At 49.4% G+C, this 57671-nt stretch carries 47 protein-coding genes, 1 pseudogene and 1 CRISPR repeat array; of the genes and pseudogenes, 10 read left to right on the forward strand and 38 right to left on the reverse strand.

Annotation, left to right across the window (positions count from 1 at the left end; genetic code table 11):
• Nucleotides 1-207: 207 nt before the first annotated feature.
• Nucleotides 208-1533, reverse strand: coding sequence for a helix-turn-helix domain-containing protein (locus ACI1P2_RS03625; RefSeq protein WP_355316934.1), 1326 nt, complete (start codon nt 1531-1533; stop codon nt 208-210).
• Between the two features lie 278 nt (nt 1534-1811).
• On the reverse strand, nt 1812-3212 hold the full coding sequence (locus ACI1P2_RS03630; protein ID WP_355316936.1) for a helix-turn-helix domain-containing protein: 1401 nt from the start codon (nt 3210-3212) through the stop codon (nt 1812-1814).
• A 751-nt stretch (nt 3213-3963) separates the two neighbouring features.
• Here ACI1P2_RS03630 and ACI1P2_RS03635 point away from each other — a divergent pair.
• The gene (locus ACI1P2_RS03635; protein ID WP_355316938.1) at nt 3964-4437 is read left to right on the forward strand and encodes an EVE domain-containing protein; all 474 of its coding nucleotides are present in this window, start codon (nt 3964-3966) and stop codon (nt 4435-4437) included.
• Here ACI1P2_RS03635 and ACI1P2_RS03640 read toward each other — a convergent pair.
• From ACI1P2_RS03640 to ACI1P2_RS03695, 12 genes are all read right to left on the reverse strand, one after another.
• Nucleotides 4408-6846 carry a heavy metal translocating P-type ATPase gene (locus ACI1P2_RS03640; protein WP_458295591.1) on the reverse strand — a complete coding sequence of 813 codons (2439 nt, stop codon included), beginning with the start codon at nt 6844-6846 and terminating at the stop codon, nt 4408-4410. The genes ACI1P2_RS03635 and ACI1P2_RS03640 overlap by 30 nt on opposite strands.
• A gap of 264 nt (nt 6847-7110) precedes the next feature.
• Complete coding sequence (locus ACI1P2_RS03645) at nt 7111-9564, reverse strand: glycogen/starch/alpha-glucan phosphorylase (protein ID WP_355316942.1); 2454 nt, start codon at nt 9562-9564, stop codon at nt 7111-7113.
• A gap of 60 nt (nt 9565-9624) precedes the next feature.
• Entirely contained in the window at nt 9625-10728 is a 1104-nt protein-coding gene (gene glgD, locus ACI1P2_RS03650; protein ID WP_355316944.1) for a glucose-1-phosphate adenylyltransferase subunit GlgD, read from the reverse strand.
• 21 nt (nt 10729-10749) lie between these two features.
• Nucleotides 10750-11895, reverse strand: coding sequence for a glucose-1-phosphate adenylyltransferase (locus tag ACI1P2_RS03655; RefSeq protein ID WP_355316945.1), 1146 nt, complete (start codon nt 11893-11895; stop codon nt 10750-10752).
• 328 nt (nt 11896-12223) lie between these two features.
• Nucleotides 12224-13936: a methyl-accepting chemotaxis protein gene (locus ACI1P2_RS03660; RefSeq protein ID WP_355316947.1), complete on the reverse strand. Its 1713-nt coding sequence runs from the start codon at nt 13934-13936 to the stop codon at nt 12224-12226.
• Nucleotides 13937-14055: 119 nt separating this feature from the next.
• Entirely contained in the window at nt 14056-14838 is a 783-nt protein-coding gene (locus tag ACI1P2_RS03665; protein ID WP_355316949.1) for a DUF3891 family protein, read from the reverse strand.
• A gap of 81 nt (nt 14839-14919) precedes the next feature.
• The gene (locus ACI1P2_RS03670) at nt 14920-15738 is read right to left on the reverse strand and encodes a response regulator transcription factor (RefSeq protein ID WP_355316951.1); all 819 of its coding nucleotides are present in this window, start codon (nt 15736-15738) and stop codon (nt 14920-14922) included.
• Entirely contained in the window at nt 15713-17692 is a 1980-nt protein-coding gene (locus tag ACI1P2_RS03675) for a cache domain-containing sensor histidine kinase (protein ID WP_355316953.1), read from the reverse strand. The genes ACI1P2_RS03670 and ACI1P2_RS03675 overlap by 26 nt, the downstream gene beginning before the upstream one ends.
• A gap of 94 nt (nt 17693-17786) precedes the next feature.
• Nucleotides 17787-19436 (reverse strand): type 2 periplasmic-binding domain-containing protein, encoded by a 1650-nt coding sequence (locus ACI1P2_RS03680; RefSeq protein ID WP_355316955.1) that lies wholly within the window; start codon nt 19434-19436, stop codon nt 17787-17789.
• 22 nt (nt 19437-19458) lie between these two features.
• Entirely contained in the window at nt 19459-20346 is an 888-nt protein-coding gene (locus ACI1P2_RS03685) for a carbohydrate ABC transporter permease (RefSeq protein ID WP_355316957.1), read from the reverse strand.
• A gap of 16 nt (nt 20347-20362) precedes the next feature.
• The gene (locus ACI1P2_RS03690; protein WP_355316959.1) at nt 20363-21352 is read right to left on the reverse strand and encodes an ABC transporter permease; all 990 of its coding nucleotides are present in this window, start codon (nt 21350-21352) and stop codon (nt 20363-20365) included.
• 103 nt (nt 21353-21455) lie between these two features.
• Nucleotides 21456-21599, reverse strand: a complete 144-nt coding sequence (locus tag ACI1P2_RS03695) for a hypothetical protein (RefSeq protein WP_355316960.1) — start codon at nt 21597-21599, stop codon at nt 21456-21458.
• Between the two features lie 162 nt (nt 21600-21761).
• On the opposite strand from ACI1P2_RS03695, the gene ACI1P2_RS03700 reads away from it, so the two are divergent.
• Both ACI1P2_RS03700 and ACI1P2_RS03705 read left to right on the forward strand, forming a co-directional pair.
• On the forward strand, nt 21762-22328 hold the full coding sequence (locus ACI1P2_RS03700; protein ID WP_355316962.1) for a dihydrofolate reductase family protein: 567 nt from the start codon (nt 21762-21764) through the stop codon (nt 22326-22328).
• Nucleotides 22329-22401: 73 nt separating this feature from the next.
• Complete coding sequence (locus tag ACI1P2_RS03705; protein ID WP_355316964.1) at nt 22402-23334, forward strand: VOC family protein; 933 nt, start codon at nt 22402-22404, stop codon at nt 23332-23334.
• A gap of 96 nt (nt 23335-23430) precedes the next feature.
• Here the strand turns inward: ACI1P2_RS03705 and ACI1P2_RS03710 are convergent, their stop codons facing one another.
• From ACI1P2_RS03710 to ACI1P2_RS03760, 11 genes are all read right to left on the reverse strand, one after another.
• On the reverse strand, nt 23431-24921 hold the full coding sequence (locus ACI1P2_RS03710) for a UxaA family hydrolase (protein WP_355316966.1): 1491 nt from the start codon (nt 24919-24921) through the stop codon (nt 23431-23433).
• Nucleotides 24922-24939: 18 nt separating this feature from the next.
• On the reverse strand, nt 24940-26409 hold the full coding sequence (locus tag ACI1P2_RS03715; RefSeq protein WP_355316968.1) for a tagaturonate reductase: 1470 nt from the start codon (nt 26407-26409) through the stop codon (nt 24940-24942).
• Nucleotides 26410-26497: 88 nt separating this feature from the next.
• A complete protein-coding gene (locus ACI1P2_RS03720) occupies nt 26498-27886 on the reverse strand; it encodes a glycoside-pentoside-hexuronide (GPH):cation symporter (protein ID WP_355316970.1) in 1389 nt (462 codons plus the stop codon).
• 94 nt (nt 27887-27980) lie between these two features.
• Nucleotides 27981-29396 carry a glucuronate isomerase gene (uxaC, locus tag ACI1P2_RS03725; RefSeq protein WP_355316972.1) on the reverse strand — a complete coding sequence of 472 codons (1416 nt, stop codon included), beginning with the start codon at nt 29394-29396 and terminating at the stop codon, nt 27981-27983.
• Nucleotides 29397-29656: 260 nt separating this feature from the next.
• Nucleotides 29657-31147 carry a UxaA family hydrolase gene (locus tag ACI1P2_RS03730; RefSeq protein WP_355316974.1) on the reverse strand — a complete coding sequence of 497 codons (1491 nt, stop codon included), beginning with the start codon at nt 31145-31147 and terminating at the stop codon, nt 29657-29659.
• Between the two features lies 1 nt (nt 31148).
• Complete coding sequence (locus tag ACI1P2_RS03735) at nt 31149-32645, reverse strand: tagaturonate reductase (protein ID WP_355316975.1); 1497 nt, start codon at nt 32643-32645, stop codon at nt 31149-31151.
• A 21-nt stretch (nt 32646-32666) separates the two neighbouring features.
• Nucleotides 32667-34094, reverse strand: coding sequence for a glucuronate isomerase (uxaC, locus tag ACI1P2_RS03740; RefSeq protein WP_355316976.1), 1428 nt, complete (start codon nt 34092-34094; stop codon nt 32667-32669).
• A gap of 232 nt (nt 34095-34326) precedes the next feature.
• On the reverse strand, nt 34327-34818 hold the full coding sequence (locus tag ACI1P2_RS03745; protein WP_355316978.1) for a CcdC protein domain-containing protein: 492 nt from the start codon (nt 34816-34818) through the stop codon (nt 34327-34329).
• 27 nt (nt 34819-34845) lie between these two features.
• Complete coding sequence (gene fosB / locus ACI1P2_RS03750; protein ID WP_355316979.1) at nt 34846-35265, reverse strand: metallothiol transferase FosB; 420 nt, start codon at nt 35263-35265, stop codon at nt 34846-34848.
• 68 nt (nt 35266-35333) lie between these two features.
• Nucleotides 35334-35898: direct repeats of the CRISPR family, unit length 32 nt; unit sequence ATTTCAATCCACGCTCCTGTGTAAGGAGCGAC.
• Between the two features lie 440 nt (nt 35899-36338).
• A complete protein-coding gene (locus ACI1P2_RS03755) occupies nt 36339-36845 on the reverse strand; it encodes a hypothetical protein (RefSeq protein WP_355316981.1) in 507 nt (168 codons plus the stop codon).
• 15 nt (nt 36846-36860) lie between these two features.
• Entirely contained in the window at nt 36861-38189 is a 1329-nt protein-coding gene (locus tag ACI1P2_RS03760; RefSeq protein WP_355316983.1) for a WXG100 family type VII secretion target, read from the reverse strand.
• Nucleotides 38190-38547: 358 nt separating this feature from the next.
• On the opposite strand from ACI1P2_RS03760, the gene ACI1P2_RS03765 reads away from it, so the two are divergent.
• Nucleotides 38548-39273 carry a type II toxin-antitoxin system Phd/YefM family antitoxin gene (locus ACI1P2_RS03765; protein ID WP_355316985.1) on the forward strand — a complete coding sequence of 242 codons (726 nt, stop codon included), beginning with the start codon at nt 38548-38550 and terminating at the stop codon, nt 39271-39273.
• A gap of 9 nt (nt 39274-39282) precedes the next feature.
• Here the strand turns inward: ACI1P2_RS03765 and ACI1P2_RS03770 are convergent, their stop codons facing one another.
• The 6 genes from ACI1P2_RS03770 to ACI1P2_RS03795 all read right to left on the reverse strand — a co-directional run bounded on the left by ACI1P2_RS03770 (nt 39283) and on the right by ACI1P2_RS03795 (nt 45558).
• The gene (locus ACI1P2_RS03770) at nt 39283-39624 is read right to left on the reverse strand and encodes a cupin domain-containing protein (RefSeq protein ID WP_355316987.1); all 342 of its coding nucleotides are present in this window, start codon (nt 39622-39624) and stop codon (nt 39283-39285) included.
• 29 nt (nt 39625-39653) lie between these two features.
• Nucleotides 39654-40175 carry a cysteine hydrolase family protein gene (locus tag ACI1P2_RS03775; RefSeq protein ID WP_355316989.1) on the reverse strand — a complete coding sequence of 174 codons (522 nt, stop codon included), beginning with the start codon at nt 40173-40175 and terminating at the stop codon, nt 39654-39656.
• 191 nt (nt 40176-40366) lie between these two features.
• On the reverse strand, nt 40367-42373 hold the full coding sequence (locus ACI1P2_RS03780) for a beta-galactosidase (RefSeq protein WP_355316990.1): 2007 nt from the start codon (nt 42371-42373) through the stop codon (nt 40367-40369).
• A 126-nt stretch (nt 42374-42499) separates the two neighbouring features.
• Nucleotides 42500-43789 (reverse strand): ABC transporter substrate-binding protein, encoded by a 1290-nt coding sequence (locus ACI1P2_RS03785; protein WP_355316992.1) that lies wholly within the window; start codon nt 43787-43789, stop codon nt 42500-42502.
• Between the two features lie 57 nt (nt 43790-43846).
• Nucleotides 43847-44677, reverse strand: coding sequence for a carbohydrate ABC transporter permease (locus tag ACI1P2_RS03790; protein ID WP_355316994.1), 831 nt, complete (start codon nt 44675-44677; stop codon nt 43847-43849).
• Nucleotides 44677-45558 (reverse strand): carbohydrate ABC transporter permease, encoded by an 882-nt coding sequence (locus ACI1P2_RS03795; RefSeq protein WP_355316996.1) that lies wholly within the window; start codon nt 45556-45558, stop codon nt 44677-44679. The genes ACI1P2_RS03790 and ACI1P2_RS03795 overlap by 1 nt, the downstream gene beginning before the upstream one ends.
• Nucleotides 45559-45639: 81 nt before the next feature.
• Here ACI1P2_RS03795 and ACI1P2_RS03800 point away from each other — a divergent pair, with 81 nt between their 5' ends.
• Nucleotides 45640-47490, forward strand: a complete 1851-nt coding sequence (locus ACI1P2_RS03800; RefSeq protein ID WP_408976126.1) for a cache domain-containing sensor histidine kinase — start codon at nt 45640-45642, stop codon at nt 47488-47490.
• Nucleotides 47487-49127, forward strand: a complete 1641-nt coding sequence (locus tag ACI1P2_RS03805) for a response regulator transcription factor (RefSeq protein ID WP_355317000.1) — start codon at nt 47487-47489, stop codon at nt 49125-49127. The genes ACI1P2_RS03800 and ACI1P2_RS03805 overlap by 4 nt, the downstream gene beginning before the upstream one ends.
• Before the next feature lie 103 nt (nt 49128-49230).
• On the opposite strand, the gene ACI1P2_RS03810 is transcribed toward ACI1P2_RS03805, so the two are convergent.
• The 5 genes and pseudogenes from ACI1P2_RS03810 to ACI1P2_RS03830 form a co-directional block, all read right to left on the reverse strand.
• Nucleotides 49231-50199 carry a S8 family peptidase gene (locus ACI1P2_RS03810; RefSeq protein WP_355317002.1) on the reverse strand — a complete coding sequence of 323 codons (969 nt, stop codon included), beginning with the start codon at nt 50197-50199 and terminating at the stop codon, nt 49231-49233.
• A 389-nt stretch (nt 50200-50588) separates the two neighbouring features.
• A complete protein-coding gene (locus ACI1P2_RS03815; protein WP_355317004.1) occupies nt 50589-51059 on the reverse strand; it encodes a ribosomal maturation YjgA family protein in 471 nt (156 codons plus the stop codon).
• Between the two features lie 156 nt (nt 51060-51215).
• Nucleotides 51216-51701, reverse strand: a complete 486-nt coding sequence (locus ACI1P2_RS03820) for a GNAT family N-acetyltransferase (RefSeq protein WP_355317006.1) — start codon at nt 51699-51701, stop codon at nt 51216-51218.
• Nucleotides 51702-51765: 64 nt separating this feature from the next.
• Nucleotides 51766-51870 (reverse strand): annotated as a pseudogene (locus tag ACI1P2_RS03825) (GNAT family N-acetyltransferase); the annotation flags it as partial.
• A 179-nt stretch (nt 51871-52049) separates the two neighbouring features.
• The gene (locus ACI1P2_RS03830) at nt 52050-52463 is read right to left on the reverse strand and encodes a VOC family protein (protein ID WP_355317010.1); all 414 of its coding nucleotides are present in this window, start codon (nt 52461-52463) and stop codon (nt 52050-52052) included.
• A gap of 158 nt (nt 52464-52621) precedes the next feature.
• Here ACI1P2_RS03830 and ACI1P2_RS03835 point away from each other — a divergent pair, with 158 nt between their 5' ends.
• Both ACI1P2_RS03835 and ACI1P2_RS03840 read left to right on the forward strand, forming a co-directional pair.
• The gene (locus ACI1P2_RS03835; RefSeq protein WP_355317451.1) at nt 52622-53137 is read left to right on the forward strand and encodes a VUT family protein; all 516 of its coding nucleotides are present in this window, start codon (nt 52622-52624) and stop codon (nt 53135-53137) included.
• Between the two features lie 156 nt (nt 53138-53293).
• Complete coding sequence (locus tag ACI1P2_RS03840; protein ID WP_355317011.1) at nt 53294-54112, forward strand: alpha/beta fold hydrolase; 819 nt, start codon at nt 53294-53296, stop codon at nt 54110-54112.
• 29 nt (nt 54113-54141) lie between these two features.
• On the opposite strand, the gene murI is transcribed toward ACI1P2_RS03840, so the two are convergent.
• Nucleotides 54142-54918 carry a glutamate racemase gene (murI, locus tag ACI1P2_RS03845; protein WP_355317013.1) on the reverse strand — a complete coding sequence of 259 codons (777 nt, stop codon included), beginning with the start codon at nt 54916-54918 and terminating at the stop codon, nt 54142-54144.
• Nucleotides 54919-55182: 264 nt separating this feature from the next.
• On the opposite strand from murI, the gene ACI1P2_RS03850 reads away from it, so the two are divergent.
• Nucleotides 55183-55809 (forward strand): FMN-dependent NADH-azoreductase, encoded by a 627-nt coding sequence (locus ACI1P2_RS03850; RefSeq protein ID WP_355317015.1) that lies wholly within the window; start codon nt 55183-55185, stop codon nt 55807-55809.
• Nucleotides 55810-55938: 129 nt separating this feature from the next.
• On the opposite strand, the gene ACI1P2_RS03855 is transcribed toward ACI1P2_RS03850, so the two are convergent.
• Nucleotides 55939-56511, reverse strand: a complete 573-nt coding sequence (locus ACI1P2_RS03855; protein ID WP_355317016.1) for a TetR/AcrR family transcriptional regulator — start codon at nt 56509-56511, stop codon at nt 55939-55941.
• Between the two features lie 208 nt (nt 56512-56719).
• On the opposite strand from ACI1P2_RS03855, the gene ACI1P2_RS03860 reads away from it, so the two are divergent.
• Entirely contained in the window at nt 56720-57658 is a 939-nt protein-coding gene (locus tag ACI1P2_RS03860) for a ketopantoate reductase family protein (RefSeq protein WP_355317018.1), read from the forward strand.
• Nucleotides 57659-57671 lie beyond the last annotated feature (13 nt).

Consider the following 57671-nt stretch of genomic DNA (forward strand, 5'->3'; position numbering starts at 1 on the left):
ATTCCAGCGAGTGCTTCTTGGGCTACTTTATAACGAACTTCTTTAAACGCATTATTTCGTTGTCTCATCTTGTGCTCTCCCCCTAAATAAATAGTACCTTATTTCCCTAGATACTCTCCAATCCAATTAGGGGGCTTAATAGATTAATAGACCGTTTTTACCCAAATAGCGTCGCTCACAACCGATAGAATTTTCTAGTTTTTTTGGTCAGCCTTCAACAAAGGTCTTGTTTTTCGGTGCCTTCAATAGCCTAACACTTTCAACAATATTGTTATCAATGATTATAGTGGCTGACTTTGTTAAGCTCTCTAATAAGTACTTCAGCCCAGCCTCATGTTCGCCTTTTTGTAAGTAGTAGTTCGACAGTTCATTCATTAAACGTGTAAAGCGCTGCGCCTGGAATCTCTTATCGTATGTTCCTAGATCCTTGATCTGATCTTCTAAAGACTTGATTTCCTCTTCAAAACGCAGAAGAATATCATCTATATTAACATTATGACGATTGGCTGCCTCTACAATATTTAATAATGACAAGAGAATTTCACCTTTATTTGATTCAAAATATTGGACATAATCATAAAGTACGCTAAAATCTCCGGAAAATAATTTACATACATAGCTGTTTGCTTTTGCCCACCCCAGAAATAGTCCCTTCCAACGCTCTGCTTCTTCGTCGCACTCCTTCACCCAACTTAAATCAGCATATCTTGAATCAAATTCCAAGGCTTGCTCATATTCCCCTCGTTCTTCACAAACAGAGCCGCGAAGCAAATCACTATAAGCAACATACACAAACAGCGGTCTGCTCAGTTTAGAATACGAACCCTCCCCACTACGCTTTTGCCGGCGCTCTGCAAAGTAATGCCTTCTTGCCCTCATTCCCATCATTTCGGCAAACTTGTCCACCTTGTCCCACTTGCGCAGTGAACGATAGACGTTCGCCAAATCTTTTAACGCATCCAGCTGCAGTACCTCATCCAATCGTTCTGCATATGGCTCAAACTGGGCCGCTGCCTGTAAATTTAGCGCCTGATCGTCACCCAACCTGATCGTAAATAAACGATATTGGCAGAGAGCGAGACGCTCGGAATGCTGGGAATGCTCTGTTTTGGCTACTTCCTCATATAAAATGGCCGCTGCCTCCTTTTTTTCAGCTTGCAGCAGTTCTTCCGCCGCATCAAAAAGTACGGGACAGTACACCAGATTATCCAGCAGCCAACTGATGGCCTGTTGAATACAATCCAGCTTGTTCAATTCGGCACATCTGAATATAAACGGCCTGAGCCGCCTCCAATTCGGCTGAGTCGCAGCCATATTATCTTGTATGTATTGATTGTAAAAATGGCCCTCCGGGAGCTCCATCAGCTTGGTAATCCGGTCTAGCTGATTCACCGACATGGTCCTTCTCCCTGTGATGATCGAGCTAAGACTTCCCACATTGAGGCCAGTCTTGCGTCCCAAATCACTAAGCGTCAGCTTTTCGCGTCCCATAAACTTTTCGACTTCTGAGCGTATCGTGGTTGTCCTATCCAAATGAACCACTCCTTCATAAGTTGACACTCTGCTTAAACTATAGATGTCAGCAAATGATCAGGTACCCTTTCATAAACAAACTCTAAAATTTTATTCCATTAAAAATAGTATGCTACTTAATGTATATATTTAGGAGGTGTAAATTTCACCATTAAAAAGGCCAGCTATAAAAACTGGCCTTTCTGATGTACCTATGTAGTCTCTTTTATGCCCCACCGTGGTCTTCAAATGGTTTGTAAATCGATCCCGAACCTGGCACCTCGTAAACCAGTATAAGGCTAGCAACTACTAGAAACAAAGCGATTATTTTTTTCATTTTGGTACACCTCACTAAAAAGGATTTGATATACTGCCAGTGTTTCGGAAGCTGCATACTCTCTAAAATTTTCAAACAGACTAACACATTTTATAATAATGGTCTCGTTATTAATGATAAATGACTTTTGTAAACTATCCAATAAATATTTAAACCCAACCCCATACTCCCCTTTTTGCAAGTAATAATCCGACAATTCATTCAATAAACGTGAATAGCGGTCTGCTTTGAATCTCTTATCGTAGATTATTGTCCCCTCTAATTGTTCGCCCAGAGACTTGATTTCCGAATCAAAACGAGAAAGGATACCATCAATATTCGCTTGATAAGCGTTAGCTACCTCGGCTATATTTAATAGTGCTAAAAGAATCTCATCCTTATTTCTTTCAAAGTAATCTACATAATCATTAAGTACGCTGAGATCTCCCGATAATAATTTAGCTACATAGAAATTTGCTTTTACCCACCCTTGAAATAGTCCCCTCCAATGCTCGGTGTCTTCGTCATGCTCCTTTACCCAGCTTAAATCAGCATATCTTGAAACAAACTCCAAGGCTTGCTCATATTCCCCTCGTTCTTTACACACAGAACCCCGAAGCAAATCACTATAAGCAACATACACAAACAGCGGTCTGCTTAGTTTAGAATAAGGGTCTTCCCCATTGCGCTTTTGCCGGCGCTCGGCAAAGTAATGCCTTCTTGCCCTAGTCCCCATCATTTCAGCAAACTTGTCCACCTTGTCCCATTTGCGCAGGGAACGGTAGACATTCGCCAAATCTTTAAGCGCATCCAGCTGCAGAACCTCATCCAATCGTTCTACATAGGGCTCGAATTGGGCTGCTACCTCCAGGTTTTGCGCCTGATCATCGCCTAATCTGATCGTAAACAAACGATACTGGCAGAGAGCAAGACGCTCGGAATGCTGCGAATGCTCCGTTACGGCCACACCCTCATATAAAACGGCGGCGGCCTCCTTTTTTCCCGCCTGCAGCAGCTCCTCCGCCGCTTCAAACAGCACGGGACAATATACGATGTTGTCCAGCAGCCAACTTGTGACCTGACCAATGCAATCCAGCTTGTTCAAATCGGCGCATCTGTGAATAAAAGGTCTGAGCCGCCTCCAGTTCGGCTGAGTCACGGCCCTATTATCTTGTATGTATAGGTTGTAAAAATGACCTTCCGGGAATCCCATCATCTCGGTGATCCGGTCAAGCTGGTTTACCGCCATCATCCTCCCGCCAGTGATGATCGAGCTAAGACTTCCCACATTGATCCCAGTCTTGCGCCCCATATCACTGAGCGTCAGCCCTTCACGTTCCATAAACTTTTCAACTTCTGAGCGTATCGTGGTTGTCTTGTCCAATTAAACCACCCCACAATAGGTTGACATGCTTCGCAATATCTTGATGTCATTTCAATGACCCAGGAACCCTGTTGTAAGAAAAACGTTTTTCGATGTACTTTCACAGAAGACAGACTGCATTTTGCAATAGTTTTTCTTGCGATTTCAGGAAGCCACTGCTAGGAGGTTTATACTATCTGAAATCTTAAACAAAGCTAGAATTTTATTCCTGTCTGCATCATTATACTACTTTCTGGTATCTATGTGTATATTTTTCTAGCTTTTTTGAGATAAAATTTTTCTAGAAATATCGCAATTAAGTATCATTTTATTTTACGAGGATAAACTGAACCGTGTTATCAGAAAATGACGAGACATTAAGGAATATTGGACATCAAATATTAAAATAGAATTAAAAGGAAGCCAAGGAGGAATCAATATGATCAAATTGTTTCTCGGATGCACATCTATCTTATCTTCGGTAATTATTCTATGTACCGGGTTCCTAATCTCTGCGCTTAAGTCTGTGGATCGTTCTGCCGACATCAATAGCGGAGCCTTTCGATATAGCATTTTTAATATTGATCTTTGGTGGTTTGTAATTCCTGTCCTTCTTCTCATCATTGGTTTTTGGCTTATATACTCATACAGTAAAGATGCTGAACGATAACCGCCAAGGAGAGTTAAAAAAGATGAAACGCTGCTGACATAATGCTGTCAGCAGCGTTTTTGTATAGTAGAGAAAGTTCAAACGAAAGGAAGGCATACGATGATGACCGATAAAACACATGATTTCGTGATTGATGAAAATAACCGTTTTTGGCTCGGTGTAGTCTCTGCATCCCACGCTAGCCACGCGGTGGAAGAAGGGATCGCGCAGACCTGTCACGGGAAAGCGGGACTGCTCGGGAGAATGCGATCAGGGGATTGGCTTATCTACTACTCCCCACGCACAGATATAAAGGGAGGGGAGGCCCTGCAGGCATTTACGGCGATTGGCCGGGTCGCAGACGATGCCGTCTATCCCTTTAAAATGAGTGAAGATTTTATACCATATCGCCGCAATATGCATTATCTGCCTTGCCGGGCCGTGAAAATCGCCAATCTGTTGGACAAGCTGACCTTCACCAGAGGAAGACGCAACTGGGGTTACTCCTTCCGCTTCGGGCAATTAGAAATCAGTCGGGAGGATTTTGTGACCATAGCGAATGAGATGTTACAATTTCATCCGTTGCAGGCGCAATGAATTCAGCACAACCGATACGGAGCTGAAAGCCATCGCTGCCCCTGCCAGCCAAGGGGCCAGGAGGCCCATGGCTGCAACGGGGATACCGATGACATTATATGCTAGCGCCCAGAACAGGTTTTGTTTGATATTGCTCATGGTTCGTCGGCTCAACTCAATGGCGTCTGCAATACTGTTCAAATCTCCACGCATGAGGGTGACAGCCGCAGCTTCGATGGCAACATCTGTCCCCGTTCCGATGGCCATGCCGATATCGGCTGCAGCGAGAGCGGGAGCATCATTAATTCCATCCCCCACCATCGCCACCTTCCGGCCGCTTTCCTGCAGTTTCTGTATTTCTGCCGCTTTGCCCTCAGGAAGCACTTCAGCCAGTACTTTAACAATTCCAGCCTGGTTAGCCACGGTACGGGCGGTACGCTCATTGTCTCCTGTCATCATGATTATATCGATCCCCATGGCCTGAAGCCGGCTGATCGCTGTTCGTGAAGTATCTTTAATCGTATCAGCCACCGCTACAATCCCAGCCCACCGTCCATCCACTGCAACGAGCATCGCTGTCTTCCCCTGATGTTCGAGCTCGGACAAGTGCTGGGACGTTTTGCGCGAAACCTCTACCTTATGATCTGCAAGCAGACGTCTTGTACCAACCAGAATTTCCTTTCCCTGAACACGGGCTCGTACACCGTAACCCGGAATGTTCTCGAACTGCTCTGACTTGGGAAAACGGCTTACTCCTCTTTCTTTGATTCCTTCGACAATGGCTAAGGCTAGTGGATGCTCCGAACTTTGCTCGGCAGCGCCCACCTGCTTCAGAAACTCGGTTTCCGTCCAGTTCGGGGCTGTCATCACATTCGTCAATACCGGTTTCCCGTTGGTTACCGTTCCTGTTTTGTCGAGTACAACCGTCTGAATATGCTGTGCCGTTTCCAAATACTCTCCACCTTTGAACAGGATACCGTATTCAGCTGCACGTCCGGAACCGGCCATAATGGATGTCGGTGTAGCTAGTCCCAAAGCACAAGGACAGGCAATGACCAGTACGGCTATCGCTTTCTCCAATGATCCGCCGAAGTCGCCGGGATTCGCCAATAGATACCAGAACAGAAACGTCAAGGCTGCGAGGCTTACTACAATAGGCACAAAAATACCGGATATCTCATCTGCAATCCGCTGTATGGGAGCTTTAGAGCCCTGCGCTTGTTCCACGGTTTTGATAATCTGCATTAAAGCGCTATCTGCGCCTACCAGGGTTGCCCGCAAACTTAGTGTGCCATTCTTATTTAAAGTAGCTCCTGTTACGGTGTCCCCGGGTTTCTTGTCCACTGGCAGACTTTCGCCACTCAGCATGGATTCATCAACGGAAGAGATTCCTTCCACCACCACGCCGTCAACGGGTATCTTTTCACCGGGTTTTACAATGACAAGATCGTTCACCAATACGTATTCAGGAACGAGGCTGATCTCCCGACCATCACGAATGACACGCGCGCTGCGCGGAACCATTTCCATCAAGCTCTTGATGGACCGGGTAGAACGGCCTTTCGCCAATGCCTCCAACCATTTGCCGAACAAGATTAGAGTGATCAGCACCGCACTGGTTTCAAAATAAAAATCAACAGGAGCCTGTGTTACCGCATTCGTGGCCTCCGTTATTTCCGCACTTCCTCCATGATTATGGCCGGACATTCCGCCGGTGCCGGTTAATGACATCAAATACCAGCTGTACAAATAAGCCATGCTTGTCCCTAGAGCGACCAGCACATCCATATTGGCACTGCCGTTTCTCAAAGCTTTGTAGGCGCCTATGTAAAACTGCTGGCCCAGTATAAATTGTACAGGCGTAGCGAGTATAAATTGAAACAAGGGATTCATAAATAGATCTGGAACCCATATCCAGGAAGTGAATGAAAAGTGCCCTGCCATCGCCCATAATAGCGGGAAAGAAAGAATGGCGGACAGGATCCATTTCCATTTTTTTCGCTGCAATTCCTGTTCCCTCAAGGAGATGGTTTCTTCTTCTGTTTCCTTTAACTTCGCAGTGTAACCCAACTGTCTGATTTGGAATATCAGGTCCGAGGCTCTCAACGTTCCTGCGGCGTATTCGACATGGCCTGTTTCCAGCGCCAGGTTCACATGGGCACGGGATACACCCGGCAGTCTGGAGAGTCCTTTCTCAATACGCGCGGAACATGCGGCACACGTCATGCCAGTAATGTATAAATCAACGGATTCTGTGATGGTTTCAAAACCAAGTGCCTCCACTTTCTCCCGAAGGTTGTTCACGCCAACAGTCACAGGATCATAGGATACGGTTGCCTTTTCCAAAGCAAGATTTACATTGGCATGCAGTACACCCTCCATACGGGATAATCCCTTTTCAATCCGAGCCGAGCACGCTGCACAGGTCATTCCCTTAATTTGCAGTGTTGTCTGCCAAACTTCCGGTGAATCTGTATTAAGGTATATAGAATGATTTGTTGGGGGGAGATTGTTCATGATTGCCGTCTCCTTCTTCAAAATGGATCGTCCACTCCAAACTTCATAGGGATCTAAATGGAGTGGTTTCATATGTTCGCTTTTAATAGGATACTCTTAAGGAACTTAAAGAGGCATGACTCCATCGAGCCATACCCCTAGATGATTTAACCCTGAATTGTAGACAACGTGTGAACTTTAATACACCTTTCTGCTTGAAATGTCCTCATCCAGAGGACGGATTTGCCAGATATCGTCCGCATACTGCCGGATGGTGCAGTCGCTCGCAAACTTCCCTGCATGCGCCATGTTCACGATCGCCCGCCCCGTCCAATCCGACGGATCGCGGTAAATCTGATCGATTTGGGCCTGTGTGTCCACATAAGCCGCAAAATCCTCCAGCACAAAATATTCATCATTATGGTCGATCAATGAGCGGTAGACTGCTTCAAACTCCCATTCATGGCTCGTGAAAGGACCTGTCTGGATCATCTGCTCCAGCAGCCTGCGCAGCCGTTCATCCTCCTCGCTCTTGCGGCGCGCGGAATATCCTCCTGTACGGTAATATTCAAGTACCTGTTCCGCACGCAGACCGAAGATAAACATATTCCGATCCCCCAGCATTTCATGCATTTCAACATTGGCGCCATCCATCGTGCCGATCGTTAACGCCCCGTTCATCATAAATTTCATATTTCCCGTACCGGAAGCCTCCTTGCCGGCAGTGGAAATTTGTTCGCTCACGTCCGCGGCCGGGATAATGAGCTCAGCCAGAGATACGGAGTAATTTTCCAGAAAAACAACCTTTATCCGATCTCTTGCCTGCGGGTCATGATTGACCGTGTCAGCCACATTGTTAATCAGCTTGATGATCTGTTTCGCCAGATAATAACCCGGAGCGGCTTTGGCCCCAAATATGAAGGTGCGCGGAGTCATGTCCCTGGCCGGATTTTCTTTAAGTTCATTGTACAAGTGCATAATATGCATAATGTTCAGCAATTGCCGTTTATAGCCATGAAGCCGCTTGACCTGAACGTCAAAAATGGATAAAGGATCGACAGATATCCCCTGTCTGCTCAGAATATATCCTGCCAGTCTCCGCTTGTTGTCCTGCTTGATGTCCTGCACCCGCTGCTGGAAGGATGAGTCCTCAGTATACTGCATCAATCCGGTTAATCTGCGTGGATCGCGGACCCAAGCTTCGCCAAGCGTTTCTTTGTAAAGCAGTGCCAGTTCCGGATTGGCATGCATTAGCCACCGCCTGTGTGTAATGCCGTTCGTCTTGTTGTTGAAACGGTCCGGGAACAACTCGTAGAACGGCCTCATCTCGCGCTGCTTTAATATTTCCGTATGAAGCGCAGCCACGCCGTTTACGCTGTAGCTGCCCACAATGGCCAGATTAGCCATACGGATCTGGTCTCCATAGATGATGGCCATTTCTGACATCCGCCGTTCATCGCCCGGATACCGCTCAAGCAGCATGGCACAGAACCGTTTGTTGATCTCCTCAATGATCATATAGACACGCGGCAGCAGCTCGCGGATCATAGGCACCGGCCATTTCTCCAGCGCTTCGCTGAGGATCGTATGGTTTGTATAAGCTACCATTCTGCTTGTAATATCCCATGCTTCATCCCAGCCCATGCCTTTCACATCGATCAGGATACGCATCAATTCCGGAATAACGAGCGTCGGATGTGTGTCATTGATATGAATGGCGATTTTGTCAGGCAGATGATCATAGGAAAGCTGCTGTTTGTCATAGGTGCGCAGAATGCTCTGCAGACCGGCGGAGCAGAGAAAATACTGCTGCTTCAAGCGCAGTCGCTTGCCCTCTTCATTCGAATCATCCGGGTACAGGAACTCCGAGATCGACTCAATGGACCGGCTGTAATCCAGATATTTATAATAGCCTTCACCGCTCGGAAAATGGCCGGCAGCAGAGTCCAGAGCCGACTCGGCGCTCCAGATCCGCAGTGTATTGACGTTTCCCCGCCTGTAGCCGATCAACGGAATATCGTACGGAACGGCCCAGATTTTCTCGGCGTCCTTTGTTTCGAAAACAAGGCGGCCGTTTTCCTCACGGCTTTCCACCCTGCCCCAGAAGAAGACCTCGACCCTTTTCTCAGGCCGGCGGACTTCCCACACATTGCCCTTCTGCAGCCAATAATCCGGCAGCTCCACCTGATTACCGTCCACGATCCGCTGTTCGAAGAGACCGTATTTATAGCGGATGCCGCAACCGTGTCCCGCATAACCCAGCGAAGCGAGCGAATCCATAAAACAGGCGGCCAGCCGCCCGAGACCGCCGTTGCCGAGACCCGCGTCCGATTCTTGTGCTTCGATCGCTTCGAGCTCCCAGCCCAGCTCGCTCAGTCCTTCCCGGACCATGTTAAGGACGCCCAGATTCAGCAGATTATTGCCAAGCAGCCGACCCATCAGGAACTCCAGCGAGAAATAATAGACCTGCTTCTCCCCGCGCTCCTTATACGCCTGATTTGTTCTGGCCCAGTTCTTGCCGACATATTCCCTGATCATGCTGCCCAATATCTTATACACGTCATCAGCCTTGGCTTCTGCCAGCGGGATTCCCAGACGTCCGACAAGATGCAGCCGAAATTGTTCCTTGAATTCTTCCTTAGTGCTGAACAACGGTGAGTACCTCCTGATCCTTAGCCGATTCTTCTGCAGCACATCAGCCAGAGTATTTATTTACATTTTGGTATTTTTGGCGATCACATAGGGGCTTTTGGCGCTGCCGATCAATGTGGTCTCTTCGGATAATCTGACATCCTTGTCGAGAATGACATTCTCAATGACAGCTCCTTCACGGATGACGCATTTTTGCATAATAATCGAATTGCTGACCCGCGCGCCCTTATGGATCTGTACCCCTCTGAAAATGACGCTGTTCTCCACCCTTCCGCCAATGATGCAGCCGTTGGCAACCAAAGAGTTTTCAACCTCTGCCCCATCCAGGTATCTTGTGGGAGCCTCATATTTGATTTTGGTATGGGCCGGCCTGTGCTGGAATAACGCCTGATATTGCTTTTGATCCAGCAGCGCCATACTGTGCTTGAAGTAGCTCTCCACCGAATTGATCAAAGCATGATAGCCGTCATAGCGATAAGCATAAATTTGCAGCCGGTCCGGATTGCGCTGGATGGCGTCGCGAAAAAAGTTGCTGTCGCCATGCGCGATAGAGCGTTCCGCCTCCTGCAAATACAGCCTTTTATCCATGATGAACATTTCCATGTATATATTATGATGGCTCTGCTCCTGATGAATCTCCGTTACTCTTCCATCCTCGTTCACCTCCAGACGGGTGCAGGGCGCATGCTCCGGTTCAAGACGCTCCACCTGCCGGTACACGAGCGTAACGTCAGCTCCCTTCTCTCTGTGAAACCGGTAGACGTCCCCGATATCAACTTTGTTGACATGCCGTGAGCCGGAATGAACGATGGTTTCTCCTGCGGCACGTTTAAAGAAGTCCAGATTATTATGCACATGCTGCAGATCCCCTTTGGACGTATCTGTCGGATCATTCCAGTCCGGAGGGAGCACGAACAGCCCGCCGCGTTTGCGGTCCAGGTCCCATGGGCGCCCATCCCCCAAATGATCCAGCAAGGAACGGTACTTCCTGCGGATGAACAGGGCCGTATCCAGAATACCCGCATACATCATATTGGACAGTGTAAAGTCGATGAGCCGGTAACGGCCTGCAAAGGGAACGGCCGCCCCGCAGCGGAAGTAAGTCAGCTCCTTCAGATGATCCAGTTCATTGTCCAGATTAATAACGCCGATCAGTGGGTTCATGCTTTCACACCGTCCATTTCCTTAATAATTTTGGGCCGCCTTCACTTCCGTGTCATGGTCAATCAGCGCGATATCCCCCGCATCACCGCCAATTACGACATCATCTTCAATCATGACGTTCTCGCTCACAATCGCACGATGGATGCGGACATGGCGCCCGATCTTCACGCCAGGCATAATGACGGAATCCGATACATGACTGCCCTCTCCGACCTCTACCCCATAGAAGAGAACCGAATGCTCTACCCTGCCGCTTACGACACAGCCTTCATTCACGATGCAATTGTTGAGAACCGCATTAGGGGATATATACTGTGCGGGCTGATTCGGGCTTCTTGTAAAAATGCGCCAATCCGGATCGTTCAGATTCAGGGGAGGATCAAGTGCGAGCAGGTCCATGTTGGCTTCCCACAGGCTTTGAATGGTTCCTACATCCTTCCAGTATCCCTGAAACGGGTAGGCGTACAATGTTTTGGCATGACTGAGCATAAGCGGGATGATATCCTTGCCGAAATCATGCGAGCTGTCGAGGTTTTGCGAGGCTGTGATCAAATACTCCCTGAGCACGCTCCATTTAAACAAATAAATGCCCATGGACGCGAGGGTGCTTTTCGGTTGCTGAGGCTTTTCTTCAAATTCATAAATTTGCAGGTTTTCATCCGTATTCAATATCCCGAAGCGTCTGGCTTCTTCAATGGTGACATCAATGACGGAAATCGTGCAGTCGGCGTTCTTCTCTTTATGGAAGTTCAGCATGGTCGCATAATTCATTTTATAGATATGGTCGCCGGAGAGGATGAGCACATGCTCGGGGTTAAACTGTTCAATAAATTTGAGATTTCTGAAAATCGCATCCGCCGTTCCTCTGTACCAGCTGTTGCCGTCTTCCCTTTCATGAGGAGGCAGCACATAGACGCCGCCGTTTCTGCGGTCCAGATCCCAATCGCTCCCCACGCCGATATAGGAATGCAGAACAAGCGGCTCGTATTGTGTCAGCACTCCAACCGTATCGATACCGGAATGAGCGCAGTTGCTGAGGGGAAAGTCGATAATTCTGTACGTTCCGCCAAAATAGACGGCAGGCTTGGCAAGTGTTCTCGTTAGTCCTTTCAACCGTTTGCCCTGCCCGCCCGCGAGCAGCATCGCCAGTACTTCTTTGTTCTGCATGAAAATTCCTCCTTCAATGTGCGAAAATGCGAACCATTTTGCAGCTTGGGATATGAACATCTATGCAACAACATATTCGATCGGTCTGGCATCAATACTAGGGAGATGAAGTGCGAACAATGAACTGAAGATACTGGCTGATCAGGAGAGTTTTATGGACAAGCCGTGTGAAGCAGTATGTAAACATGGTGAAATGAGTTGGAAATAAACAGTGATTATAGCAGGAAAGACAAATCTATATAATCTCTTGAGGAGGGATATAAACTGCTGCTCAGTCCCTCCGGTTTCCGTCAGAGGGACTTTAGCTTACAGTACTATTATACTATAACTAGATCTTAAACTGTTTTATTGTATTTTGCAGATTATCCGCCAAACCGGCAAGCGCTTGGGAAGAAGAGGTGATTTCCTCCATGGAAGCAAGCTGCTGCTGTGTTGCGCCGGAGATGCTTTGCGAATTGGCGGCAGATTCCTTGGCTACGGAGCTTACCTCCAGTATGGCTGCATTCACATTATCCGTACCGTCAGCCAGTTTGGCCAGCGCTTCCGAAATATCCGCAATTTGTGAAACAACTTCATTCACTGCTTGATCTATGCTGGAGAAAGAGTGCCCTGCATGCTGGACAACGTTCATGCCGGAATGAACCTCTTCCGAGGCTTTTTCCATAGTTTGCAGCGTATGCTCCGTTTCGCTTTGGATCAGCTGAATCAGTCCGGAAATTTGTTCCGACGACTTCTTGGATTCTTCTGCCAGCTTCCTCACTTCATCGGCAACAACGGCAAAACCTTTGCCATGCTCTCCGGCCCTGGCCGCTTCAATCGCCGCATTCAAGGCCAGCAGATTCGTTTGGGCCGATATTCCTGTAATCACATTCGTGATTTTCCCGATTTCATTGGAGCGTTCATTCAGGCTTTTCACAGCCTCTGACAGGCTGTTGACATTCGAATATATCGAATTCATTTGTTTGTTTACTTCCTCGATCGCCTGATTGCCCTCAGAGGACATTTGCGAGGCATGCAGGACATCCTTTTTCATTTTCTCCGTATTATGAGTGATCGTTCTTGTGTGACCGGTAATATCTGTAATAACTCTTGAACTCTCTTCCACCTGGTCAACCTGTTTTTCGGATCCATAGGCAAGCTCCTGGGCGATGATCGTTATATGCTCACTGGCCTTGCTATTTTGTTCGGCATTGGCGCTCAACTCTTCTGAAGCTGAAGCCACAAGCAGCGTAGACTCCTGTACGGTGCTGAATACGGATTGAAGTTTGGCGGTCATATTGTTAAACGAGGAAGAAAGCTCGCCGATTTCATCTCTGGAGTGATAGCTTCCTTTAACGGTAAAGTCCCCGTTCTCCGCTTGCTGCAGCAAGCCCACCACTTCTTTTACCGGTTTTACAATCATGCGGGCAATCATTGTGCTAAGCAGAATTAACAGCAGAAGAGCTGCAATGACAACTACCGATACAAATATGGTTATACCGCGCGAGCTTTCCTGATTCATGCTGTTGATGGAGCCTGCATACGTTATATTGGATTTCTGCAGTGCTTTCAAAGTGTCATTGACCTGCTGACGATACTTCTCAACTTCTTCTAAGTAGAGCTGGTAGGCTTCTTTATTGTTATTCTGCAATGCCAAGTCAATGACCTGATTTCTGCTCGTGTTCAGCGCTGTGGCTTGCTCTCTGTATTGATTAAGCAGCTCCTGCTGTTCACTTGTTAATTTGCCCTTTTCAATTCCAGTTACAAGTTCGTCAATTTCTTCCCAGGCAGAGGCGATTTCGTCATTCAACTCTTTATTTCTTGCCGGATCTTCGGTTACAAGCAGCTCCAGAGTATATGCGTCACTTGCTCTGGCATTCACCCTGATCTGCATAATGTCCCCCAGAGGAAGCAAATTTTCTTTATACATTACCTCTGAGTTTTTGGCCATGGTCCGGATGTAGTTCAGTCCCAAAAATCCTACTGTACCCAATGCCAAAGCACTTACAACGATAATAATCAACAGCTTTCTTGTGATGGACAGGTTTTTTAACAGCTTCACAATGGCGTCTCCTTTGAATGTTTATTCTCAGGAGATAATATCGGTGTAATATCAAGAGATTTGAATGGATAAAATTATCCAATTTTTTAATAGCTGGAGCGGAATGGTTGAAAAAAGAATCAGGTAGGAAAACTTTCAATTGAAACTATTCGCTGCTGCACCGGTGCTAAGCGATAGGCCTCCGCAAGGCCATGCTCCCGGATGTCCCGCTTGTGAACGTTACGGTATAAATGCGTTACCCGGGCATTATGCTCAAACGGATTGAAGGAGAGGCCAACGCTAATCTCCGAAGTCCATTCGGCACGGATTGCGCCGTGCCCGAGGCCTGCCGTACTCAGGCCGTCAGCAAACCATTCATACTGGGATGCCGGCGTACCGGGAGGCTGCATGCAGATGAACAAGCTCAGCTCATCGCAGAACATCAATCTCTGCAGATCGGACTGCAGCCGGTCATGCCAGACATCGATGCCGCCAAGTGACTGATAGATATGAGATCTTCTCTGTTCTTCATCTGCAAGATATTCATTAATGATCCGTATATCCTCATGATGCTCACCGCGGCTTCGTTCCACCAGCTCACTGTACATGCTGCTGCACAGCAGCGCGGCATAGGGGTGCTCCTTCTCCACTTCATCAATGCCCAATTTGTAAAACACAAAACGGGGACTCAGCGGAAAATCCTTGAACGTATACGGAGCCGCTGCATGATCGTTCCAGAACGGGGCGGCGTCCAGCCGAATCCAGCCCTGGTCATGGCGAAATGCTGCGTACACCAGCTCCTCCCTGTTGTCCGGAAAGCCGAGATGCTCCTCCTTCCAGTTGGAGGCCAGTTCACCTGCAATGCGGCCGTGGTCATGCTGTGCAGTCATGACAAATGCGTCTTCCGTTTCGAATACAATCATATCAGCACCCCCTGTCATGATGTCATTCTCGCTTTGTCTCTTTCATTATAACAATGGCTTGCGGCCAAATGCCACTATACGCTAACCTTCGGGCAAACTGCCGAAACCGAACCTATCCCCACTCCTGCGCAGAGCATGATGCCTGACCCGGTATTCCTGCGGGGTAATGCCCTCCTTCTCTCTGAAGACCTTGTTAAAATGCTTGGCGCTCTCAAACCCGACGGCTGCCGCGACCTCATAAATCCTGAGCTCCGTGCGCTCCAGCAGCTCTTTGGATTTGTGAATGCGCACGTTTCTCAAATATTGGACAAAACTTACACCTGTATAGGATTTAAAGGCATGGCTGAAATACGTGTAATTTAACGATACGAGGTTGGACACGACAGCCATATTCAAATCCTCCTTGTAGTGCTTATGAATATATTCGACGGCCCGGTCCAGCTCATACGACCTCCCCGGGCCGCCTTCTTTTCCCTGCCTGATCACAGCCTGCGGCACTTCCCGTTCTCTGCCCGGCAGTTCCCTTTCATGTATCGTGTTCTCCATCTCCTTCAGCATGGAGAACAGGTCGTCCCGGACGACCGGCTTGAGTAAATATTCCTGTGCGCCGCAGTGGATAGCCTCCTTGGCATACTGGAATTCGCCATAACCGCTAAGCACAGCCACGAGCGGCCTTGGACGTAAATTACGCAGCTGGCGCATCAATTGAATGCCATCCATATGCGGCATTCGAATATCAGTAATGACAATATCCATACGTTTCTCATTGGCCTGATTCCATGCCTGCCGTCCGTCCTCGGCTGTATAACATTCGAAGTCCCCGGGGAATTCCCGCTCGACCATGGCCTTTAACCCAAGCCTGATATTTTTCTCATCATCCGCAATCAGCAGCCTGATCATCCTGATCACCTCCCTTGGCGGATATGTTCTGAGGGAGCACCATATGCACGGTGGTGGAGCTTCCCTGTCCGCTATCAACATGAATGCCGTAGCCTTCTCCACAGTGGAGGCGGATTCTTTTTTGTACATTCCGCAGGCCAATTCCATGATTCGATAACCGACTGGCAGCATCCATCGGCCGCTGAAGCTCCTCATCTCCCGTTAGGAGCGCCGCATTCACTTCATTCACTTTCCATCCCGGCATCCCCGGCCCGTTATCTGTGATTAGAATATGCAGATTCCCGTTATGCTCGCCCGCCTGAATACGAACCGTAAATTGCTTTTCCCCTGCATGCTCGGGCTGCCAGCCATGCTTGACCGCATTCTCCACGATTGGCTGCAGCGACATCTTGAGCACGCTGTGGGCAAGCAGCCCAGGCGGAACATTCACTTCCAGCTTCAGCCTGTCATCATACCGGATGTTCATCAGCGCCATATAGTTACGGATATGACGGATTTCATCCTCCAGGGTGACGAAGTCGGCAGACCATTGAAAGCTGTAGCGCATCATGGAGCCAAGGGAGGTCAGTGCATCCGACAGCGGATATTGGCCCTCCACCTCAGCCATCATCTTCAAATTTTCCAATGTATTATACAGAAAATGCGAGTCGATCTGATTTTTGAGCGAATTAAGCTCCGCTTCCTTGGCTGCCGCCTGTTTCTCAACAGCCTCGACGATCAGTTCCTTGATCTTGCCCAGCATCCTGCGGAAATGGCGTGCGAGCTCGGCGATTTCACCTTGGCCATAGACCGGAATCCGCACCTCGAAATTCCCTTCATGCACCTGCTTCATGGAATCACGAAGCGTGGTGAGCTGTCTTAAAATAAGCGCATGCAGACCGTATGAAATCAGCGACATGAAGGCAATCAGCACCACAACGATGACGACGAGCTGATTGCGCCTGCCGCGAATGTCGGACAAGACCGGCTCCAGCGACACGACATTGACCAGATAAGCGTCAGGCCCGTCGATCGTTCTGTACAACCCGAGGTACGGCTGGCCCTTGATGGAAAAGCGGAGACTTCCCTGCTCACCCTCAGCGTGCATCCGCAGCTGTTCCCTGATCGCCGCTGCCGTGATGCTGCCGGTCAGCCTGCTGTCCGGACGGAAGTAGGCTGACCCATCGCGGCTGAAGACCAGCATCTGGGATTCCCCATCCTGCAGGCTGCCGAAGGTTTTGGGTGAAAAATCCTCCAGCTCCATATCGATCTGCACGATACCACCCTTCACTCCTTCCGCGGCTTGTATTTCTCTTAACAAAGAAATATAGGATGTCTGTTCCAGACTGCCGGCCTGCCCAGTCCGCAAAATATCCTCAGGGCCTCTGTATATCTCCCACCACGTCATCCCGTTCCGCGCACGGACCTTGGGAAGCCAATCCTTGTCGTAGATTCGGTCCTCCCGGAAAATGACCGGCCATATTTCCTTGGCATGAGGATTGTCCGTGAACAGCCGCATATTTGTTACTTTCGGGTTGCTGTACAGTAAATGCTGCAGATTGGGAAAAATGTTCATATTAAAATTAACCAATTCTTCCGCTCCCGGCTCCCTGCTGCTCGTTAAATAATTGAGCACCGCGCGGTCCGAGACGGCAAGCTGCGCCGTCCGCTCCATAATCTCCATATTGTTCATCATATCCTTCAGCTCGCTGTCCAGCGCAAACTCGTTTTTTCTCGTCATATCCAGCAGCGTATTATCATACAGCTGCTGAAAGGTGTATATGGAGAAAAGCACGACGGGAACCAGTATGACACCGATATATGCAGCGATCAGCTTGATCTGCAGCGGCAATCCGCCCGCATTCATGATTAATTTTTCAATCCATTTCCGTAGAACAGCACGCATGAAAATCACTTCCGGCATCTCATTTATGGAATAGTCAGACAGAGCAGGCAGCAGGAGCATCCCTCTCATACGAACTCGAAAAATCCCGACAGTTTGCGGGATTTTTCGAAAAAGGTGTACAGCTCTTTATAAAACAGCAAGCTGCAGGTCCTCACTTATGTGGTTATTGCGCAAAGGCTTCTATCTTTTTCTGATTTTCCGCGAAGGCCTTTGCCTGATAGGCTTTTACTTTATCATATCCCGCCTCGTCGCGGTCCTTCAGAAACTTCTCAAGCAATTGATCAAACTCACTGTCCGATGAAGCCAGCAGCAGCTTCGGCAGCGTTCTGCCCCAGGCCTGGTCGATTTTGCTGTTGGCGATGCCCTCTGCGGAAGTTCCGGTAGGAATAGTATTATCATATTGTGAGAAGCTGAAGGTTTTGCCTTTTGTCCAGTCTTCAGGCTGTTTCGCGGGCTCGACGCTCGGCGGTGCCCACTTCAGATTCATATTCGTATCCATCATCATCCAGAAGGTAAAGGAGGCGCCGTATTTTTTATCAAATGCCGTCCGATCCTTGTTCAGCAGGTCCAGCACCTCTGGCTTGAACGTTTCCTTGCCGTCTACCATATCCCACGTTACACCTTCTTCACCCATATAAAGATCCTTGTTGCCTTCCTCGCTGATCAGATAGGTGAGGAACTCGATCGCCCGCTCCTTGTCCTTCACGTCTTTGGAGATGAGCGTCAGCGTCCAGCCCGAAATGCCGGGACCCGCCAGCGTCGGAGGATCCAGCTTGCTGTTGGCCGGTCCGTCCACTGCAATATATACGGAATCCGGGTCATTGACGTAGCGGCTTGCCTGCTGGGGAACCATATCGGAGCGCTGATATAGCATGGCGAAATAACGGCCCTGAGCGATTTTCTCCTCCATCTGCGGACGCTTGTCGATAAATATGTCCTTCGCCAGCAGACCCATTTCATTTGCTTTCCGCAGCGTTTTCAGCCATCGGATAAATTCCGGGTCGGTCATCCTGTCATACATCTGGCCGTCCTTTTCGTAAGGAACCGCAAGAAAATTCTGCAGATACTCTTTCAGGGAATAGTTGCCTACGTCTGTAAATTCATGAAGTCCAAGCGGAATCAGCGGCTGACCGTTGACCTCCGGAAACTTCTCCTTCGCATCCTGAAGCGCTTTCAAGAAACCCTCCGGCGTTCTCATATCCGGCTTGCCAAGAGCTTCATAGATGTCCTTACGCACCATAAACGTTTGGTTGGATACAAAGTTCTGGCCATACTTTTTGTAATCCTGCGGCGAGGAGGACGCGTTGGGATAACCGTAAATGTTGCCGTCCGGCTGCTGGTACCATGAAACCTTGGCCGGGTCCGCCACCTTCATGAAATACGGGTCGTATTTTTCCGCCAGCTCATTGAGCGGCAGCACCATTTTGCCTTCTATCATTTTTTTGACCGCATCCTCGCTCCAGCCCAGAGTGATAAAGTCTGGCAATTTACCGGAGGCAATCATCGTGTTGAGCTTCTCGTTTTCATTGCCGGCCGGTACGATGAAATTAATGCTGACCCCCGTTTTCTTCGTCACATACTGGGAGGTGGCATCCACTCCCCACTTGTTGGGGAACCAGGAGAAGTTCAAATACCAGTCGAACGTTATCGGCTCTTTATCCGCCTTCCAGCCCGCCTCGTCGGCCGTGGCCGGTGTTTTGGGATCCTCCAGTGCTGCCGGTGTGGAGCCTCCCCCACCTCTGGATGTACATGCTGTTAGCATGAACACCGTGATTAATGCCAGAATGCCTGCCCGCCATTTGCGTGTGAACATTTAAATCCCCCTTTTGATCTGCTTAACCTTTGATCGAACCGATCATCAGGCCTTTCACGAAATACTTCTGCAAAAAAGGATACGCCAGCACGATCGGCAGTGTTGTCACGACCATGGTCGCCAGCTTGATCGACTGTGAGGTCACCGTCTGTGCCGCAACGCCGGGAGCCGCTGCCATCATCTGGTTGGAGCTTGATTGGGCCACCACCCTGTACAGATATGTCTGTATCGGCTGGAGATTGGTATCGTTGATATAGATCATGCCTGTGAAATAATCATTCCATTGATACACGCCATGAAAAAGAGCAATGGTGGCCACCACCGGCATCGAGCAGGGCAGCACAATGCTGTAAAAAATTTTGAAATCATTCGCCCCGTCCATCTTCGCTGCCTCCTCCAAGGCGTCAGGAAGCTCCCGGAAGAAGGAAACAAAAATAATCAGGTCAAAAAAGCTGAACATCGCCGGAATAATATACACCCAGAAGCTGTCCAGCAGACCGAGATCCCGGATCAGCAGGTACGTCGGAATGAGCCCGCCGCCGAAAAACAGCGTAACCGTGCCAACAATCATGTAAAATCTGCGCCCGATCAATTCCCGCCGGGAATAGGCATAGGCCACCATGGCCGTAAAAAAGACATGCACTACCGTGCCGACCAGCGTCTTTGCCACCGTAACCCCCATGGCGGTCATGATGCCGCTGCTGGCAAATACCGCCCGGTAGTTATCCAGACTGAATACTCGCGGCACCCAGAAAATGCCCCCCTGCATGGCGTCCGCTCCGTCATTAAAGGAGTGCACCAGCACGTACCAGATTGGGTACAGGGTTACAAAACAGATGATAAGCATCACTACATTGTTAACCGCATCAAATACGGCCTCTCCTGCCGTCTTGCGCCGCAGAAACGACATCTATTCCGTCCTCCTTTCAGAACAGCGATGTATTGTTGAGCCGTTTGGTAACACTGTTGGCCAGCAGCAGCAGAATGAGTGCAACAACCGCCTTGAGCAGGCCTACAGCAGTCGAGTAGGAGAACCGGCCCTGCTGAATGCCGACCTGATACACATACACGTCGATTACGCTGCTCGCGCTCTCGTTCAGTGAATTGCGCAGTACGAGGATCTGGTCGAAGTTCGAATTTAAAATACCGCTGACCGCAAGGATGAACAGGATGGAAATTGTACCTTTAATGGACGGCAGCGTAACATACCACATTTTCTGAAACCGCCCCGCTCCGTCAATCGTTGAAGCCTCATACAGATCCGGAGAAACTCCCGCCATGGCAGCCAGATAAATAATGGCTGACCACCCGAGCTCCTTCCAGATATCCGAAGCGATGACAATGCCCCAGAAGTAGTCCGGCTCGGCCAGGTAAGTGATCGGCTTGTCGATCCACCCCAAGCCTAGCAGCAGTTCGTTCACAAGCCCGGTATCCGACAGCCAGGTGGCGAGAATACCGCCAAGGATGACCCATGACAGAAAATGCGGCAAGTACGAGATCGTCTGAATGGATTTCTTGAAGCGTATGGAACGGACTTCATTCAGAAAGAGGGCGAACAGGATCGGCAGCGGAAATCCGATGATCAGTTTAAGGAGACTGATGCCGAGTGTGTTGTTCACGACGTTCCAGAAATTATCATCCTCCAGAAAGGCCTTGAAATGCTCCAGACCCGCCCAGGGCGCATCCTGAATCGTGCTGATAATATCGAAATCCTTGAAAGCGATCACAATTCCGTACATGGGAAAATAATTGAAAATCATCATCCATATAAGCCCCAGCAGCGCCATCACCTGCAGATATCTCTGTTCATACAGCTTCCGAAACAGGAAGGCCGCCCCTCTCTTGCGCTGAACGAGTGCTCCTGTCTCTGCGGTACCATCCTGCGCCGCACCTGCAGTCTTAAATTCGGGATCCATGTGTCATGACCTCCCTTCTCTATTTGTAAGCACTTACATTTCTATTTTAAATGCTGCTTTCTTCAAATCCTAGGGTTCAAATTTTTGGTTCGGTGCTCATTTTTCAGGTGGGAGACATTTTGAAGTATTTTGAGGCATATTGGAACCGTTTTGGCCGCATTTGCTCGACGAAAATCTCCATGGAGTAATTCTCCAGCAGCTCTTTAACCTTCTCGGGCACACCGTCTGCCGTACGATAGCCCTGCAAGACGCCCCCAGATAAAACTTCTGCCCGTTCCTTGTTCTGAGCATATCCAGATTGATTCGCATAAAATTCCTTTTTGGTTAGACAGGTTTGATTACCAAAGTAAGACGTGATATATTATCCTCGAATTTCCATCATTAAAAGAGTGATATAGGAGGCGGCTCAATGGCAAAAGCGATATTGACTATGCACATGTCTCTGGACGGCATTGTCACCAATGAAGATCAATGGTTCACGATGAGCGATGAAATTCTTGAAGAGTATCTGGATTATTATAACGGAATAGAGCGGATCATCGTCGGGGGAAATACATATTCGGAGTTGGCCGAGTACTGGCAGAATGCGGAGCAATCGTCTCCCTCTGCAATCGAGCGCTCGATCGCAAAGAGAATTAACGATATCCCGAAAATCGTGATTTCCCGCTCAGTAAAAGATCTCGTATGGAGAAATTCGGAGCAAATCACGGTCAAGGATGAGGAATCCCTTGTCCGGGAGATGCAAAACCTGAAGGATACTGTTGGAACGATTTCGGTCGAAAGCGGATTGAGAACGTGGCAGTTTTTTATTCAGTATGGACTTTTCGACGATCTATGGGTTTTTGTCCATCCTGCAATTGCCTCTCATGGGGAGAAATTGTTTGAATCTCCCGAAAAAGCATACTCCCTTCAATTAACAGACAGCAAATCATTCAGCAATGGCGTGGTCGGTTTATATTACCAGAGAAAGGAGTAATTTCAAGAAAATCCATCCATCGTGCTAGAATCAGGGAGAAAAGATTGTCCACCATCTTAAAGGAGGAAATGTCATGAACGATGCCACAAACCGTTCACTTCCCAACCTTATTACCCCGCACCTGTGGTTCGACAAGGAGGCGAAGGAAGCCGCAGAGTTCTATTGCTCTGTTTTCCCGGACTCCAAAATAACGAGCGCGGTGACTCTGTACGATACACCTTCGGGTGATAGCGACCTCGTTTCTTTTACCGTCTGGGGACATCCGTTTATGGCCATCTCCGCCGGACCGCACTTTAAATTCAATCCTTCCATCTCGTTTATGGTCAATTTCGACCCGTCCCGTGATGAGAATGCGCGTCAAATGATCGACCAGGTATGGAATAAGCTGTCCGAAGGTGGCGCCGCGTTGATGCCCTTGGACAAGTATCCGTTCAGCGAACGGTATGGCTGGATTCAGGACAAGTATGGCCTCACTTGGCAGCTCATTCTGACGAATCCGGATGGGGAGCCGCGTCCGGCAATCATCCCTTCCTTGATGTTCGTGGGTGAAAATTGCGGCAAGGCGGAAGAGGCGCGGGAGCTCTATCTTTCTGTCTTCCGAAATGCCACACCGGGCGCACTCGTTCGTTATGGCCCCGGCCAGGAGCCGAACCGGGAAGGAATGGTTATGTTCAGCGATTTTATGCTGGAGAACACCTGGTTTACGGCAATGGATAGCGCTCTGAAACACCCGTTCAGCTTCAACGAGGCGATTTCCCTGATGGTCAATTGCGAGACGCAAGAGGAAATTGACTACTACTGGGACAAGCTTTCCGCCGTCCCTGAAGCGGAGCAATGCGGCTGGCTCAAAGACCGATACGGTCTCTCTTGGCAAATCTCCCCCGCTCTGTTGGACGAAATGATGACCAAGGGTACGCCGGAACAACGCGAACGTGTCACGCAGGCGTTCCTGAAAATGAAAAAGTTTAACCTTGCGGAATTGGAAAAAGCATTTCGAGGGGAATAGAAACATAATCCCCTGAAAACTCGCTGGATATAGCTGACTTAACCCATTGCGTTTTCAGGGGATAAAGCTATGCATTGCAAAATCACGCTGCTCTTGTCACAAAGTCACACCGTTTTTGAAGATGGCAAGCTCCCGGAAATTGTTTTTCTCGTTATTGACCCATTTGCCGCTTACCACTTCGATAATATATTGGATAAAGTCCTGCAGTCCTTCCTCGGGAGTGGTGTCCTCCACGAGCGAGCCTGCATTGTAATCAATCCAGTGCGGCTTTGACCGATAAAGCGGCGTATTAGTGGATACTTTCATGGTCGGAACAAAGGAGCCGAAAGGCGTTCCCCGGCCTGTCGTGAAAATGACAAGCTGGCATCCAGCCGCGGCCAGCGCCGAAGAGGCAACGAGATCATTGCCGGGCGCGCTCAGCAAATTAAGGCCCTTCGTTTGCAGAAGCTCACCGTATTGTAACACGTCATTGACGGGCGACAGGCCTGATTTTTGCGTACAGCCCAGAGATTTATCCTCCAGGGTCGTAATGCCCCCTGCTTTATTGCCAGGCGAAGGATTTTCGTACACCGGCTGCTTGTAGTTAAGAAAATACTGTTTGAAATCGTTAATCAGGTGTACGATTTTCGCAAATACCTCTTCGTTAGCCGCACGCTCCATCAGAATCGTTTCGGCGCCGAACATTTCCGGCACCTCTGTCAGCACGGTGGTACCGCCCTGCGCAGCCATATAATCAGACAACCGCCCCAGCAGCGGGTTGGCCGTAATGCCTGACAATCCGTCCGATCCGCCGCATTTCAGACCGATCTTCAGTTCCGACAGCGGTACGCTTTCCCGGCGGTCTTCCTGCGCCGCAGCATGCAGCTCCTTCAGCAGGCGCACGCCTTCTTCCACCTCATCGGATACTTCCTGTGACACCAGAAATCTAACCCGGTCGGTATCGTAATCGCCGAGTGCCTCCTTGAATTCCTTCATGGTGTTGTTCTCGCACCCTAACCCCAGTACCAGTACGCCGCCTGCATTTGGATGCTTCACTGCGTCGGCCAAAATCGTCTTCGTATATGCATGGTCATCTCCCAACTGAGAGCAGCCGTAATTATGTTTCAACACCAAAGTGTTTTCAAACGGCCCGTTGCCGCCGACTTCCTTTTGATAACGATTCAGGATCATTTCTGCAATGCCGTTGACACAGCCAACCGTCGGCACAATCCACAGCTCATTGCGAATGCCGACACTGCCGTCCTTTCTTCTGAAGCCCTTGAAGGTTCGGCTCTCCTGCCGATAAAGATTCGGAAGCAGACGCGGCTCATAACGGTATTCTTCCACCCCGGTCAAATTCGTTTTCACATTATGCGTATGCACGTGTTCACCCGCTTGAATGGGCTTGACCGAATGGCCGATCGGATAGCCATATTTCAGCACATTGCCGCCTGCGGCAATATCGCACAGCGCGATTTTATGGCCTCTTGCCACGTCCTCACGCAGCACAATCTCGCAGTCCCCGATGCAGAGTGTCTCATCTATTTTATAATCGCGTAAAGCCACTGCCACATTATCGTGCTCATTGATTCTGATGCTTTCGATCATCTTCGTTACCTCCGACATTTAACTCGCCCGCACGCTGTAGCTTATTAAGCGGTCCAACGCTTCTTTCGTGCCTTGCGTTTCGATCCGCTTGACAAAGTCAGCCGTCAAGTCCGTCAATCCGGACACGCCGTTCAGATCCTTGCCCCAGAAAGTTTCGTTGCCAAGCACCTGCTCCACCAGTCTGCGGATATCCGCTTCCGTGCTGTCGCACACCGCCCAATGCTCCCGGAACCAGACGAGCACATCGGGGTCATCGGCCAGTTCAATGGTTTGTTCGCCTCTTGTTCCTTTGTAGAAAGCAATCAGCGCCGCCAGCGAAAACACCATTTTTTCCGGGAGCTTGCCTTGTTGATCAGCGTAGCGCAGCAGCGTAGGCAAATCTCTCGTTTTGAATTTGGAAACTGAGTTCAGGGCGATGCTCATGACGTAATGCCGCACAAAAGGATTTTTGAACCGTTCCATCACCGCCGCAGCGAATGAATGCAGCTCGGATTCGGGCAAATCCAATGTAGGGATGATTTCTTCCCGGATCAACGCATCCACAAAAGCGCCCACGGTTTCATGCTCGACCGCCTCCTTCACCGTCTCCAGGCCGTACAAATAGGCGACAGGCGTCAGGGCGGTATGCGCACCGTTCAGGATTCTTACTTTTCTCGTCCGGTAAGGGGTCATATCGTCAACGACCAGCACATTCAAACCCGCCTGCTCTACAGGCAGCTCATCCTTGACGGATTGGGGACCTTCGATGACCCATAAATGAAACTGCTCGCCCACAACAACCAACCGGTCCTCGTAACCAAGCTCCGCTGTAATTTCCTCCATCCGGTCTCGTGGATATCCCGGCACAATCCGGTCCACCAGGCTGCAGCAGAAGGTGTTGGCATCCTCCAGCCAGACGGAAAAACCGCTTTCCAGATTCCACAACTTCGTATATTGCAGGACGATTTTTTTCAATTCATCGCCATTACGGTCAATCAGCTCACAGGGGATGATGATGAAGCCTTTCCCCGGATCGCCCTTGAAATACTGGTAACGGCGGTACAGGAACGCAGTCAGTTTGCCGGGAAAGCTGCTTTGCGGCGCATCGTGCAGCCGGTCCTCCGGCGCGAAGGCGATGCCTGCCTCCGTCGTGTTGGATACGATGAAGCGCAGCTCCGGCTGCCGGACAAGCGCCTCGTATTCGCTGTAGCTTTCATAAGGGTTAATGACGCGTGTCACACATTCGACAACCGTGTGCTCTTTTAGCACCTCTCCGTGTTTGATCCCTTCAAGGTACACCGTATACAGCCCGTCCTGCTCGTTCAGCATGCCGGCCATTCCTTGCGGAAGCGGCTGCACAACGACAACGCCGGCGTCCCAGCCCGCTTTTTTGTTCATGACATCAATTTGCCAATCCGTAAAAGCGCGCAGGAAATTTCCTTCGCCGAATTGCAGCACTTTTTCGGTATAAGCTTTCGTTTTATGAAAATCTCTGTTTAACCTTTCCATAAAGGGGTGTCCTCCCTTATTTTCATTTCGCTGTGATTTTAACTTAATGCACACGTTAACATACATGATAAAGATCACATATCATTGCTTATGAATTGCGTGCCTGCAGCTCCTGCACAATCTCCTCATGCTTGCTGTCTGTCAGCTTATACATCAGTCCGATCACCAGCATGGCGATGGCCAGCGCAATGGCGGGATACAGACACAGCAAGGCTTTTATGCCGATCAGGGTGCCGTGTGTCTGCGCGACATTCGGTTGATATCCGACCAGCGACAGACCGATCCCGGAAAGAAAGCCGGACAGTGATTGCGCCAGTTTACGTGAGAAATTAAACAGCGAATAAGTCGTGCCTTCCTTACGTTCGCCGGATTTCCATTCGCCAAAATCGATGATATCGGATACGAAAGCCCAAGTGACCCCGTTCGGAATGCTGATGCCGATAAACGATACGCTGGCCAGAATCGTGAACAGAATCACATTGGACGGGAGCAGGAAGTTTAGCGTGTCTGCAATGAAGCTCACCAGCATACCCAGCAGCGCTGTATTCCGTTTGCCGAAGGTTTTAACCAGCTTGGGCAGGAACAGCACACCGAAAAAAGAAGAGCCGATAATGATGAAGTTCATATACGCCATCAATTCAACATGCCCCAGATTGTACTCGGCAAAATAAACCAGCATGGCCGACTTGATGTTGTAGGCTGAAATGGTGAAAATCGTCATCAATACCAGTACAAGCAGCGGCTTATTGCCGATAAATGTTTTGACGACGACTCCGACCGACAGCTTCTCTTTGGGCCCCGATTGATTGATAATCCGCTCCGTGGTGCCGCGATAGCAGAAAATAAAGGAGATGACACCAATCAACGACATGATGCCCATCACCACCGGATAGCCCACATGGCTGTTCGGAAAGAGCAAAATGAGCGGCATCACGACAACACTCGTGACGAACAAGGCGCCAAGCGAGCCTGCCTGCCGGAACGAGGACAGGGAAGCGCGTTCAACCGTATCCTGCGTAATGGCTGCGCCAAGCGAGCCGTAAGGAATGTTGACGAAAGAATAACCGATCCCCCAAATCATATAAGAGACGTAAGCGTAAATCAGCTTGCCTGCCGGTGAAAGATTGGGAGATATGAACGTAAAGACGGTCAAAATGGCCAGCACAATGCTGCCGTAAACCAAATAAGGCCTGAACTTTCCCTGTTTGCCGATATTTTTGCGGTAATCAATCGACGAGCCGACAATCGGATCGCATACCGCCGCAAACAGTTTGCTGACCAGGAATATACCGGCTGCTGCCGCGGCGGAAATGCCCGCCACATCCGTAAAAAACTTGAGCAGATACAGCTGCCCCAAATCAAACATAAATCCGTTCCCGAAATCCCCTAATCCATACGAAATTTTCTCTTTTAACTGAATACGCTGGCTTGTGCCGCTAATGGTGCTGATCGTGCTGTTCAGCGTTGGCGCTCCCATGCAACCCACCCCTTAATTGCTCAAATGTCCAAATTTTCTCATCTCTTACTTAGTTCGATACGCTCGTTTAGTGAATAATTTCACAAAAGAAACATCAAGCGTCCATCGGAAAATTGAAATATTGTTCCGCGTTGTTATAACAAATATCCTGCACAATGCCGCCAAGCAGCTCCAGATCATGCGGAGCTTCCCCGTTTTCCGCCCAGGTCCCGATCAGATTGCATAAAATACGGCGGAAATACTCATGTCTTGTATAGGAAAGGAAGCTGCGGGAATCGGTCAGCATGCCGATAAAACGGGACAGCACGCCAACATTTGCCAGCATCTTCATTTGCTCCACCATGCCGTCAATATGGTCGTTGAACCACCAGGAGGTGCCGAATTGAATTTTACCGGGTATTCCTTTACCCTGGAAGCTGCCTGCAAGCGTAGCCAGTACAGGATAGTCATTGGGGTTCAGGGAGTACAGAACGGTTCGCGGCAATGCCCCTGCCATTTCCAGATCATCCAGCAGCCCCTGCAGCGGGCGGGCAATCTCCCCTTCGTTGACCGCATCATAGCCGGTATCCGGGCCGAGCTGGCCGAACATGGCACTATTGTTGTTGCGCAAGGCATGAATATGATACTGCATCGCCCAGCCGCGCTCCGCATACAGCTTGCCCAGAAATACCAGCGTATAGGTTTTGAATTTGGCTTCTTCATCCTTGGCAACCTGTCCCTGCTCCAAAGTCTTTTCGTAAATATCCGCCGCCTCTTCAAACGTCGTCTGGGCATACATCATCGTATCAAGCGCATGGTCGGATACACGGCCGCCAGCGGAATGGAAATAATCTACGCGACTTTCAAGCGCTTTCAGAAAACCTTCATATGTCGCTGTATTTTGTCCGCTTACTTCCCCCAGTTTCTTAACCCATGGTCGGAATGTATCGCGGTTGATTTCAATCCCCTTGTCGGGCCGAAAGCTGGGAAGAACAGCCGTACCGAAATCCTGAAGCTCAGCGATCTTGGCATGGTAAAACAAATCATCGGTCGGATCGTCCGTTGTGCATACCACTTTTACGTTAAATTTGGCGATCAGATCACGTGCTCCAAAGCCGCTTCCCTGCAGAAGACTGTTGACCTTCTCCCAAATTGCGGGCGCGCTCTTCTCATTCAGCAGTTCGTAAACGCCGAAGAAGCGCTGCAGCTCCAGATGCGTCCAGTGGTACAGCGGGTTGCCGATCAGTGTGGGAACTGTCCGTGCCCAGGCCAGAAATTTGTCATAATCGCTGGCTCCGCCGGTAATCAGTTCTTCGTCCACCCCGCCCGCGCGCATTAGCCTCCACTTGTAGTGGTCCCCATAGAGCCATGCCTCCGTAATGCTGCTGAACGTTTTGTTCTCGTAAATCTCCTTGGGACTCAAGTGGCAGTGATAATCCATAATCGGCATGTCTTTCGCATACTGATGATAGAGCGTCACCGCCGTGTCATTGCCAAGCAAAAAATTTTCGTCCAAAAACGGTTTGGTCATCTCCTGTTCATCCCTTTCCGTGTACTGCATGCAATTTTGTTAACGTGAACATTTTCCATTGTAATTGCTTTAGCACCAATTGCATGTGATATTTATCATGTAAAATAATACAGTTTATTTCATATTCGCACACTGTTACAATTACAGGCTGCAATAGACCAAAAAACAGACGCATTCAAGGAAAAATTGAATGCGTCTGTCCTATCGGCTCCGGGCGGTTCGACCACAAGCCGTTTAATGATCAATTGGGTATCACTTGCTTATAAGGTTACTCCATTTTTAAAAATCGCCAGTTCTCTAAACTGGTTCTTTTCATTGTTGACGAGCTTGCCGCTCGCCACCTCGATGATATAACGGATCAGACCACGCACGGTCTCCTCCATGTCGACTCCCTCCACCAGCACACCGGCATTAAAATCAATCCAGTGCGGCTTCGCTTGATACAGCGGCGTATTGGTAGATACTTTCATCGTGGGCACGAAGGAACCGAACGGAGTCCCCCGCCCTGTCGTGAAAATAACGAGCTGACAGCCCGCCGCTGCAAGCGCCGAGGAGGCCACCAGATCATTGCCCGGTGCACTCAGCAGATTGAGTCCTTTCGTCTGCAGTCTTTCTCCGTAATGAATCACATCATTCACCGTGGAAATTCCGGATTTCTGCGTACAGCCGAGCGACTTATCCTCCAGCGTGGTAATGCCTCCGGCCTTGTTGCCGGGTGAGGGATTTTCGTACACAGGCTGATTATAGTCGAGAAAATACTGTTTGAAATTATTAATGAGGTCCACGATCTTTTCAAATACCTGTTCATCCGCGGCCCGTTCCATCAATATCCGTTCAGCACCGAACATTTCCGGAACCTCGGTCAACACGGTCGTTCCGCCCTGAGCCGCCATAAAATCAGACAGCCTGCCCACGAGCGGATTGGCCGTAATGCCCGACAGACCGTCCGAGCCGCCGCATTTCAAGCCGATGCTTAGCTCAGACAGCGGAACCGTCTCCCTGTGATCCCCCTGGGCATTGCGGTGAATCTCATGCAACAGCTTTACGCCTTCCTCGACTTCGTCCCCTACTTCCTGGGACAGCAGGAATTTCACCCGCTGCTCGTCATAATCCCCAATGGCTTCCCGGAATTCGTTCATGCTGTTGTTCTCGCAGCCAAGTCCCAGTACCAGCACGCCGCCAGCGTTCGGATGCTTGACGGCATCCGCCAGGATCGTACGTGTCATGACGTGGTCATCGCCAAGCTGGGAGCAGCCGTAGTTATGCTTGAGCACGAGCGTCTGTTCAAAAGGCGCAATGGACCCCGCTTCTTCCTTGAAGCGGTTTATGATCATTTCAGCCACTCCGTTCACACAGCCCACCGTCGGTACGATCCACAATTCATTGCGGATGCCAACGCCGCCATTTTTCCGGACATAACCCTCGAAGGTCAATTGCTCATTCTTGTAATCATTCACCACAGGCTTCGGTTCATAACGGTACTGCTCCACACCCGTCAGATTGGTTTTCGTATTGTGAGTATGAACATGGCAGCCGGGAGCAATCTCCTCCATGGCATGGCCGATCGGATAACCGTATTTAAGCACATTCTCCCCTGCCTGGATGACGGACAGCGCAATTTTGTGCCCGCGCGGGATATCCTCCGCAAGCTTGATTTCCGTTTCCCCAATGCGGACGGATTCTTCCCGGCTGAAATCACGCAAGGCCACCGCCACATTATCGTGCTCGTTGATGCGTATCACTTCCAGCATTTCATTCTTCTCCTTCCTGTGCGGAGATGAGACGGTTTGAAAGACCAAAAAATTTGACCAAAGCCTGGAACATGCCGCAGCTTTCAATCTCATGGACATAATCTGCCGTCCGCTCCGCAAGCCCTGCTACCGTCCCCAGCTCGCCGCCGCATACCCGGGTATCCTGCAGAATGTGGCTCACTAGACGGCCTGCCGCTGCGCGTGTTCCGTCATACTGCTCCCACTCCTGCCGGAGCAGCTCAAGGATGACGGGCTCATCGGACAGATGAATCTGTTCCGAGCCCCGAATTCCCTTATACATGACGATAAGCGAGGCGAGCGCGAACACCATTCTATCCGGCAGACGTTTCTGCTGCTGCACATAGCTTAGTAAAGTCGGTTTCAATCTGGCATCAAACTTGGACCATGAGTTCAGCGCAATGCTTAGCAGCTGATGCCGGAGGTACGGATTCCTGAACCGCTCCAGCACCGAATCCGCGTAATCGCGCAGCTCCTGCTCGTCGATGTCCAGAACAGGTATAATCTCCCTGCGGATCAGATCTTCCACAAACGCTCCGCTTATTTCGTGAGTTACGGCTTCCTCAACCGTATTCAGCCCCACTAAATAGGCCACCGGTGTTAGCGCTGTGTGGGTACCATTCAGAATGCGTACCTTCCGGGTCCGATAAGGGCTTAAGTCATCGGTTATGATCACGTTGAGGCCAGCCTCATGAGCCGGGAACTCGGCACGCAGCCAATCCGGCCCTTCGATTACCCACAAATGATAAGGCTCTGCTACCGTAAGAAAAGGGTCCTGATAACCCAGCTCCGCTTCCATTGCAGCCGCCCGCCCTTCGGGATAGCCTGACACAATCCGATCAACAAGGCTGCTGCAGAACAGATTATGTTCATTTAGCCACTGTATAAATTGCTGCTCCAGCCCCCACTTTTCAGCATGCCGTTGCACGATATCCTTCAGCGTCTCCCCATTGCGCTCAATCAGCTCACACGGAATGATAATGAGCCCTTTCGCAGGATCTCCATTGAAATGCTGGTATCTCCGGTACAGCAGTGCTGTTAATTTCCCGGGAAAGCTGCCCTGCGGCTGGTCCTCCAGCCTGTCTTCCTCCGCGTACATAATGCCCGCTTCCGTCGTATTGGACAGAACAAAACGCAGATCAGGCAGAAGCGCCAGTTCGTCATAAGCCTCATGGTTCGTATAAGGATTAATCCCCTGAACTACCGACTCCACAAGGGTGTATTCCCTTACCGCCTGACCGTCCCGGAAGCCTTCCACACAGACGGTGAACAGCCCGTTCTGCTCATTCAGCTGCTCTGCGGACACACCCCCCGGCCGATTCTGCAGCACCGCCACCCCTGTATTCCAGTCCAGCTTGCTGTTCATCAAATGAATCTGCCAATCCACAAACGCCCTCATGAAGTTCCCGTCCCCAAACTGGACGACCTTTACCGGATAATTCGTTCTTTCCTGCCTTCCCTGTCTGCTTAAAATGCTCATCGTTCCCCTCCAGTCAGGTGGTTACCGCTTTAGCACAGCCGTTGCCGGGAATTTAAAATAGGCGGCAGCGTTGTCGTAACAGATGCCCTGGATCAGGCGGCCCAGCAGTGCTTCATCCATGGGCGCCTCTCCTTCTTCCACCCAGGTGCCCACCAGATCGCACAGCAGTCTGCGGAAATATTCATGTCTTGTATAAGATAAAAAGCTGCGGGAATCGGTCAGCATCCCGATAAAGCATGACAGCATTCCCAGATTGGACAGCACCTTCATCTGCTCCAGCATGCCTTCCTTATGATCGTTGAACCACCAGGCGGTGCCAAACTGGATTTTGCCCCGCACCCCGCCGGACTGGAAACTGCCTGCAAGACTTGCAAGCACATGATAATCATTTGGATTCAGTGAGTATAAAATGGTTCTTGGCAGCCCGCCCTCCTGTTCAATGGAGTCAAGCAGTCCAACAAGAGCATTGGCGATCGGACCGTCGTTCACCGCATCGTATCCCGTATCCGGCCCCAGCTTGTGGAAGGCGCTCGTATTGTTGTTGCGGAGGGCGTGAATATGATACTGCATCGCCCAATCCAGCTCGGCGTACAGCTTGCCCAGGAACACCAGCGTGTAGGATTTGTACTTTGCTTCCTCTTCCTCCGTCACTATTTCGCCAGATATCGCTTTTGCAAAAATGGCGGAGACTTCTTCCAATGTCGTCTCGGCAAATACAACCTTATCCAGCGCGTGGTCCGAAACGCGGCAGCCGGTATCGTGGAAATAGCGGGCCCGCTTCTCAAGCGCTTTCAAAAATTGTCCGTAATCGGAAATGGCCAGCTCGGACACCTCACCCAGCTTCTGCACCCAGGGAGCAAAAGTGCTTCTGCTGATCTCAAGCCCTTTATCCGGCCGGAAGCTCGGCAGCACCTTCGTTTGGAAATCCTGAAGCTCCTGAATAGCCAAGTGGTATTCCAGCGAGTCACAAGGATCATCGGTCGTACACACAACCTCTACTTTGGACTTGGTGATCAAATCGCGGGCGCCGAAGCCTTCCCCTTGCAGCTGGCTGTTGACCTTTTGCCAGATTGCGGGAGCAGATTCCTCGTTCAGCAGTTCATAAACTCCGAAGAACCGCTGCAGCTCCAGGTGAGTCCAGGAATACAGGGGGTTGCCGATCATGCAGGGAACCGTCCGCGCCCAGGCCAGAAATTTATCGTAATCATCCGCGTCCCCCGTAATGAATCGCTCCTCCACCCCGTGCGCCCGCATCATTCTCCATTTGTAGTGATCTCCATACAGCCAGGCTTCGGTCAGATTTTTGAAGCTTTTGTTCTCCAGAATCTCCTTGGGGCTCAAATGGCAGTGGTAATCGATTATCGGCATATCCTTCCCATACTTCTCATACAGCATTACGGCGGTATCCGAGTTCAACAGAAATTTCTCATCCAGAAACGGTTTAACCATGCAAAAATTCATCCTCTCCCACGGGTAATGTTAACGTGAACATTTTTAAATATAAAATTTCTTACTTTTATTATATGACACAGTAGTCGGGAGATTGCAACAAAAATGTTAGCGTTAACATCAAATTCTTGCCATTTCATACCCAAATAAAAAAGGACATTTTTCCGTTCGACAAGAAAACCCGGCTCCTCGCCGTTTCCTGATCAGGAAATGCCCTTTGGCCGCCTGACACTCAGTTCAGTGAACTGACCCGGCGATACTTGATAAAACTGCCGATACGCCATACACAAATATATACGAAAGCCAGCACCATCGTAAGGATCGTAAACTCCGTATAATCCAGTCCTTTAAAGTACTCGGCTAATCCGATCCGTATGACAATGATCGCTATAATGACGTATTTAAAGTTCTTGTTCGGCTTGGAATAAATCTGCCCATCCTCCTGCCGCTCATATCCCGTATGATACAGCATAATGCTGCCCAAGCAGATTCCCAGTAGGCATGCGCACAGGATCTCCCAGGCCACAGGCAAATGAAACGGGTGATCGGGGATATGCATCAAGCTGTAAATACTGAAGCCGAACACGATCGGCAAAATAATGATGGGGACCAATATTCCTATCCCGTTGTTGCGAATAGGGCGATTTTTTCTGCGTGTTCTGAGCAGAATGACCAGAATAATAATAACTGCGGCCACTCCATATCCGATGAGCGTTTGATCCATACTGACTCCTCTTGCTGCAAATTATTTTTAATCGAAAAATGTCATATGCGGTTTGTCCACCCGGTAATACTGCAACCGGTCTGCGAGCGTACCCGTATGAAACTCAAACAAATGACCGTCCGGATCCAGGAAGTATATCGACTTCTTATCCCGGATATCCCTCTCACGTCCTTCCAGTATTTCCACATTAAGTGCGGTTAAACGCTGCAGCAGATCACTGAAGTCTTGCTCTTCGACCGTAAAAGCGGTGTGAGTGTAGGAGCGCGGCCCCGGGTCCCGCTGAATATCCTCCTGATTGAGGGCAACCCAAAGCCCGCCGATATCGAAATAAGCCAGCTTCCGCCCTTTTACCAGCAGCTTTGCATCAAAAACCTTCTCATAGAATAGAACGGACCGCTCGAGATTCGAAACGGAAAAACATAGATGATTGATTTGTATAACTTTCATGGCTGCTGCTCACTTCTCTTCCTTATGTTTAGTCTTCCCTGCCTCCCTGGGTAGTGCTCTTCATCCCAATTTCAATCCACGCTCCTGTGTAAGGAGCGACTGTTGCGGCCGATCTCAAACAGGTTGATTCCCTTGAGATTTCAATCCACGCTCCTGTGTAAGGAGCGACGGAAGACACGTTCTCAGGTTGACCCGGCAGACCGAATTTCAATCCACGCTCCTGTGTAAGGAGCGACCCGCGTCGTCGGTTACGATGTCCCAGGGAACCGTGCTATTTCAATCCACGCTCCTGTGTAAGGAGCGACAAATTGTGGGCGAGTAAGTCCAACTGCTCTTTATTTCAATCCACGCTCCTGTGTAAGGAGCGACGATCCATTACCATTCCGCCTACTGGCGCAGTTAGAGTATTTCAATCCACGCTCCTGTGTAAGGAGCGACGGCAGTTAGTGCGTCCAACAAAAAATATGTACCATTTCAATCCACGCTCCTGTGTAAGGAGCGACCTGCCATTAAACCTAACACGGATTTAATACCAGATTTCAATCCACGCTCCTGTGTAAGGAGCGACGGTGAAATATTCCTAGCAGGCATGTTTGATGGGATTTCAATCCACGCTCCTGTGTAAGGAGCGACAGCGACCAATTAAGGCCTTGTAACACAAGGAGTTAGCCTTGCAAAAGTGCGAACCCCTCATTTCTTTTATTATATTCTCGTCATCATTCCATAGTAAATTGCTAAAATCCTTTGCAGCACAAGCAAGTGCGAATCTCCCTGGGTTTTCATGTGAGCTTGGGGTTCGCACCAACTATAATGCTCCCATCGATTGAGGCACGAGGCCTGTCGATTTCATATGCAGAGAGGATCTCAAAAAACAACGAACACCTTGCATATGAAGTGATGAACATATATTAGCTGACCACGCACCTGAGCAAGCAGTATTTGGCGGTCAACAATCACTATTTATATTTCAATCGTAATCTATTGATTGGATACAATAAAACAGGCCAATCTTGGCGTTACCGGACCATAATCGACCTGTTCTATGCAATGAATTGGTGTTTATTCGTAGTTAATTATTTTTGTTGCAGATCCTCTTCTGGAATAAAAGGTTTTTTTTCTACAAACCTTTCATACCAACCATTCAAAGGAATAAATGCACCATTTATTACTTCTAAGTCTCGGGTTCGAAATACCACTAAACCTCCATTTTCAAATATTCTTATTAGAGGCGTATATACATTTAAATATTTTGAGTAAGCTGAATTTTCATCTATAAATTTCGCTAACTGCAAATAATATTCAATTATTTTTCTTGGAAATGTATGATTATTTAAGAACTCTATAGCATTTATATTATGGCAGTAGTCTATAACTTCTAATTCGTTATCAACATCGCCGAGAAGTTTTGCTATATTGGAAATTAACGGTGGTAGTGGTGTTATAGATTCGTCTTTATAAAAAAGGGCTAATCTTCTCAAATATTCACGGGCCAAATCAGAATCTTCTTTGGATTCCATAGTACCTATTGAGTCCCATGGAATCTGATTAATTCTTTGCATTGCTTGATTTAAATTATTCAAACAACTCACCTCAAGTTAATATTTAATATCCTTATCGTAATATTTCATGAAATCAGCAAAAGAATCATATCCAGGGAAGTCCCTAGATGGTTGCTTATGACCTAAAGCATTTGCTTTATCATGTGCATTTTTATCAGCATTTTTGTCAAAGTCAGTTCCATTCCATGTTTCAGGGTCTCTTAGGGGCATAGGATTGAATCTTTTACCTGTTTTTTCATCTAACAAACCATATTTCATTAATTCTTGCTCTGTTAGTTCATGATTAGCAAGCTCATTGAACCATGATTTCTGTATGTTATTAAGTTCTTCTTTTTGTGCTAATTGCCAGCCATAAGCTATATCTTTATCAGCTTGAAATAATAATTTTTGGTACGGTTTTCCTTCTACTGATAATTCATAAATAGTAAAAAACAGATGTTCTTTCATTTCTTTGATTTGTTTTTCTGTTAATCCAGTATGCTTAGCAAGCGTTGGTACATCTTCTAGGCCCACTTTTCTAATATCAATATATCTTCTCTCTAAAAATGCCTGAAATCCATCAGTTGGAGGTATGATATAAGGCCTCATCTCTTCAGGATCTGTGAGATACACAACTTTATGAGCTAACCTTGGTTTACCCGTCCCCTCAACAACCGTCTTTGTGCTCATACCAAAATAATTCTTGGGCTTTATCGTTGAGGCAATCGTGCCGCCGCCGACCAATCCTGCTGTTCCAAGTATATTCGCCCAGTGCTCGGTTGACCAGGCATTTTGGGGAAAGATGGATTCGCGAATCGTGCCGTGGACGCCAAGCGTCGCCCAGTTCGCGAAATCTTCCGGGGAATCCAGCCACTTATCCGCCCGATCCGCATACCCCTGCCACATCCCTTTCGGAATTCCGAACGTCCAGTAATCCAGAAATGTGCCTACCGAATCATACCGTTTTTCATATCGCTCATTGGCTGCGTCCATAAAATTGGTACCCAGTTCTTTCAAGCTGTCGCCAGATTTCTCCAAGGCATTGCGCGTATCCACGGTCGGCGCAGCGCAGGCATTGGGCGGAGGAGCCATACAGGCCGGATCAAGCCCGCCGGACATCGCTTCGTCCGCCAGCCTGAATTTCTCCGCATGATTCCGCAGCTCACGGGAAATGGAATCCGTCAGCTCTACTGCGGTCACCATGCTCCTGCGGGCCGTCACATAATCAGAATAGAAACGCTGCTTAGTTGTGCCATCCCAGAGCGCTTCCATCATTAATACTTGGAGCGTAAGTGTTCCGTTCATCCGGGCAATCTCCTGGCGAGCCTGCTCGAACTGCCTGGAAACTGCCTCCAACTGCTCCGGTGTTACCAGAATCGTTGTCATCTGCATCGTCCGCCTGTCCATCATGTTACTCTCATTTTAACATCTTCCTAGAATATGGATAATAAGTCCAATATCCCAACTCATAACAGACCGAGTGACATCCATAGTCCTAATTATGAGTTACAAGCAGTATATAAGCAGCAGGACCGCTATCCTCTGCTTCCATTTCACAAAATACTCTTCTCTTGAAACCATCAACCGTTCCATTAGGCCAAGTACGGCGGAATCCAGAGCTGTACCAAAGTCCGTTATCTTTATGTCCTCACGCCAAACACCTAAATACTTAGCTAAAACTATTGAAAAATAATAATTAATTAGCTAATATCATTTATATAATAGCTAATTTGAGGTGATTAAAATGCGGGTTACTTCAACTGATATGCAAAACAATTTCGGAAAGTATTTAAAGTTCGCGGAGGCCAATGAGGAAATCATCGTAACGCGGAATGGCAAGGATGTGGCTAAATTAAGTACTTTCGACGGGGCTGATGAATCCGTTCTTAGGGAGGAAGCGTTGAGATACGAAGCCGTTGACGGTTGGGTGACCTATGAGGAGTTTCTCGAACTGACCGAAGCATCGGAACAGCGCTTCGAGCTGATCGATGGTGTTGTGTATAACCTCGCCTCCCCTTCGTACAAGCACCAGCACGCCGTGCAAGAACTGATTGGCACTTTTTACAATTGGTTTAAAGGAAAATCCTGTACACCGCTGACATCCCCGTTCGATATTACATTAGAGAAGGAAAAAACGAATATCTGTGTCGTACAACCGGATCTGGTTGTCATTTGCGACAAAGATCAAATTGATGAAAAGGGCAAATACAAGGGTACGCCGGAACTGGCCGTCGAAGTGTTGTCTCCTTCCACACGAAGCAAAGATTTGATCCGCAAGCTCGATTTATACAGGAAATGCGGCATTAAGGAATATTGGATCGTCGATCCTATGAAGGAGCAGGCGACGATTTACACTTTAATCGACGGTGAGATCGCAGATATAGCCTATTACTCGAATACCGGGGCACAGTTTGCGGAATCACAGCTATTCGAGGGACTGCGCGTTTCGATGCGGGATCTATTCGCCTGATTTTGGCGTTTAGACTTCCGTTCTGTCTCCCCGGGTAGTTGGGTGCGAGATGACCAAAAATTCAACCGGAGCATCCGAAACATTCATGATCTGATGGACAGCGAGCGGAGGGATTTCAATGCCTTCCTGTTCCCACAGCTCAACCGTCCGCCCTTCCAGCTTCATGACCGCATGACCTTTTAAAATGAAGAAAAATTGTCTCGCCTTATGATGATAATGTCTGGCCTCACAGGTATGAGCGGGCATTCTTTCATGAATAACACTTAAATCCTGCCCGCTCACCAGGTTCCAGCCGTCGCAGCCTTCCCCCCAGATGTAATGGCTCGCCGTATTTTTGCTGATCTTATCCATGCTGCCGCACTCCATCCATTCATCATGATTTAAAACAGTATTTCTTCGGCTGGCTTAAGAGCTGCAAGACTGGATGAAAGCACCTTATTGTGATGACGAACAATTTGTTCCGCCTGGATAATCCCGTTATCAAATGTGCTATGGGCATCCTGGACCAGGACAACCTTATACCCTTTGCCGAAGGCGCTGCGCACCGTTGTATCCACACAAAACTCGGTCTGCATGCCCGCAATCACCAGTTTTTCCACTCCACGCTCAAGAAGAGCTTCCTGCAGTTCTGTTTTGTAAAAGGAGTCGCAGGTTGATTTTTGAATAACGGTATCGGTTGGAAGAGGTTTGATTTTGTCGTGGATTTCCCATGTCGGCGTATCCCTGGTGAACTCGGGATCGCCTTCCTCCGTATGCTGTATGTATATGATCTCCGTGCCGGTTTCACGCGCTTTGAGGATTAACCGGTCAATTATATCCAGCACCTCTTCTCCTCGATACAAATTGTATTCCGGCAAAAACATCACCTTTTGCACATCAATGATTAGCAATGCGGTTTTCATAACCTTCAAGTCTCCCCTCAAGTTTTCAATAACAATACAGTCCTATAGATACATCAATATTAATACTTGAAGCGGAACCGGACAAGCTCATAATTTCGGCAGCTACTCCAATCGGATAGGAGGCTATCCATTGAATGAATAGCCTCCCCCCCGCATCGCCGTACATCGCATTCAGTATACAACAGTTGTATCTACGACAATTGCAAAATATCGACGCCGTAAGGCTCAAGGCTAACCACATTATCCCGCTCCGCTCCGTACAGCAGGCTGGGGTACGTGGCGGGCAGCGTCACCTGATGCGGCTCACGGCTTAAGTTGAGCACGAACAAATAGCTCCCCGCTGTCCCGGCGCGGATGGTGATTTGCACGCCCTCCGGCAGATCGGGCACAATGATTAACCGCATCTCTTCCGCAATCGCCCGGAATAGGCGCTTCAAGCAGTCTTCATCGAGATGTGTGCCGAGATAATAGACTTTTCCCTGCCCGAACCTGTTGACCGTAGCGGCTGGCGTACCCTTGTAAAATTCTTCATCATACCAGAGGATCGCCTCGGCGCCATGCAAGCTCAGGACATCGCTCCATTGCGAGCACCGGTAAGAGCGGCCCTCGTTATCGACGACACGGATGGCCGCCCGGCCGAGCGGATCGTACTCCTCCACTTTCACGCCGGTGCATTTCGTGAGCAGCCCTGGCAGCGGCATCATCACATGCTGATTGTTCATATGTTTTACACCGGAACGGCTCGTAACGATAACGGTCCCCCCTGTTGCGGCAAAGCGCTCCAATGCGGCGGTCACCTCCGCGTTCAGCAGATAGAAGCTCGGAGCCACGACAAGCTTGTAGCCATCCAGTTCCTGCGTCCACTCGATCACATCACAGCCGATTCCGAGCTTCGTCAAGGCGCGGTGGTAATCCTTCACATTTTCATAATAGTCGAAGCCCTCGGCCTGCACTTGAATCCGTAATGCCTCCAAATGCTCGTGCGAAAACAGGATAGCTGCTTCATTAGCTGGCGCGGTTCCCTGAAGCTTGCCGGCCAAGGCATTGACTTCTTCGCACAGTTCGGTAAATTCGCTGAACCGTCGCCCCGGCACGTTGCTCTGATCAATCAGCCCGTGCCAAAACTGCTCCGCACCGGCAACCGCCGAGCGCCAGCGGAAATGAACAACCGTGTCGGCGCCCCGTGCGATCGCCTGCCAGGAGAATGCACGGATAAAGCCGGGATAAGGCGCTCTCCAGGTCGGAAACCAGCAGCCCGGCGGCCCGCTCAGCTGCTCCATGATCCAGAAGTTGCGCCGCTTGATGCCGCGCGTCACATCCAGGGACAATGCGCCGCTGTAGGGTCCTGTCGCTTGCTTGTCCGGATCGGTATTCGGGTAATAGTCGAAGGCAGCCACATCCAGATCGGCCCCGATCTGGTACAGGTTAAGGCGCTGCGGATACGTATGAAAATTATGGGTCACCCAGTGTCCTGGACAATTTTCGCGGATGATACGAATTTGGCTGCGCTGAAAATCGGCGATGGAATCCCATTGAAACCGGGTAAAATCCAGCAAATATGACGGATTCTGATGTCTTGATCCGCCATAAGGCACGCCAACCTGGCTCCAATCGCTGTATTCCCCGCTCCATACCACTGTCCCCCACTCGCGGTTCACGTTCTCCAGCGTACCATATTTCACCTGCACCCACTCCCGGAAGCGTTGATTACAGGTATCGCAGTGGCAATCGATTACCCAATACTCATTGTCGAGCTGCCAACCGATAACGGCGGGATGGCTCCCGTACCGTGCTGTCATCTGTGTAATGATCCGCGCCCCGTAATCGCGGAGCGATTCGCTGTTGTAACAGCGATGGCCCCGCACCCCCGGATGATGCGTATCGCCATTGGCGAATACCGGCAAAATATCCGGCTTCAGCTCCGTAAGCCAGCGCGGCGGCGTATTGGTCGGCGTGCACAGGACGACGCGGATTTGATACCTGGCGAACAAATCCAGCGCCCGATCCAGCCATTCAAAAGTATATTGTCCCGGCGACGGCTCCATCCGGCTCCAGGCAAACTCCGCCAAACGGACCACCCGGACGCCCGTTTCCTTCATCAATTGAATATCCTCCTCCCAGAGATCAGGATCCCAATGCTCCGGATAATATACGACACCGATTTGCACGTTATGAGCATCAGCATATTGGTTCTCCACGTTTGTTCCCCCTTTGACCGCAAACAGATTAAATAGGAAAAGGCAGGAACCGCCTCATTCTTCTCCTTTAAGGATAAGTGGCTGGAGGCGGCCTGCCTTTTCATCATTCAATATTCAAACTTGCATTTATTTCAGCTTATCCCATGCGGCTTGCATATTTTTCTGCCAGGATTCGACATCACTTTCGCCTGCCAAATATTGCTGGATCGCGCTGCCGAATTCCTGAGCCACACCATCCGGGAACTTGCCGGCCTGATGTGCGAAAATATTGCCTTCCTCGACGTATTTCACCAGATCGGTAGCAATCGGTCCCATATCTTCCGGCGTAGCTTGAATTGTAGTCATAGCCGGGATGAATTTGAATTTCTTCACGAGATATTCCTTACCGATATCCGAAGTAACGAGCCAGTTCAGGAAAATTTTCGCCTCTTCTTTGGCATCGGAATCTTTGTTGACAACCAGGTTCACCGGTACGCCAATCGTTACTTTACCTGTCTTGGCTGCATCGTCGCTCAGCGGCATCGGCAGAATTCCGATATTCATATTCGGCGTGATGCCGTCGATCATTGTTTGCGCCCAGTTGCCTTCCTGCATCATCGCCGCTTCCCCATTGGCGAACATCGTTACCTGAGTGTTATAGTCGGTGGTCAACGGATTTTTATTGCCATAATCCAATGTCAGCTTCATCAATTTCGCCCAGTTAGCGAATTGCTCATTGCCAACAATCGAAGACGTGCCTTCATTCAGTCCTTTAATAAAACCATCCACATTATCCTGGTTGGCAAAAGCCACGCTGATGCCCTGGCTGCCTACCAGCCACCATTCCTGATAAGCATTGGCAAATGGAGTGATGCCTGCAGCCTGCAATTTCTTGGCTGCTGCTTCCAGCTCGGAATACGTTTTTGGCAGTGTCGTGATGCCCGCTTTTGCAAACAAGTCTTTATTGTAGACATAACCAAAACCTTCCAGATCAAGCGGCAATCCATACACTTTATCATCTTTGGTGATCGCTTCTGCCGCGAGTGGCACCAGATCCTTCACCCAAGGCTGATCAGACAAGTCTTCCAGCTTCTCTTGCCACATGTCCAGCTTGGCATAACCGTTGTTCGAGAAAATATCCGGTGCATCGCCGGAAGCGAATTTCGTTTTCAGAGCCGCGTCATAGTCTGCGCCGCCGCCCACAGTTTGAATGTCCAGCTTAATGTCTGGATGTTCTTTTTCAAACTCGACCTTCAGCTCGTTAAGCCCTTCTACGATTTCCGTTTTGAATTGGAAGATCGTCACCGTTTTTTGCCCCGGTTTGTCGCTGCTGCCATTGTTATCGCTTACAAGATTTCCGCCGCCACCACAAGCGGAAAGTATAAGCGACATCGTTAACAAAACCGACAAAATGATAGAATACTTAGCCTTTTTCATTTAACCTTGCCCCCCCTAAATCTATTGTAGTTTATTGGAACAGCGGATCGGTCGGCGTTAGCCTTTGACCGACCCGGCTGCGATTCCCTCGACAATATAACGCTGCAAGAACAAGAAGAACACGACGATCGGTGCAATGCCCAGTACAAGCGCCGGCAGCGCAATATCCCACTGCTTCGTGTACTGTCCGAAGAATGCGAAGGTAGCCAGCGGAATCGTCCGCATTTCCGGTCGCTGCAAAATCAGCGATGGCAGCAAATAATCGTTCCATACCCACAAACAGTTAAGCACGATAATCGTCATCAGCATCGGCCGCATCATCGGCAGCACGATCCGGAAGAAAACGCTGATCCCCGTGCATCCATCCACCGTCGCGGCTTCTTCAATTTCCAGCGGGATCGATTTGACAAACCCGTGGAACAAGAATACCGCCATCGGCGCCCCGAGACCAAGATAAGTCATGATCAGCCCGGCGCGGGTATTGTTCAACCCCAGTTCGTTAACGACCCGAAGCAGCGGCATCATGATCGTCTGGAACGGAATGACCATGGAAGCGATGAGCAGCATGAACAAGACACGGTTAAACCACGTATTGGACCGGACCATCCGGTACGCAGCCATCGAGCTGATCAGCGCCAGGATGGCCACACTGACAACGGTAATAATGAACGAGTTCGTGAATGCCTGCGGGAATTGAGTTAATTCCCAGGCTCTCGAATAGTTCCCCCACTGAAATATCTTCGGCCAGCTTGCGGAATCGGACATAATCTCGCCAAAAGGCTTGACCGAATTCACGAAGAGAAAATAGAACGGAGACAAGAATAGCAGGCCGATCAACGCCATAATGATCTCCGCAACCAGCGTCCGTCCGGTATATCTTTTCAGCATCAGGCTTCAACCTCCTTATTCTTCGTCGCGCGCACTTGAAGCATCGTAATGACGGCCACGATCACGAAGAACAGAATGGCCTTTGCGGTACCCAGACCGTAACGGTTATTCTGGAACGCTTCGTTGTAGATATTCATCGCCACGGATTCCGTCGATTTGAACGGCCCGCCTTTTGTCAGCGACAGGTTGAGATCAAACATTTTGAACGCCCAGGAAATCGCCAGGAATAGACAGATCGTCACTGCCGGCATAATCAGCGGAACGATGATGCTGCGCAGCATCTGCCAGCGGCTTGCCCCATCGATCTCTGCAGCCTCGATCACTTCGGAAGGAACGTTGCTCAGCGAGGAGATATATACGACCATCAGATAACCCGCCGTGTGCCATACAAACACGATCATGATTCCCCAGAAACCGGTGGTGGCATCCCCGAGCCAAGGAAGTCCGAAGAAGGACCAGCCGGTCAGTTCAAACATCGTATTGAAGCCTTTGATGAATATGAACTGAAAAATAAACCCGAGCAGCAGCCCGCCGATCACGTTTGGCATAAAGAAAATCGTACGCAAAACGTTGCGTGTCTTCAACCCCTTGGTTAAAAAATACGCGAGAAAGAAGCCAACGACGTTCGTCAGCACAATGCCGACCAGCGTAAATTTGGTGGTGAACCAGAAGGATGACCAAAAATCCGGATCATTGGTGAATATCGTTTTAAAGTTGTCCAGTCCTACCCAGTTTACCGTGCTCGCCACGCCATTCCAATCGGTCAGCGCATAAAACATCCCGAGGAGGAACGGTATCACCATGACGATTAGAAAAAACAGAAAAACAGGTCCCACGAAAAATATTTGCAGTCCCCACCTTGACGCTCTTTTACTACCCATGGCGCAGCCCCCTTTCTTTCTGTCGAATAACTGTTGTATTGTTATTATGATTGGAATAAGCCTGCGCAAACACCTACTGAGGTGAACACTCAGGTGCAATTTATTGATCGGGAGCGAAGCGAATTGAAATGGAACAGTATCCGCACCAAGCTGATCGTCTTTATGCTGCTGGCGACGATTCTTCCTATTTTGGTAACTATGTTCATTACATATTCATATACGACGCAATCGCTGCGAACGCGGGTCGCCCAGGAAGACGCCAACCTGCTGTACCAGGGTGGGCGCAACCTTAGCAGACTGCTGGACGACCTGAACCGCAGCTCATCCAGCATATACGGCATTTCCAATCTGCTGCAGGCCGGCTATGGAGACCCCCAGAGCAATTCACAGGTTTATGCCGTGTTATCCGGCATTTCACGCTCCGTTCCGGATATTTTTCAAGTGTATCTATATGAAAATTCGAGCCGCAAAGCGACACTCGTTACGCTGAACACACCGCAGCGGAACTATAATATCGCCCCTTTCGTCGATTCGGTGGGCAACGGTCAGCACAGTGTATGGGTGCAGGAAAGCCATATGAGCCATGCGTACGGACTGACTTCCATTCAGCCGAGATATCCTTCGGAGCCGGTGTTTACGCTTCATCGCAAAATCGAGAGGGTCCCCTCGAGCGATATCATCGGCTACCTGTCCATCGACGTCAAACTATCGGCTCTGAGCAACATCGTTGACCAGTTATATGAACAACACCGCGAGAAAATCTACATTCTCGACGACAATGGCAACATGGTGTACACCGACGATCAAAATATGCTGGGCCAGCCACTCCGGGAGCAGTGGTATGCCGAGCAAATTGCCCGCTCGCCGAATTCCAGCGGAAACTTCGAGCAGGACGGAAACATGTTCGCCTATCAGCGGATTTCCAGTCTCGCGACCCAATGGACGCTGGTCAAGCAGGTTCCGGTCTCTTACCTGACCCTTGAAGCGAACCGAGCAGCCTTCATCAATATATTGGTGCTGGCGTTATCACTCATCATTATCGTTGCCGCCACGGTCATTATTTCCCTGCGGATTACCGCTCCGATCAAGCAGCTGGGCCGTTACATGGATCAGATTCAATCTGGTAACCTGAATGTAGATATCCAGCCGGCTGGACATGATGAAATCGGCGCGGTGATGCTGCGATTTCGCGGCATGATGGATACGATCAACAATCTGATCCTGCGGGAATACAGGCTGGAGCTGGCGAACAAGACGAACCAGCTCAAAGCGCTGCAAGCGCAGATCAATCCCCATTTCCTTAACAACACGCTGCAGATTATCGGCACATTGGCATTGGAGCTGAAAGTTCCGCGCATTTACGCCCTTCTCTCCGCACTGGCGAAAATGATGCACTACAGTATGCATTACGAGGACAAGAACGTCACGCTGCGTGATGAGCTGGAACATGTCAAGGCATATATCGAGCTGCAAAAGGAGCGGTTTGAAAACCGTTTCATTTTCCGCTACGATGTGGAAGAGCAGTTGCTGGATTTGCCAATGCCGAAAATGATCCTGCAGCCGATTGTTGAAAATTACTTCAAGCACGGATTGGAGCGGTCGGCCGTGAACGGCGAAATCATCCTGCTCGCCAGCGCGCTGGCGGGGGGAGGGGTCAAGATCACGGTACAAAATAACGGAAATCATATCCCCGAAGCGAGGCTGCTGCGCCTGCAGCGGGAATTGGCCCAATGGCCGCCCAATGGCAGCCATCCGCTTGATACGGAACAAGATGTGAAGCGGCCTTCGATCGGACTTGCCAACGTGCTCGCCCGGCTCAAGCTGTTCAGCGGCGACATGGCTTCGCTGAGCATCGGCAACTTGCATCCGGCAGGTGTGAAAATCACCTTGCATATCGCGGAGAAAGACATAACGGAGAGTGAAGATCATTGAGAGCGCTCATTGTAGATGACGAAGCCAGAGTAAGGAAAGCGGTCCGTCTGCTCGTGGATTGGGAGGGGCACGGCATACAGGAAGTGACCGAAGCGGGAAGCGGGAACGAAGCGATCGAGCTGATCCGGCGCAGCAAGCCGGAGTTGGTTATCACGGATATGCTGATGGATTCCGGAAACGGTTTGGAGCTGATGGCCTGGATTAGCGAGTTCGCCGGAAGCGTGAAATTTATTGTTGTCAGTGGACACAACGATTTTGAATTGGTCCGAAGCACCGTCCGCCATGGGGGAATCGACTACATTCTCAAGCCTATCGAGGCGGAGGCTATCAACGCTGCGGTGGCCAAGGCGGTGGCGGAATGGCAGGCGGAGGAACGCGAACGCATCGGTCAGCAGCAGCAAAATATCCAGCTTAACGAAATCAGGCCGGTGTACGGGGAGAAACTGCTGTCTTCACTGATCAATGACGCCAATACGGCTGAATCGTCGCTCCGTCGGCTGCGCACGGATCGGGTCATCCCAGAACAGGCTGATACGGTTCGCTTGCTGCTGCTGCAGGTGGATGCCGAAGACGCACCGTTGCTGCAGCGTTTCGGCAAGAATAGCGATTTGCTGCATTTTTCTATCATTAATATTTGCAACGAGTTCCTGCTCCCGCACCGCCGCGGCATTGCCTTCAAGTACTGGGGCGCACCGGGTGAAATTATCCTTTTGCTGTGGAGTGGACACGAAGCCGTGGCAGAACTGATTGAAAGGATCAATCAGGGCTTGTTCCACACGCTTCAGCGCCGAATGCACTTTGGCGTTGCGTCCGCAGGCGAGCTGCCGCAGAGCCTTCCCGGCCAGTATGCGGAAGCCGGCGTGGCCATCCGGCGCCGCAATTTACTGCGCGGGGGCAATTATCTCCACACCTTGCCAGCCGAATCGCAAGACGGAGGCAGGGTCGGAGATGTGTCACGTTTGCGGTTTGCCGATGTGCAGGAGGACTGGAAAATAGCTGTATTAAGCGGCGGGAACGAGCAGCGGATTACCGCCGCCGCACAGAAATGGATCGAGGGGCTCAGCCACGGCGGTATTGTGACCCCAGAAATGCTCGATCAATGGCGGTCGGACGCCCTCTCCTTCCGCGAGCGGCTGCTGCGGGAAACGCTGGGCGATGACGCCGGAACAGCACTGACCGCACTGCTACAGGACGATCGGAAGCATCGTGCGCCGAACACCAACGCCTATTCCTTTTCGCTCTTCGCCTGGCGTGATTGGGCCGTCGGCCTGATGATCCGTTTGTCCCGTGCCATCAGCGAGCGGCAATCCAAGGAAAAATACGCGATCGGGGACATTATCAAATACGTCGATCAGCACTACACGTCGGAGTTGTCCCTGCAGGAAATCGCCAGCCGCTTTTTTGTCAGCCGGGAATACATCTCCCGCAAATTCAAACAGGAGTTTGGCATCAACTTCTCCGACTACCTGTCCAAATACCGTATTGAGAAGGCCAAGCTGCTCATGCTTAACCCAAACCTGAAAATTTCGCAAATCGCCGAAATGGTTGGCATTCACGACGTAAAATACTTCAGTAAGGTGTTCAAAAAACAGGAAGGCCTCTCACCCAAGGAGTACCGCCACAAGCTCCCGTCTTAAGCGGATATCGGCAGATGGCTCGATTGTAAAACTGGACACCCATATCCGCTCACACAAAAAAACGGCTCTCCCACCTTGGGGGAGAACCGCTATATATATTGTTTTAAGACTCAAACATGATCAACTGAGAAACCACCTTGGACTCAAAGATTTTGGACAATTCTTCAGCAACGGTTAAATAAAGAAATCCGTTACCCTCCAGCTTCGGCGAGTTGCCAAGCGGCACCGTCCGCTTGATCAGCTGGGCGTACAGTTCCGGTTCGGTTAAATTCCGTTCGAAAGCGGCATTCGATAGCACCTTGATCAGTGCCAATGCGCCGCTAACGTGCGGAGTAGCCATCGAAGTGCCGCTCAGCGTTGCGTATTTGCCGCGCAGGTAAGTGGACAGGATCTTCTCCCCTGGAGCTACCAAGTCCACCTCATTGTTGGAGTTCGAAAAGTCGGAGGATTGCCGGTCTAGGTTAACCGCCCCCACACTTATAACTTCGTTATATGCCCCCGGATATCCGAATTCATCGGTAGTATCCCTGCCGTCCCCTTCATTGCCTGCAGCGCAGACGACAAGGATATTGGCGGCTACCGCCTTTTTAATGGCCGTATGGAGCTCTTCCACATCTTCCGGGCCGCCAAGGGACATGGAGATAATGTCCGCTTGCTGCTCAATGGCATAATAGATCCCGTTGATGATCCACTCATATGCCCCCGAACCGTTTCTGTCCAACACTTTGACGATCAGAAGCTCCGCCTCCGGAGCCACTCCGACCACACCTTTCGCATTCTGCACCGCAGCAATGGTGCCGGCCACGTGGGTACCATGACCGTTATAGTCGGTGTAGTTATCCGGGTCGCCGCCGTCATCATGGGTGAAGTTTTTGCCTCCCACAATCCGGTCTTGCAAATCAGGATGAGTCGTTTCGCAGCCGGTGTCCAGTATGGCTACCTTGATGCCTTTTCCTTTGGTCTTGTCCCAAATCTTGGGAGCCTGAATCAACTCAATCCCGGCTGGCACTTCATTAACAGCTTCCAACTGCTCCACAACACGATAAGGAATGACGTTCATTGTCCGCTTCATCTTATCCCTCCTGATATTTTGAGATTGATTTGATTCTACTAAATTTTAACAGATTAGCAATTGTTTTCACAGGGGCTTGTGTCTTAAATTATATATTTCTATGAAAAGCTTCTCACAATTATATGCTTCTTAGGTCCGAATATGTCCCGAGCGGCTGGTTAAGTAAATGAGAAGGAATGACCAGAGCAGCGGCCCCTCTATTCGTTTGTTGATAGACGCTCCGAGAACGAAGCATTCCTTCAATCGCTGTTGACCCTCCGGGCCAAAGGCGAACGCTGCCGCTTTTCCGGAATTGCTTCGTCCTCTCCGCTGCTCCGTACATACCCCTACTTAAAAACATAACAAGAAGAAAACGTAAGCCCTGTGATTATGAGACAAGCCCCTCTAGCTTATTCAATCGGAATAGAAGGCCCACGATTCCCTTCACGGTTTGCCCACCCTCTGACTGTCAGGTCTAAAGCAGCTGCCATACCAATTCCTATGGTATATCGCAGCAGGTCGATCACCAAAAAGCCGTGCCCCAGCACCAATGCCCCCAATACCGTGCTTCTGAGCCTATTCAGCCAATCTGTCTGAACAAGCTGGCTGAATTCAATGGCATAACAAAACATCAGGCTCAGCAGCATGGTGAAAACTAGCCTTTGCTGTACAAAGAGGACCCGAAATCCAAAGTAAATCATTGCAGACCACAAGGCGTCGCCTGCATGTCTGGCAATAAAATCAGGGAGTTCTTCTGCAAAAGCACGCGAAGCCAATCCAAGGAGCATCGTAAGGAGGGTTGCAGTAGCGTAAATGAGTCTTTGCTTTAATTGGAAATCGTCTTTACTGTCTTCACCTGTATTTCGACCTGTCAAATGCATCTATTTCACGCTTCCTTTTCAACTATTGCGATTCAAGTGCATCAAATAGTCCTTCAATCCGCCTTATCCTGTCACCTGCCTATTATTTTGGATGCTGCTTGCAAACCTGTCCGCTTCCCGGTTATCAGCTATCCCTGAAAAGACAAGAATTCCAAATCAGAGTCCGACAGGCAGTACATATATATACTGTGGTCCATATTTGCCCTCAATTTCTCTCCCGGTATCTGTAAAGCCCGACTTCAAATATGCCTGCTGTGCCGGCACGTTTCTTTTATTCACCGCCAGTACAACTTTTTCAATTCCCTTATAATACTTCTCTATAAAAGCAGGAAGCCGCAGTAAAGACTGCCGGGCATATCCTCTGCCCTGGTCCTCATGATTGACGGAAAAAGCCCGCAGCAGCAAAGCATGAGGCTCCGCCGTGAAGGGTGTTATGTCTGGACCGGAATGCAGGACAAAAAAACCGACAGATTTTACTCCGACCATAATAACAACAGGCGTACGATTCGGGTCTGTCAGCGCCAATTCCAGCGCATCAGCCGGCAGTGCCGTAAATTGTGCCTGTTCTACTGGCAGCATAAAATTCATTAACTGCTTCCGATATTTCTCCTCATATACAACCAGCTGAACCTCTTCCTTCATGCTGAATCTCCTTTTTAGTGCAGCGAGTATAATGGTTTCTTTGGTTTCTTAGCTTCCTTGCTTATTATCGTTGTGACCATGTCGCTTTGACATAACCTATTTTCATCCCGGTATGCTCCATATTGCGGTGGCTTTGCGATAAAAAGGCGCACTGCGAGACGACCAGACTGCTGTCCGGCTGTAGTAGGCAACCGCATTCCCGAATCTATGTATTTCCACGCCCTCCGGATTGCCGAGCTTCTCCCCAATCGCCTGCATCCGGTCTATCATATAGTCGATTTCAGATTGCTCGATTTCCTCGATCAGCTGCCTTGTTGGCAAAGTCAGATCCATAGCCGAACCCCCGAGTTATTTTTTTGCAAAATGTTCAGGATAGTCCTTTTCCAGCTTGCGCTTATCCTCACAGATCATCAGCACATTGCCGTCCGGGTCCCTGAACGTAAAGAAGGATATGTTCTCATGAACTTCGATGCCTGTTACAATCTCGATTCCTTTTCCGGTCACCCATTCATAGGATGCCTGCAGGTCACGGGTCTCGAAAAAGAACTGCGTCTTCTGGTTCACGCTTCGTTCTCCTTTGTGATTGCTGTCCAGAATCACCGCTGTGCCGCTCTCCATTTCAAGATCATATATGGTTCCTTCATGACTGGACGAACGGACAGGCAGACCCAACAAGTCGCTGTACCATTCAATCGCCCTTTTCATATCCGTTACGTGAATAAATACAGCACCCAGCTTGTTCATCACCGGACTGTTCCCCATATTTGCTCCTCCTCATGTACCAAGGTTCTATTAACCTATCATACCATGGGTATTCCGTAATTTGGAAACGGCTTCTTCTTTATACTCTTTACAAATCAGGCTTCCCGATATAACCTAAATAAGTTGTGCACAATTCAGAACATGGAGGGACTACTTTGCTGCGAATTTTCCTTTATATAGCATCCATCGTGATCGCCAACGTCGTTACCGCCAGCTTTGCTCCACTGGTCTTCGGAAACTTCATCGTGCCTATGGGAACGGTGTTTATTGGAGCGACATTCATATTCCGGGACCTGGTGCAGCAGCGTTATGGGCGCCTGAACGCCTACAAGGTCATTGCGGCGGCGCTGCTGATCTCTGCACTGACATCATGGCTGCTGGGGGACACGCTGTGGATTGTATTTGCGAGCGCAATTACGTTCATCTTTTCGGAGACATTCGATACCGAGGTGTTTACCCGGCTTAAAGGCTCTTTTCAGAAAAAGGTATTGGTCAGTGGAACCGTCGGGGGCATCATCGATTCCGGTCTGTTCGTCATCATTGGATTATCCCCGCTTGGCGCAAATTTCCTGCCCTGGGCACTGGTGTCCTACGCTATCCTGGGACAGGCTGTCGTCAAGACGGTCATGCAGCTGCTCGGCTTCCTCGTATTGAAAAGCCTTCGGCGTGTCTAATACCAAAATAAAAGTGCGACAGTGAAAGCTGCCGCACTTTTATTTTTTTGCCGAAATGCCGCTGAATCCGGATTTGCCCTAACTCCCAGGTTTAATTCATAGCAATTCATAGCACACTTTAGTATGAACAATAAACTTGTCGGGGCGGGGAACAATATGGGACGATACATACAGGCAGAAAAAGATGTAAAGATTTTTCTCGAAGATATCGGGCATGGGACACCGGTCATTTTTGTGCACGGTTGGCCCCTTAATCATCTTATATTTGAATACCAGTACACCTTTCTGGCTGCCAGGGGGTACCGCTGTATAGGCATTGATCTGCGCGGCTTCGGCAAGTCGGATGCTCCTTGGGAGGGGTATAGCTATGACCGTATGGCTGATGATTTGCGAGCTGTTATAGATGAGCTGCAACTGGAGAATGCTGTGCTTGTAGGTTATTCCATGGGCGGAGCGGTTGCGGTGCGATATATGGCCCGTCATCATCAACACGGCATTTCACGGCTTCTGCTCGCCGTGCCTGCGACGCCGTCGTTCACACAGCGGCAAGATTTTCCATACGGCACGGACCCGGAAGTTCTGAACAAACAACTGATCGAAACTGCCATGAAAGACAGGCCCGCCATGCTGGCCAAGGTTGGATTGAAAGTGATCAAAGCCAGAGCCCGTCCGGCACTGATGGTGTGGCTGGGCTCGCTTTGTCTGCAGGCGTCACATCACGGAACGGTCAAAGCAGCAACCGCACTAAGGGACGAGGACCTTCGTCAAGACCTTGCCCACATTACAGTTCCGACAGTTATCTTCCAAGGTAAAAAGGACAAGATCTGCAGGCTCGAGCTCACAGAAAAAACCTGTCTCGGCATCCGCGGATCGCGTATCGTTTCCTTTGAAAACAGCGGACATGCGTTGATGTTTGACGAGCAGGATAAATTTAACGAAGAACTGCTCGCTTTCCTTGAGGATAAGGAGATATAAGTTGGGTGAATTGTTCTGCCCCTATCCGGTCAGTTCTTCAGGCGGTTGAAGATATCAAAAGCTTTTTCCATTTTCACAATATAAGCAGGGTCATCGCTGGAACACATGAATTGAATCCGTCCCTGTCCTTCGCCGCTGCCTGCTCCCGCTAAACCGAGCACATTTCTTAATCTGCTGACTGTTCCCCTGCTTCCGTCAATGATTTCGATATGGCCGGGAAGCAGCTCGCGCAGTATTTCTTTATAGAAAGGATAATGCGTACAGCCGAGAACGACCGTTCCATAAGCGTTCAGATCAAAACCATCCAATTTCCTCCAAAAATAATCCGCTATTTCGGCACGGTCAAAATTCAGATTTTCACAGTAGCCCACAAGCTCCGGCAGCGGAAGTGACTCCACGCTTCCATGGTCGTCCACCCGCGCTACCAACTCGTTGTATTTGGACTGCGAGAGGGTCAAGGGAGTTGCGAACACCAGCACTCTTTTCCCGCTGTGCCGGTTCATCTCCACCGCAGGCTTCACGGCCGGCTCCATCCCGATGATCGGGATGCTGTAGGTTTTTCTGAGCTCCGCTGCCGCAATGCTGGTCGCGGTATTGCAGGCGATGACTAGCGCTTGCACCTCTTCGCGAATAATGCGGGCAGCCGCATCAAGCACATATTCCATAACCTGATCCTTCGATTTCGTACCGTAAGGCACATGAAGGGTATCTGCAAAATACAAAAAGTTTTCCTGCGGCAGTTGTTTAACCGCTTCGGACAGCACAGTGATCCCGCCAATGCCCGAGTCAAAAAATGCGATTGTCATATTCGTCACCTTGCATCATATATTTCCCCTGAGTCAGTCGCCGTTTTTTCAATATGGCACGGCAGCACCATGAGGCAAACTTCATTTTAACATATTCCGTCCCTGTCGGCTTCGATCAATATAAGTTTGCTTTTTTACAACCATTTTACTTAGTTTAAAAAAGAAAGCGACTTTTAAAAAATTATATTATGAATTATTGTTGACAGCTATAAAGTTTATCATTTATTATTCAAGTATACTTTTATTATATGGAGGCTAATTCACATGTCCAAAGTATTATTCGTGAAAGCTAATGACCGCACAGCGGAAGAATCTGCAACGGTTAAACTTTATAACGCATTTTATGAAAGCTACAAAGCATCCCATCCGGATGACGAAATCACCGTGCTGGATCTTCACAATGCGGAACTGCCTTACCTGAACGCTACCATGATCAACGGCCGTTTCAAGCTTGCCAGCGGGATTGAAACTACTGCTGAAGAAGCTCGTCTGGCTAACATCGCCAACGAATACCTGGATCAATTCCTGGCTGCCGACAAAGTTGTATTTGCTTTCCCGCTCTGGAACCTGACTGTACCTGCGGTACTGCATACTTACATCGATTACCTGAACCTGGCTGGCAAAACGTTCAAGTACACTGCTGAAGGTCCTGTTGGTCTCGTAACTGACACCAAGGTTGCTCTGCTGAATGCAAGAGGCGGATTCTACTCCGAAGGCCCAATGGCTTCCTGGGAAATGTCCGTTAACTTCGTGAGCAATATCATGACTTTCTTCGGCGTGAAGGATATTACCAAAATCGTGCTCGAAGGACATAACGCTACACCTGACAAAGCTCAGGAAATTGTTGAAGAAGCAGTTAAAAATGCTGCTGAAGCTGCTGCTAGCTTCTAATCCGATCCATACAGCTTTCCAGGCCTGGCCGGTTCACGGCCGGCCTGTTTTTAATATAAAGGCCCAAAAGCCGGCAGACCAGATGGTTTTCATCCGGTCTGTCGGCTTTTTTGTCGTTGAGCTGTTGAGCTATGGACGTCCAATGAGTCCAAACAAGAGAAGCTGACTAAGCTCCGCCATTTTCTCTTTATAATTTCCGCTTTTCGCCCAGTTGGATTGAAGCGTGCCGATCGCATCCAGCAATTCCAATATGGTTTCAAGTGAAACAGAAGAAGCAATTGCCCCTTCCCTTCTCCCCAGCTCAATAAACTCCTGTAAGATTTCGACCCTGATCTGATTTGTATTTTCGCTGTACAGGCTTGATAACGTCTGATCCTCCACCGCACCCGGGGAACTAAGCAGTTGATAATCTTGCTCGGCGCATATTTCAAAAGCCCTTATCAGCTTGTCTTTAAAATCAATGTCTTGATGAAGGAGCTCCTTAGCCATACGCACGGTATTTGCCATCAGCACATTCGCACATTCTTTGACGACTCCTTCTTTACTGCCGAAATAGTTATAAAGCGAGACCGACGATACCCCCGATTCAGCCTCAATGTCTTTGACACTGACATGCACAAAGCCCTTTTCTTTAAAAAGCTTCAGGGCCGCCTGCACGATCGCATTCTTCTTCTTCTGTGTTCTAATCTCAAATTTGTTCATATCGTTTTCACATCCCGTATCCATTAGCTAAGTTCACTATACCATAAATCGAAATATTTTTAAATTTCACACACTAAATTTAAAAACTTATTGACGATCAGGCAGCATTGCGGATATACTCGTGTTGCGATAGTTTTTAAATATAACGACACATATTTAAAAAAAATATTATATATCCGCTTTGTGGAAGATAGGGAGGGTTCCTTTTATGAAAATATTAATTTACGGTGCAGGAGTTCTGGGAAGCTATTTGGCACATGCACTTGTCCGTGGAGACAACATCGTTACGATGCTGGCCAGAGGACGGAGGCTGGATGAGCTGCGGGATGACGGCAATGTACTTCGTCATTATTTGCAGCTCCGCACTACGGTGGATAAAGTCAATGTGATCAGCGAACTGCAGCCGGAGGATGAGTACGATCTTATTTTTGTCGTAATGAAATATCCGGATTTCCAGGCAGTACTGCCTGCTCTTGCAGCCAATCACAGCCGCCATGTCGTGATCGTGGGCAATAACGCGAGCCCGCATGAGATGCGGGATTATTTGCAGGCGAATAGCCCTGTTCAGAAAAAGATTGCTTTTGCCTTTCTGGCAAGCGCCGGATGGAAGGAAACAGGCCGTGTGGTCAGCTTTCATGGTCCAAAGGGGCAAATGACCATCGGGGGGTTAGGTGAAGAACTGGATTGGCGTGCCGTGATCGACCAGGCTTTTACAGGTGCTAAATTTAAACTGACCTATGATAACGATATGGATGGATGGCTGAAAAGTCATTTCATGCTGATCCTGCCGCTCAACTCCATTGCTGCTGCTTATGACGGCGACCTGCACAAGGCCGCAAGAGACAGCAGACTGCTCTACCAGGTTATTGATGCTATCGATGAAGGCCATCAGGTATTGGAAAAGCTCGGGTATACCGTTACTCCTGAATTTCAAAAAGATTTGCCACGGAAAAAACGGCTGCTGCTCTACATGGGGCTCAAGCTGATGTTAACAGTCCCTGTCGTCAAAAATCTCCTGAGTGACAAGGCAGTATCCCAGAATGAGGTGTCTGCACTGCAGCAGGCCTTCAGTGATTTAAAGCAAAAAGCGGGCATTCCTACGCCAAATTGGGATAATCTAGCAAGTTATTCACCAGTCGACAACTAAGCCCCAGGGGAAG

This window comes from Paenibacillus jiangxiensis (assembly GCF_046098255.1).
GTDB classification, from domain to species: Bacteria; Bacillota; Bacilli; order Paenibacillales; family Paenibacillaceae; genus Paenibacillus; species Paenibacillus jiagnxiensis.

Excerpts from the sequence above, each read along its gene's own strand:
- ACI1P2_RS03840 (WP_355317011.1), top strand. The coding sequence starts at position 53,294 with ATGGGACGATACATACAGGCAGAAAAAGATGTAAAGATTTTTCTCGAA.
- glgD (WP_355316944.1), bottom strand. The coding sequence starts at position 10,728 with ATGAACCCACTGATCGGCGTTATTAATCTGGACAATGAACTGGATCAT.
- ACI1P2_RS03715 (WP_355316968.1), bottom strand. The coding sequence starts at position 26,409 with ATGGAAAGGTTAAACAGAGATTTTCATAAAACGAAAGCTTATACCGAA.
- ACI1P2_RS03670 (WP_355316951.1), bottom strand. The coding sequence starts at position 15,738 with ATGATCAGGCTGCTGATTGCGGATGATGAGAAAAATATCAGGCTTGGG.
- ACI1P2_RS03635 (WP_355316938.1), top strand. The coding sequence starts at position 3,964 with ATGACCGATAAAACACATGATTTCGTGATTGATGAAAATAACCGTTTT.
- ACI1P2_RS03760 (WP_355316983.1), bottom strand. The coding sequence starts at position 38,189 with ATGACAACGATTCTGGTAACACCGGAGCAGTTGGAGGCAGTTTCCAGG.
- ACI1P2_RS03700 (WP_355316962.1), top strand. The coding sequence starts at position 21,762 with ATGGCAAAAGCGATATTGACTATGCACATGTCTCTGGACGGCATTGTC.
- uxaC (WP_355316976.1), bottom strand. The coding sequence starts at position 34,094 with ATGGTTAAACCGTTTCTGGATGAGAAATTTCTGTTGAACTCGGATACC.
- ACI1P2_RS03785 (WP_355316992.1), bottom strand. The coding sequence starts at position 43,789 with ATGAAAAAGGCTAAGTATTCTATCATTTTGTCGGTTTTGTTAACGATG.
- ACI1P2_RS03775 (WP_355316989.1), bottom strand. The coding sequence starts at position 40,175 with ATGAAAACCGCATTGCTAATCATTGATGTGCAAAAGGTGATGTTTTTG.
- ACI1P2_RS03790 (WP_355316994.1), bottom strand. The coding sequence starts at position 44,677 with ATGCTGAAAAGATATACCGGACGGACGCTGGTTGCGGAGATCATTATG.
- ACI1P2_RS03690 (WP_355316959.1), bottom strand. The coding sequence starts at position 21,352 with ATGGATCCCGAATTTAAGACTGCAGGTGCGGCGCAGGATGGTACCGCA.
- ACI1P2_RS03675 (WP_355316953.1), bottom strand. The coding sequence starts at position 17,692 with ATGAGAGGGATGCTCCTGCTGCCTGCTCTGTCTGACTATTCCATAAAT.
- ACI1P2_RS03735 (WP_355316975.1), bottom strand. The coding sequence starts at position 32,645 with ATGAGCATTTTAAGCAGACAGGGAAGGCAGGAAAGAACGAATTATCCG.
- ACI1P2_RS03720 (WP_355316970.1), bottom strand. The coding sequence starts at position 27,886 with ATGGGAGCGCCAACGCTGAACAGCACGATCAGCACCATTAGCGGCACA.
- ACI1P2_RS03730 (WP_355316974.1), bottom strand. The coding sequence starts at position 31,147 with ATGCTGGAAGTGATACGCATCAACGAGCACGATAATGTGGCGGTGGCC.
- ACI1P2_RS03860 (WP_355317018.1), top strand. The coding sequence starts at position 56,720 with ATGAAAATATTAATTTACGGTGCAGGAGTTCTGGGAAGCTATTTGGCA.
- ACI1P2_RS03810 (WP_355317002.1), bottom strand. The coding sequence starts at position 50,199 with ATGAAGCGGACAATGAACGTCATTCCTTATCGTGTTGTGGAGCAGTTG.
- ACI1P2_RS03770 (WP_355316987.1), bottom strand. The coding sequence starts at position 39,624 with ATGGATAAGATCAGCAAAAATACGGCGAGCCATTACATCTGGGGGGAA.
- fosB (WP_355316979.1), bottom strand. The coding sequence starts at position 35,265 with ATGAAAGTTATACAAATCAATCATCTATGTTTTTCCGTTTCGAATCTC.
- murI (WP_355317013.1), bottom strand. The coding sequence starts at position 54,918 with ATGACAATCGCATTTTTTGACTCGGGCATTGGCGGGATCACTGTGCTG.
- ACI1P2_RS03830 (WP_355317010.1), bottom strand. The coding sequence starts at position 52,463 with ATGGGGAACAGTCCGGTGATGAACAAGCTGGGTGCTGTATTTATTCAC.
- ACI1P2_RS03850 (WP_355317015.1), top strand. The coding sequence starts at position 55,183 with ATGTCCAAAGTATTATTCGTGAAAGCTAATGACCGCACAGCGGAAGAA.
- ACI1P2_RS03745 (WP_355316978.1), bottom strand. The coding sequence starts at position 34,818 with ATGGATCAAACGCTCATCGGATATGGAGTGGCCGCAGTTATTATTATT.
- ACI1P2_RS03705 (WP_355316964.1), top strand. The coding sequence starts at position 22,402 with ATGAACGATGCCACAAACCGTTCACTTCCCAACCTTATTACCCCGCAC.
- ACI1P2_RS03655 (WP_355316945.1), bottom strand. The coding sequence starts at position 11,895 with ATGCAGAACAAAGAAGTACTGGCGATGCTGCTCGCGGGCGGGCAGGGC.
- uxaC (WP_355316972.1), bottom strand. The coding sequence starts at position 29,396 with ATGACCAAACCGTTTTTGGACGAAAATTTTTTGCTTGGCAATGACACG.
- ACI1P2_RS03765 (WP_355316985.1), top strand. The coding sequence starts at position 38,548 with ATGCGGGTTACTTCAACTGATATGCAAAACAATTTCGGAAAGTATTTA.
- ACI1P2_RS03710 (WP_355316966.1), bottom strand. The coding sequence starts at position 24,921 with ATGATCGAAAGCATCAGAATCAATGAGCACGATAATGTGGCAGTGGCT.
- ACI1P2_RS03685 (WP_355316957.1), bottom strand. The coding sequence starts at position 20,346 with ATGTCGTTTCTGCGGCGCAAGACGGCAGGAGAGGCCGTATTTGATGCG.
- ACI1P2_RS03665 (WP_355316949.1), bottom strand. The coding sequence starts at position 14,838 with ATGATTGTATTCGAAACGGAAGACGCATTTGTCATGACTGCACAGCAT.
- ACI1P2_RS03795 (WP_355316996.1), bottom strand. The coding sequence starts at position 45,558 with ATGGGTAGTAAAAGAGCGTCAAGGTGGGGACTGCAAATATTTTTCGTG.
- ACI1P2_RS03680 (WP_355316955.1), bottom strand. The coding sequence starts at position 19,436 with ATGTTCACACGCAAATGGCGGGCAGGCATTCTGGCATTAATCACGGTG.
- ACI1P2_RS03640 (WP_458295591.1), bottom strand. The coding sequence starts at position 6,846 with ATGACCTGTGCAGCGTGCTCGGCTCGGATTGAAAAGGGATTATCCCGT.
- ACI1P2_RS03815 (WP_355317004.1), bottom strand. The coding sequence starts at position 51,059 with ATGCATTTGACAGGTCGAAATACAGGTGAAGACAGTAAAGACGATTTC.
- ACI1P2_RS03820 (WP_355317006.1), bottom strand. The coding sequence starts at position 51,701 with ATGAAGGAAGAGGTTCAGCTGGTTGTATATGAGGAGAAATATCGGAAG.
- ACI1P2_RS03855 (WP_355317016.1), bottom strand. The coding sequence starts at position 56,511 with ATGAACAAATTTGAGATTAGAACACAGAAGAAGAAGAATGCGATCGTG.